The organism is Pedobacter psychrodurus (assembly GCF_004331735.1).
GTDB classification, from domain to species: Bacteria; Bacteroidota; Bacteroidia; order Sphingobacteriales; family Sphingobacteriaceae; genus Pedobacter; species Pedobacter psychrodurus.
Map to the genome: position 1 here is coordinate 346,028 of NZ_SJSO01000004.1, position 56,869 is coordinate 402,896.

Genomic DNA, 56,869 nt, shown 5'->3' on the forward strand with positions numbered 1-56,869 from the left:
GTATCTACTTCAAATACCTTCTTTATCTATAGAAAGAAAAAAAGAAATTTACGACTACGTTAAAAGTAAGATATCCACACCAGAAAAAATTGGCATTAGAACAAGAGAGAAACCATTATGGGATAGGAATCCTGATGGAGAGGATGGAGGGATCTGGTATTCTTTAGAATATCCTTTATTATTGGGCGTGGCTAGTTTTGATAAGGAGGAGGCAAAGTCTCTTTTAATGAAATTTTCTTTCCAGAATTTTGCAACAAATTATCCTAGTTACTGGGTTGGGCAGTGGACCGCTCCTGATGAAATTAATTCTACACTATATCGCGAAGGTATATACGCCTTTTGGGTGGGAGTGCCTAATCTTAAGACAGCGTTTCAAGGCTTCTGTTCGCATCCTCATACCTGGCCATTGTATTGTTATCTAAAAATGAAGGAGAATTGATTTGATCAAGTAATCAATGCTTATTAACCAAGTATTTCATTCTATATTCTGACGGATTGATTCTTTTTACTTTTTTAAACTGCCTATTAAAGTAAGAAATACTTTGGTAGCCACAAGCATAGCCTATTTCTGCAATGCTTAATTCAGTATTAATTAGTTTTTTACAAGCAATCCCAACCCTAATATCATTTAAGCTATCTGAAAAGGTTTTAGAGGTGGCCTTTTTAAAATAACGGCAAAATGCTGCGGGGTTCATATTGGCATAATTTGCAATATTGTTTAAGGAAATGTTTGTATCGTGGTTTTTAATCATGTAATTATAAATACCGGTTATCCTTTCCTCGTTATTTGATCCGTGATATGATTCAGAAAATCCCTCTGAGGCTAACAACGTATAAGGCTTCTCTGCCATCTCACACAGAATTTCTATCAAGTCAATAACTTGTCTCCACCCTTTATGAGCAATTAAACCTGTAATGATAGGCTCTAATTGAATGGCGTGTTCAGCTCTGAAATGAATTCCACGATTTGCCTTCGACAACATCTCATTTACACTTTTCATTTCTGGAACATTGAAAAAATCATTGCCCACAAAATCAATCTCAAAATGTACCAATACTACTTTTGCTGTTAAAAGAGGATTTTCTTCGTAATATTCCTTGTCACTTTGCCAATAATGTGGTAACCCGGGCCCAATTAAGACCAGGTCTTTAAAAGTAAAAGACTCAACACTGTCACCAATAAATCTTGTCCCTTTATTTTCCAGCGTGTATAGCAACTCATATTCCTTATGGTAATGAAATTGGTCGTAAGTATGGGGAACCTCGGCATATTTACAAAAGAATGAATGTTCTGCAGACCTGGTATTTTTCTGCAAAAATTTTGGTTCCATAATATTTATGCCCTAAAAATAATAATTTGGTTAGTTCTCTGCAATATAGTTCAATTTTATCATATATACATTTGCTTATGGCTTATTGGAAAAAATTTATTAATAATTTAAGTGGATGCTCGCAAATACAGTTCAATTCTTTGCAAAAAAAATGAAATCTAAAACATTTAATAAAGAATACATTTGATTGTTAATCGCTTAATTTTTTAATCAAGTATTAATAATACTGCATTCACTAACCAAATTATCTATACATCAATAGCAACCTATCTTTTCTGATCATGCTAAACACAAACCATTCGGATTTAAAAGAAATTACTTCACCACTAGCCGAAGATTTTCTATTGAATAATCATATAGCCAAAACACTTTACAACCAAGTTGCATGCAAACTGCCTATAATAGATTATCATAATCACTTAAGTCCGGAAATGATGTTGGAAAACCGAAGGTTTAAAAACATTACAGAACTATGGATAAGAGATGATCAATATAAGCATAGGCTGATGAGGATTAATGGCGTTTCAGAAAATTTTATAACTGGTAACGGAACTGATGAAGAGAAGTTTTTAGCATGGATGCGAACTTATCCAAAAACATTGGGCAATCCACTTTATCATTGGTCGCAACTAGAAATAAAGGACATTTTTGGCCCTGGAATAGATTTGTTGAATGATGATCCTTTAAAAATTTGGGATGAATGTAATGCCCTGTTGGGCGTAGAAGGCTTTAGTGTAATTGAAATATTGAATAAATGGAATAGCGAAATTTTATGTACATCTGATGATTTGTTAGATCCATTGGAGGCGCATCGCACAATTTCTAACCGTGAAAGTAAAATTACGGTGTTGCCATCATTAAGAAGCGACTCAATACTGGCTTTCGGAACAGAAGGCTATTTACAATGGCTTAAAAAGTTAGAGGAATTAACAAACATAAAAATAACAGATCTTAAAACATTCCAAGAGGCGGTTAAAAAAAGATTAGATTATTTTCAAGAAGCGGGATGTTCGTTATCAGACCATGGATTAGATTCTGGTTTCTTATTTTCTAATACAACTGATAAGGTAGCCGAAGAGATTTTTTTAAGCGTATTATCTAATGTAACCTTAACACGAGAAGAAATTCTTGCATTAAAATCTAATACGCTAAGTTTCTTGGGCGTTGAATATGGAAAACGTAAACTTACCATGCAATTACATTTGGGTGCCCAGCGGTCAACTAGTTCAAGGTTAAAAAATATCGCCTCTAAATTTGGAGGTTTCGCTACCCTCGGAGATCCATTAAATATAGAAAGTCTTTGTGGTTTTCTTGATTCATTAGAAACAGCAGGGCATTTACCAAGAACTATATTATATACATTAAATCCAACAGATAACGAAAGAATGGCAACACTTACAGGCTCATTTGCGGAAGATGGGGTAAGGGGTAAGATACAATTTGGGCCAGCATGGTGGTTTAACGATCATTATGATGGGATTAAAAAGCAGATAATTGCAATTTCTAGCTATGGTTTATTGAGTTCATTTATAGGAATGACAAGTGATTCCAGAAGCTTTCTGTCACTTTCGAGACATTATTATTTCAGAAGGATTCTCTGCCATTTAATTGGAGATTGGGTAGATAAAGGAATATTACCAGCTGATTTTGAAGTGTTAGCAACACTAGTAACGGATGTTTGCTATACAAATGCCAAAAATTTAGTTACAAAAGGACAAATATAAAAATGAAGGATACGAAAAATATAGTTGCTGTAGTTACAGGTGCCGGAGGAACACTTTGTTCTGAAATGGCAAAATCACTTGCCGCAATGGGAATCAAGGTTGCTTTGATTGGACGAGATATCAACAAGCTTAAGGTGGTAGAAGAGGAAATTATAAGCAAAGGAGGTATAGCCATTTCAATCAGCACCGATGTAACTGATCAAAATGCGGTTGAACTTGCACAAGAGAAAATATTGGCTCAACTAGGAGAGGTATCTATTTTAATCAATGGTGCCGGTGGCAACCAAAGTGAAGCAATTACTACAATTAATCAATTTGATCCAAAAGAATTAGAAGACCCAATGCCAGACTTTAGGGGGTTTTTCAATTTAGATATGAACCGCTTTTTTGAGGTTATTAAAACCAATTCGATGGGTTCTATCATTCCATCCTTTGTTTTTGGTAAAGTTATGGCCAAAAATGGTGGAGGTTCAATTATCAATATCGCATCAATGAGTAGTTTTAGGGCGTTATCTCGTGTTGGGGCCTATGCTTTTGCAAAAGCAGGAATGGTTAATTTTACGCAATGGCTGGGTGCATATTTAGCTCCAGCAAATGTTCGTGTAAATGCAATTGCACCAGGTTTTTTTTTAAATGAGCGCAGTACGAAGTTGCTAACTACGCCCGAAGGTGGTTTTACTGAAAGGGGAGCTTCGATAATTAACCTTACGCCAATGAAAAACTTTGGCAAAGCCCCTCAATTAATTGGCACAATGAAATACCTGTTAGATGACGAAGCCTCGGGCTTTGTAACTGGCGTAACCATTTCTGTTGATGGCGGATTTTTAGCATCAGCAGGGATATAGCAACCAAGAAAATGAAAATACTGATCAAAATCTTCCTGTTTACATTAATTGGCTCATTTACGCAAGCGCAAACATTACCCAAGAATATTAAAATGATTAGTACAGGTAGGGTAATTCATCGATTCTTTGATACTGCGCCTATTAGCCCATCTGGAAAATATATCGCTTTATTCCGCTTTCCTTATGAAGATCATTCGCCAATGGCTGGTGATGCGGGAGAGGTAATTTTAATCGACCTCAAGACAGGAAAAGAAAAAGTAATTGCCAAGTCTAGAGGATGGGAAATGCAGTTAGCTGCAAATGTACAATGGGGCGCCACCGATAATGAACTGTACTTTAATGATGTTGATCCTTTAACATGGCAAGCTTATGCTATTTGCCTAAATCCATTTACAAAAGTTGCAAAGCGAATGTCAAGCACAGTTTTTATGGTATCGCAAGATGGTAAAAAACTGGCAACTTATAACCTTGTTAAGTCTACCTACGCACAAGTTGGTTATGGTGTTGTCATTCCCAAAGAGAAAAATTCACGCAATTATGGGCCAGTATTTGATGATGGAATTATTGTTACTGATGTTGCCAGCAATACAAGTAAGCGAATTGTATCCATCAATCAAATTTACGAACAAACACGCCCATCTATTAAAATTGAAAACCCTCAAGATTTTGAGTTCTATTGTTTTCAAGTGAAGTGGAATTTGCAAGGAACCAAGTTGCTTACTACCATTCAGTGGTCGCCAAAGGGTGGAGGCGAAAGAAAGAGAGCCGTAATTACAATGAATGCTGATGGATCAGATTTGTACACAGCTATAACCCCTGAGCAGTGGGGAAAAGGTGGTCACCATGTTAATTGGATGCCTAATGGCACTCATTTGTCTATGAATTTAAACATAGATGGAAAACCAGGACTTGAAATTATTACTGTAAAGTTTGATGGAACGGAGCTAAAATCCGTCTATTCTCCCGGTAGTGGCCATCCTTCATTCAATCCCAAAGGATTACCATTTGTAATAACTGATGCCTATGCAGGAGAAATGCCTTTAAAAGAAGGAACTTCTCCTGTTCGTTTAATCGATATTAAAAATCAAACGGAAAAACTAGTTGCTGGAGCTGAGTTGCCACCCATTAAGGATTATGAGTTTAGGGTTGATGCTCATCCAGCATGGGATAGATCTGGAAGATATGTAATTTATAACGGTACTCACCGAGGAACGAGAAGTGTTTTTATTGCAGATTTAAAGGATATGCTTCTTACTAAGAAATAAGTAAATTAGAAGTATTGATTTGATGCTCGATTTTAACACAAAATAATTAATTAAAGGAGCTTCATGCAAATATTGTATCAATGTTGGCAAATTAAATGAAATATGTTATGGCCTTGTTAATATAAATTTGTGATAGTCAATTTTTTAGTATTGCCTAATACTTATAACCAAATATGAAAAGTCTACAAAATCTTGACTATTTAGCTGTCATCATCTATATGTTGTTGATGGCAGGAATAGGCCTGTTTCTGGGGAAGTTTGTGAAGAATGTAAGTGATTACTTTAAAGGTGGAAATGCCATTCCATGGGTTTCTGGTGCCATTAGTAACTTCATGACAAAGTTTAGCACGTTTATATTTGTTGCCTACGCTGGCATTGCATATACAGATGGTATGATTGCCGTAACACTTATATGGAGTACGGTGGTTCCTGCTTTAGTAGGTGCATTTGTTTTTGCTAAAAAATGGAGGCGTGCCGGAATTATTACGCCCATGGAGTATCTGGAAACTCGTTTTAGTCCATTGGTAAGGCAAATTTTCTCTTGGTCTGGTGTTGCATTTAAAATTTTAGATAACATGGTAAGGCTCTATGCTTTAGCCTTGTTTGTAAATGCCGCCACTGGAGTAAGTTTAGAGGTGTCCATATTAACCTGTGGAATCATTGTTGCATTATATACCATTGCTGGTGGGCTTTGGGCGGTAGTAATTACTGATGTTGTCCAATTTGTAATTCTAATTGTGGCAACACTTATCTTGTTACCACTTACCATAGAAGCTGGAGGGGGTTTAAGTCAGATCATTAGTAAAATGCCAAATCAGTTTCACTGGTTTAATGGGCCCAAGGGAATACCCATTTACATTATGGTATATTATTTAATGATCTTAATTAAATACAGTGGAAATTGGACCTTTATACAACGTTTTTACAGTGTAAAGGATGAGAAGGCCGGTAAGAAACAAGCATTATTAAGCGCCGCATTTTTCTTTATTTTCCCTTTTATTTTTCTGTTTCCATCTATAGTAGCAAAACAAATCATTCCAGATCTACAAAATCCAGAGATGGCTTATGTAAGTATTTGTCTAAAACTCCTTCCCCAGGGAATTATGGGTTTAATGGTAGCGGCTATGTTTGCGGCAACCATGAGTGTGCTCAGTGGAGAGTATAATGTGACTGCTGGTGTGCTTACCAAAGATATTTACCAAAGGGTATTTAAACCCAATGCCACCGACCAGCAACTCTTATGGGTTGGTAGAAGTATGACGCTTTTTTTAGGTGCCTTGATTACCGTGGGTGCGTTATTCGTTGGCGGCTTTGGTGGTGCCTTTGAGGCCAACAAGCTATTTACGGGTTTATTCGCCCTCCCAATGACAATACCATTAATATTGGGCGTAATATTAAAACGTCCAAGTCCAGTTGGCGCAATTGCAACAGTTATTGTTGGGGTTATTACCGGCCTGATTTTGAATTCAACAAGTACCCTTAGTTGGGAGCAAGGTACATTGATAGAAATTATTGTTTGTGTTACTGTATTCTTGGTTTCTGGAATTAAAAAGAGCAATGACGTTGGATATGTGCAACGTGTTAAAGCATTTTTTATAAAGATAAACACACCATTAACAGAAGACCAAAAACCAATTGAAGACTGGAGTTTCCAACGCTCTATGAACCGATTGTACGCCATTGCCCTTTTGGTGGTCGGACTTTTATTTATGGGAATGAGTGTGCCATCGCTAAACAATAAAAGTGGAATGTCATCTTTTATTGCAGGAATAATTTGTATAGTTCTTTCCTTGGTAATGTGGTCGTTTAATAATAAAAGGGCACTTGATAAAAAAGCATTAAAAATTTTAAATAAACCAACAACATAGTTGTACACAGATGAAATTAAGTTTCTTATTTTTTGGAAATCAGCCCGATGAAAAATGGGTTCTGGCTAAACAGATGGGTATCACAAACGCCATCGTAAAATTAGCACCAGAGCTTACCGGTAGTTTGCCGCCATGGGACTTTGCCTCATTAAAAAAATCTAAGGAAACATTTGAGCTAAATGGGTTAAAATTAATTGGTTTTGAAGGTGACCAATTTGATATGATTAGAATTAAGTTGGGTTTAGAAGGCTATGAAGAAGATATTGAGAAATATATTCTGATGCTTGAAAATATGGGAAAATTAGGAATCGGTTTGCTCTGTTACAATTTTATGGCTACAGGTTGGTTTAGAACCAATAAAAATTTAGAAGAACGAGCCGGGGCGTTGGTTTCAGGTTTTAGTTCCTTAGAAGCAGATAAATTGCCATTGACAAAATATGGTACTGTGGCTGCCGACAAAATTTGGGACAACTATACCTATTTTCTTTCCAGGGTTTTACCCGCCGCTGAAAAGGCCGGGGTTAAAATGGCACTTCATCCAGATGACCCACCAGTTCCAGTACTTCAAGGAATAGACAGGATATTTATAAATGCTGAATCGATTCGCAAAGCCTTGGCCTTATCCGATAGCCCATCACATGGACTTACTTTTTGCCAAGGAACTTATGCCACAATGGGTGAAGATGTAAAAGGTTTAATTCATGAATTTGGAAATAAAGGAAAGATTTTCTTCGTCCATATTCGCGACGTAAGAGGGACAGCATCAAATTTTAGAGAAACCTTCCATGATAATGGCCCTACAGATATGGTTGATATGTATAAAGCCTATTCGGCTATTGATTTTAACGGGCCCATTCGTTCAGACCACGTGCCAACCATGGCAGGCGAAAGCAACCAGCAACATGGTTACGAAATGAAAGGTAATCTTTTTGGCATTGGTTATATGAAGGGCATCATGGATGCATTAAATATTAAAGAAACTGAAACGTATATATAAAACAGATTATGAGTGTTGATCAGTATAAGAAAGAAGTAGGAATGATGAATCTAGAAGGTTTAATCGAATTCCGAGAAGGAAAATCAAATGTCGAATTTCCAATTTCTGATAAAGAATTGTTAAGCAGGTTTGAACAATTGTACACAGGTGCAATTAATGATGTACTACGCGAATTTTGTCTCCTAAATCAGGCGCTTCCAGGTCATATTATTCCACTGAGAGAATATAGAACCATAGCAGGGATAGCTTTTACAGTGAAGAGTGCACCAAATGCAATTGTAAGTGGTGAGATGGAATTTAGAACACAAATGCTTGATGCAATGCATGAAGACAGTTTTGTGATCTGGGATACCACCAACGATGCTAAAGCTACACTTTGGGGTGGGGTAATGACAGCTACTGCCAAAGGTAAAAAAGTAAAGGCTGCTTGTATAGATGGAGGAATTAGGGATACTCACCAAATTTTGGAAGCAGATTTTCCTGTGTTCTATAAATACAGAATTTCTAATGGCAGCCTTGGTCGTTGTTTGATTACACATTATCAGGTTACGCTACAAATAGCAGATGTTACCATTAAACCTGGCGACATTGTAATGGGTGACATTGATGGGGTACTTGTGGTGCCAAGGGATATAGCGTATGATGTTTTGCTAAGGGCTGAACAGATTATAGAAAACGAGAAGAAAATTTTTGGATGGGTACATGAGGGTAAAACTATACATGAAATAACTGAAAACGGGGGGTATTTTTAATTTCCTATCAAGTAAGATTGATGATAAGCTAAAATCATAATCTAAAGCCAGATTGGCAAATTTAGCAACCAAATAAATAACCAAAATATAAGCTGATATGAACAAACTTTACACAAACTTAATTATTTGCCTCTTCGTTATTCTTTCAATGGGTTGCGAAAGAGATACGTTAACGCTCGATCCTGGTCCAGGAGGACTAACCAAGAGTACTGCGGCAAAGACTTATTATGTATCGGATTTATCCGGCTCAGATACTAACCTAGGATTGTCTTTAACAAGTCCTTTTAAGACAATTGCAAAGGCATCAGAATTAACCAATCCCGGAGATGTGGTGTTAATCATGAATGGTAATTATATTTCTACCAATGGCCCTTTAATTAATATTTTAAGGTCTGGCGAGGAAGGCAAGTATATTACTTATAAAGCCTATTCAGGGCATGCTCCTAAATTGCTGGCTTCTGGCAATGTTTGGAATGCTATCGTAGTTGATGCATCTTTTATCAATATTGAGGACATAGAATTACAAGGTAATAATGCAAATCTCACCTTGGCTGATGCCCAAAATTCTTATTTACAATCTAGAGCAGCAACTCCAGTATTTAACGCCAATTGGAACACCAACGGTATCTCAGTAGCGAGCACTAAAAATGTACATCATATAACCATTAAAAATTGTAAAGTGCATGACTTTCCAGGAGGTGGAATAGGCGTAGGTGGAGCTGATTATGTAACCATAGAAGGTAATACAGTATACAATAATTCATGGTACACCATGTATGCTACAAGTGGAATTAGTATTCTAGCTCCCAAACCAATTGATGCTGTTACTACCTATAAAATGATTGTGCGTGGAAATACCTGTTACAATAATAAAACGATGGTAAATTGGAGAACCGCAAGTGGGAATGATCGTTTATCAGATGGCAATGGGATTATCATAGATGCGAATAATGGCACACAAGGCACTCCAATTTATACTGGTAGAACTTTAGTAGAAAATAACATCTCGTACAATAATGGTGGAGGTGGCATTCATGCGTTTCAAGCTGCTAGAGTAGATATCATCAATAATACAGCCTACAATAATGGCCTAATTGTAGGTTATCCAGAGATTGATTCACAAAGTGGTTTGGATGTGAAAATCTATAATAACATTATGTATGCCCGTACAACACTTGATCAAGTAAATGGTAAAGTTGGTAGTTGCAACTTAAATGATGCATCTGCGGTTTATGATTTTAACATATATTTTGGTGCCTCATTTAGAAATGGAACAAATGACAAAACAGCAAATCCACAGTTTGTTAATTTGTCTACCAATCCGGCAGTTGCCAATTTCTCGCTACAGCTAACCAGTCCAGCAATTAATGCTGGTACACAAACATTATTTGCTCCTAAAGATATATTAGGTGTTGCTCGTCCAAAGGGTAGCACTGTAGATTGTGGCGCTTATGAAGTGAATTAGTAAAAAAGTAACTAACCAGATATTAATCCTTAACCAAATAAAAACGATGATGAATTTTACAAAAGCATTAAATAAGTCTATTGGATTAAAATCCACATCACTTACTGATTGATCAGCAAGTAATTATAATATTTTCCATTTAAGACACAATTAACCGAAATATGAAATTAGAACGAAACAAATTTTCACAAGCCAAGTATACTTTGAAAATAATGTTCTTACAAATGTGCTTTTGCCTACTTTGGGTAAATACACTTTGGGCGAATGAGATAAAAAATGATTCCAGATCAATTGCAGTGACTAACAATTTGAATGTTAAAACCATTCTTTTATTAAACAATATTGTAAAAGATAAAATTATCACTGGAACAGTAAAGGGTACAGACGGTGTTGGTATACCTGGAGCAGGCGTTAAAGTAAAAGGTACAAATGTGAGTGTGGCCACGGATAACAATGGCAAATTTTCCATTAAAGTGCCTGATAACAATGCAATACTGGTGATAACCACAATTGGATTCAACCAACAGGAAGTAACTGTAGGTAACTCACAAACTTTAACCATTATACTACAAGAAAGCAGCAACGATTTAAAAGAGGTAACGATCAATGTAGGTTATGGTACACAGAAAAAAGTAACGAGCGTGGGTGCGCAGTCATCTATTTCTACTAAAGATCTTACGCAATCACCAGTTGCAAATATCAGTAACTCATTGGCGGGCCGTTTGCCTGGGTTATTTGCTGTTCAGCCAAGTGGTGAGCCTGGTGCAGATAATTCTCAAATCTTTATTCGAGGAGTAGCTACTTTTACAGGGAGCTCTGCTCCGCTGGTGCTGGTAGATGGTATACAGGTAGATAACTACAACAGTATCGACCCAAATGAGATTGAGGGAGTTACTATACTTAAAGATGCTTCCTCTACTGCTGTTTACGGAGTAAGAGGTGCAAATGGTGTGATTTTGGTAACTACCAAAAGAGGAAAATTGGGTACCCCTACCATCAGTTATACTTTCCAAAATGCTTTTAACAGTTTTACTGCAACTCCTGAAAAGATGGAAAGCTTTGAGTTTGCGAGTTCATTTAACCAAGCGCTTAAAAACGATGCCTATGTTAGCAATAGCATATATACTCCGCGATATTCAGACAGTGATCTGGCAAAGTATAAGTCTGGTGAGGATCCAATATTTTTTCCAAATATAAACTGGTATGATCTGATGGTAAAGGATGTTTCACAACAACGCCAACATAATTTGTCCGTTAGAGGTGGTTCAGAGAAAATAAAATATGCGATATCTGCCGGGCTGTTCAATCAGGAAGGCCTGTTTGATGATGCAGGGGTAACCGCAGACTATGATCCACAAATTCAGTACAAACGTTATAATTTCAGGTCGAATTTAGATTATACCATCAGTAAACGTTTCCGTGCCTCATTAGATTTGTCAAGCATAATCGAGAACAGGTCAGGAAATAATGCCAATACCAATTCCATCATGAACTTTTTAAATGGAGCAGCCCCAAATCTATCTCCTGGAGTTGTTGATGGAAAAATAGTTTTATTTGAGGGGTTTGGAAGTCCGCTAACAACGCTATATTCGGTAGGTTATAAAAATGATGTAAGGAATTTACTAAATGGTAGTTTACGTTTAGACCATGACTTAGATTTCATTACCAAGGGCTTAACTACTCACGCATTAATTGCGTATCAAAATTCCAATCGTAAATTAAGTGAGTACTCTAGGGCCTTTGTTACCTATAGGGCGATAAAAAATCCTGACGGGACAGTAGATTTTCGTCAATTGGCCGATAATCAACCCTTTATTTATAATCCTACAGATCCTGAAAGAAATAGAAGGATAACAGGTGAGTTTGCATTAGATTATAAACGCACATTTAATGGACATACCGTTAGCGGTTTGCTACTTTATAATCAAATAAAGTCTACAAACAAAGATTTTGCTTATTTGGTGCCTAATTCTTACCAAAGTTATGTTGGTCGATTAGTTTACGATTATAAAGGTCGCTATCTAGCCGAAATAAGTTCATCTTATTATGGGACAGAAAACTTTGCACCTGAGGAAAGATTTGGTTTTTTTCCAGCATATTCGATTGGCTGGGTACCTAGTGAGGAAAAATTCTTTCCAAAAAACAAAGTCATAAATTTCATTAAAATAAGGGGATCTTATGGTGAAGTTGGAAATGATCAGCTAAGTGCAAATTTTTTAAGAGATCCAAATAGCAGATTTCTATATAGAGATCCTGCATTTACAAGAAGGGGGCCGTATACGGTTGATGGTAGTTATCGGTTCGGGGTTTTTGGGCAAAATCTAGCAAGTTACGAAGCCTTAAGAGAAGGCAGTGCAAGCAGTCCAGGTTTAACTTGGGAAAGATCCATAAAAACAAATATTGGAATGGACCTGATAGGTTTAGATAATAAATTAACTGTTACCCTAGAATTATTTAAGGAGACTAGGGATAATATCTTAGCAGTTCCGAGAACAGTTTCTGCCCTTACAGGCATTGGAGCAGCTGCTGAAAACCTTGGTAAAATGAGTAATAAAGGCTTTGAAATTGATGCGAATTATCGGAGTAATATTAAGGACTTCAAATATTTTGTGAGGGGAAATTATTCATTTGCGAGAAATAAAATCATCTTCCAAGATGAATTGCCGCAAACATTTGCTTATGCACAAAGAACTGGGCATATTTCTGGACAGAACTTTGGTTTTATAGCAGAAGGATTTTTTAATACCTGGGAAGAGGTAAATGATCAAAATAGACCGCAGTATACTTTTAGGGATGGTAATAAAATACAGCCAGGTGACGTAAGATATCGCGACGTTAACGGTGATGGAATAATAAATAATGATGATTCTGTGCCCATTGGTTATTCTTCTACTGTTCCAGAAATTATTTATGCACTTTCTTTTGGAGGTAGTTGGAAAGGCATCGATTTTTCTGTTTTGTTTCAGGGTGCAGGTCATTTTTCAGTTCCCTATTCAAGAAGAGCAAACCAGGCATTCTTCGATGGTGATCCATCTGCGGCAGCCGACTATTTGTCTGAAAGCTGGACCCAAGAAAGGTATGAGCAGGGCTTGCCAATCAACTTTCCCCGCTTTGGAGTGGGAAACGGCGCAAGGGGATTTAATAACTATGTAGGTTCTACACTTTGGATTGCAAATGCAGAGTACCTAAGATTAAAAAACGTAGAGATCGGTTATACCTTCAAACCAACCTTCCTATCTAAAGTTGGGCTGAAATCTACGAGAATTTACGCTAATGCGAACAACTTAGTTACTTGGAGCAAAATGCTTAAGGGCGTAGATCCTGAGTCTGCAAGTTTACCCGCCAATTCCGAAGCTTACGGATTAGTACGTACAGTAAACTTGGGCATAAATGTTAATTTTTAATTGCGATGATCATGAAAAAAAATATTAAAATACTTATCACTAGTATCATTTTAATCTGCTTGGTATTTCCATCTTGTAAAAAGAACTTTTTAGATAAGGCACCAGGAGTAGATATTAACGAAGATGTGATTTTCTCAGCCAAAGTGCAGACAGAAAAGTACGTAGCTAACATGTATCAACTGGGAATGCCATCAATTTTTGCCATGCGCCCCGCAGATATGGGCCTTGGTGCTAATGCTGTAACTTCCACTTTAGGTGTGCTATCTACCTACGTTAATTTAGCAGGTATTACAGATGAAGCAATCAATTCTCAAAGTAATGATGCAGCACCAAGTGCTTGGAATAATGGAGGGGTTACGAATGCAAATATTCTTCTAGAAGATTTAAGATACTATTTAAGATGGCAAGCCATTCGTACCGCAAATATTCTATTAGAAAGAATAGATGAAGTACCAGATGCAGATGCCACTTACAAAAACCAAGTAAAAGGAGAAGCACTATTTTTTAGAGCTATCAATAACTTTGAAATATTAAAACGTTACGGCGGCTTTCCTTTAGTGTTAAAAAGAGTTACATCTCTTGAAGAATCTAAGATAGAAAGAAGCAGTTTTGAAGCTTGCGTTAACTCAATTGTTAAAGATTGTGACGATGCAGTTGGATTTTTGCCTCTCGACCAGCCTGGAGCTACAAAAGGAAGAGCACAAAAAGGAGCTGCACTAGCAGTAAAAGCAAGGACGTTGCTATATGCAGCCAGCCCATTATTTAATACAGCAACTCCAATCTCAAGTTTTGGAAATGCTACCGATGACAAATTGATATCATATGGCAATTATAGCCTTAACAGATGGAAAATAGCTGCTGATGCAGCGAAAGAAGTTTTGATATGGGCTCAGGCTGCAGGTTATACCTTAGTTGATGATCCTGCAAAAAGAATAAATACAATATCGCCAACGGTGGTTAATTTGGTGGTGGGTAATTATCGTGATTCTTGGGAAAAAAATGACAACTCAGAAATTATTATTGCCAATAAGACTTGGGGTAGTAAAAGTGCTGGACAATTTCCACTTCCAATGCTATTGCCAAGAACTGAATTTGTACCCAATTCTGGAGCGGGTTGGAATGGCCCATCAATTATCTTTAACCATGTTCGCAAATATGAAAAAAGGGCTACCGGACTTCCGCAAGATTGGAATTACGCAGGTGGTAACGATTTGTTGCAAAAATATGCTGAGCTTGATCCTAGATTTGCTCAATCAGTAATATTTACGGGTGCTCGTATGCATAAATCTGTAGTTCGTACTCCCATTGGAGAGCATACTCCTTCTAAATCGGCACTTAACTCTTGCCAAGGTGGGCATTGGAACTTAAAATTTGTAAATGATGGTATAGATGCTGGTACTGGTTTAGAAGTAAATTGCCCAATTCTTAGACTTAACGAGTTTTATTTAGCTTATGCAGAGGCAATGAATGAATTTGAAGGGCCAGGCGTGGCAACTCCAATTAATATTACTGGAACAAATATATTAACTGCACAGTTGCCAGCTATTCCAAATTCTGCCCTTGATGCAGTAAATAAAATCAGGTTACGTTCGGCTATGCCAGCTATTAATACGAGCAATGCAATTACGCTTAGAAGTCGAATTCACAACGAATGGGATATAGAAATGTATATGGAAGATCATCGTTTATGGAATAGCAGAAGATGGTTAGAAGCTGAAAACGATGGGGTTTTAAAAGGCTCAATGTGGGGGCTGGTAATTAATAAATTAAATGATGTAGCACCTTATCCAACAGCATTTAGTTATAGGCCATTTGTATTCATGACCCGGTCATTTCCAACTAAGCTTTATTTGCATCCATTTGTTCTTAGTGAGGTTCAAAAAGGAAATCTTAAACAAAATCCAGGGTGGTAATTAATTCAAATTAGTTATTACGTACTCAATTATTACCTAAAAAATTTGTCAATGAAACTTAAAAAAACAATATATTATATCTTATCTACGCTTGTTTTTGTGGCTGTAACAGATGAGCTTCAAGCGCAACAAAAAGATAGTGTTGCCACCAAAACTGAAGTGGTGAACTTTAGAACAGCAGCTAGGCCAATTGGCTATGGCAATCAACAAAAAAGCCATACTACTGGAGCAATATCTTCCATAAGCGGAGATGAAATTAGAGATGCTTTTAATAACAGAATAGGAAATGCCCTTATCGGAAGGCTTCCGGGTCTAACTATTAGACAGAATGGATTTGAGCCAGGTGCGAGCAGCACCAACTTAAATATTAGAGGTGTCAATACTTATGGATTTAGCAATGCACCATTAGTTATTGTTGATGGATTTATGGCTGACTATGACCAATTGGTTCCAGAGGAAATCGAAGAGATCTCCATCCTCAAAGATGCGAGCGCAACTGCAGTTTACGGTTTAAGAGCAGCAAATGGCGTAATTTTGGTAACTACCAAAAAAGGTAAAATTCAGCCCTTGGCTATTAATTTTAACGCCCAATATGGTGTTCAAAATCCCGTGTCCTTACCCAGGTTTTTGGATTCTTACAGTTATGCTTTTCTATTAAATGAAGCTAGGAGAAACGATGGCTTAGGCGAATTATATACCAGTGACGATCTCCAAGCATTTTCTAATAAATCAGATCCTATAAATTATGCCAACGTAAATTGGTATGATGAGGTATTTAGAAACACAGCTCCTCAATCTAATTATAACCTAAATTTTAAAGGAGGCACATCTGTTGTACGTTATTTTGCCTCACTTAATGGGATTTTAGCAGATGGTTTGTACAAGAAATTTGGTGATGAAAGTGAAGAGAGCAGCAACTCAAAATATAGCCGGTTAAACTTCAGGTCTAATATTGATATTTCTCTAAACAAGAACCTTTCAGCCATATTAAATTTAGGAGCTGCAGTTGAAGATAAAAGAAACCCAGGAGAGTTAACTACTAACAATACAATAAGTTTATTGGATAGAATTACACCAAATTCGTTTCCGGTGCGCTTGGGCAATGGTTCATTTGCAGGTAATAACCTTTTGAGTAATCCGGTTGGTGATTTATTAAGTACTGGTTTTTCAACATCTAATAGCACCACTTTACAGGCATCATTTAGGCTTAACCAATTATTGGATATGATAACGCCTGGGTTAAAAGCAAGTGCTGCAGTTTCCTTTAATAGCTTTTATTCAGGCCTATCAAACAAAAGAAAAACTTATACTCGATTCTCCACCGGGGCAAATGCAACCCAATTTGGTCAAAGCACAAGTTTAGTGGGTACAGAAGGTGTACAAAGTCAGTGGACAAATAACGCATTGCAAGCATCTTTAACCTATAGTCGTATTTTTGATAAGCATGACATTTCTGCAATGGCCATTTTCAATTCAGATTATTATCTAATTAATAAGGCTTATCCAGGAACGAATGCCGCTGGCAATGATATCCCATATAAAACAAATGGCGTTTCTTCAAGAATTACCTACGTTTATAGCGATAAGTATATTGCAGAATTTTCGGCAGCATACCAAGGAAGTAATGCTTTTGCTAAGGGAAATCGTTATGGATTTACACCAGCAGGTTCTTTAGGTTGGATTGTATCTAATGAAGATTTTTTAAAGGGTAGTAAGGTCATCGAATTTTTAAAACTAAGAGGATCTTATGGTTTTGTTGGCAATGAAAACATAGGTGGTTTACGATTTGGTTACGCACAAAGATACCCATTTGTTGATGGTTATATTTTTACAGGAACATCTAAACTAGGAGCAATAACCGAAGGTCAAAGAGCAAATCCAGAACTTACTTGGGAGAAGGAAAAGAAGGCAAACGTGGGGTTTGAAATGAATTTTGCCAAAGGCTTTGGTTTAATTGTAGACTTATTCCAAAATAACAGGTTTGACATTCTAGATAAACCGAATTCAACAATACCATTAATAGTTGGTTACAATGGGGTTCCAGAGACCAATTTAGGTAAGGTTAAAAATAAGGGTTTGGAAGCAATGATTTCTTATCAAAGTAACCAATCAAAAAAGCTACAATTCAACTTTAATGCACAAGCATCTTATAATAAAAACGAAATAGTTTTTAATGATGAACTTACACAGGTAAATGCTGCACGAGTAACAACGGGTATGCCAGTAGGATACGGATATGGTTTAGAGGCAATTGGTTTTTTTAGCGGAGCTGATGTAAGCGACAATACAATAGCTCGCCCGACGGGGTTGGTAATAAGACCAGGTGATATTAAGTACAGAGATATTGGTGGGCCATTGGGCGTACCAGATGGTATAATTGATGATAATGACAGTGCTCCAATAGGCAACTATAATCTTCCCGATTGGACATTTTCATTCCAATCTGGTGTAAGTTATAAAGGTGTAGATCTAAATCTTGTTTTTCAAGGTGTAACCGGCATAAACCTGAACCTGAGTGGAAATAGATATTATGCTTTTCAGAATAATGGGAAGGTTTCAGAAATCGCTTTAAAAAGATGGACTCCTGAGACAGCATCAACAGCAACTTATCCAAGGCTCTCTTCAATAGATAATACCAACAACTTTAATAGCTTCTCTACATTTTGGAAAAGAGATGCAAGTTATCTTAAATTGAGAAGTGCAGAAATAGGATATACCTTACCTGTAAAGACGCTTAAGCGATTGGGTTTACAGAAAACTAGAGTATTCATCAATGGTACCAATCTATTTTCTTTAGATCATTTAGATGAGGCTGATGTAGAGGCTCTGGGTGGTTATCCAGCTTTAAGAACAGTTTCTTTAGGGCTTAATCTACATTTTTAGTTGAACAGGTTATTGAATATATATTATTAAAAAATACGATAATGAAGATCAAAAATACCAACTATATATTTCTAATTGTGCTGATAGTATGCGGTTCATGTCAAAAACTAGACCGTGAGTTAGATACTGATCTAACGAAAGATCAATTAGAATCTACTTATAACAGCCTTCAGAGCTTGCTTACAGGCGTATATTCAACTCTTCCATATGGGTTAACACAACTGGATAGGGCAACTATGGCTTCTGCTACAGACGAAGCAGAATTTACAAATGAGACAAATCGTGTTCAGCTTCTCAATCAAGGTGCATGGACGGCCATCAACAATCCTGCAGACGTTTGGGGTGCATTTTATCAGGGCATCAGGAGAGCTAATTTATTTATAGAGACAGCAGATCCTGCGAAAGTGAATTTGGACATATTTAAGGGTACTGCCAATTATCAAATTAGGATAGACGAGATAAAAAGATGGGAATTTGAAGTTCGCTTTTTAAGGGCATTCTATTATTTCGAACTCATCAAACGTTATGGTGGAGTTCCTATCATCACTAAAACTTTAAATGAGAATGATGTTGCAAGCCTTAAAAGAAACACTTTAGAAGAATGTGTAAAATTTATTGCTGATGAATGTGATTTAGCGGCAGCCAATTTACCAGTTTCATCTGGCGCATATGCTACTGCAGATCAGGGCAGGGCTACAAAGGCAGCCGCGTTAACATTAAAGAGTAGGTTACTTCTTTATGCGGCCAGCGATTTGTTCAATACCCCGTCATGGGCTATCGGATTTACAAATACTCAACTTGTTTCTTTGCCAGCAGGAGATCGTATGGCTAGATGGAAAGCAGCGGCTGATGCTGCGAAAGCTGTAATTGATTTGCCAGCAGTACCTGCTCTAACTGCTAATACTAACTACCGAACCTTATTTACTACTCCCTATGCTACTGGAGTTATTTTTGCCAGAAGAACCGAAGCTAATAATGAATTTGAACTTGCTAATTTTTCAGTAGGATTTGATAGAGGGCAAGGAGGTATTACTCCAAGTCAAAACCTTGTAGACGATTATGAAATAAGAATTGGTACAACCTGGGTTGATTTTGATTGGAATAATCCTGCCCATAGCGCTGCACCATATACCAATCGTGATCCAAGAATGGCATTAACTGTGGTAACCAATGGATCGTCGTTCCAATCAAGGGCAGTTCCTATTCAAACCTTTACTGGTGGATTGGACGGTGCTCCTAAACCTAATGCCACTAAAACTGGTTATTATTTAAGGAAGTATGTAAACGAAGCAACTAACTTAACAACTGGAGCAGGGAATGCCGTACATAGCTGGATATATTTTAGAATCGAAGAAGTTTTTCTCAATTACGCAGAGGCACTTAATGAATATGCTCCAGGAAACCCTGACATTAAAATTTATTATGACAGGGTAAGGACAAGGGCGGGTGTTGCATTAACTGGTTTGAATACTACTGAAAATCAAGTAAAGGTGCGTGATAGAATACGTAGAGAAAGAAGGGTTGAGTTTGCCTTTGAAGATCATAGGGCATGGGATGCCAGACGATGGATGATTGCACCAACAGTATTTAATGCTCCCTTAAGAGGAGTAACCGTCGCCAATACAATGCCTGCGGCAACTTATACACCATTTAACCTAGAAGCTAGGAACTTTACTCCAAAAATGTATTTATTCCCTATACCGTTAAATGAATTAAATATTGCTAAAGGTTTGGTACAAAACCCACTTTGGTAAATGGTTTATTCCCAAAAATAATTATAATAATAATGAAGATATTTAAAATAATCCCGGTTTTTGCAGTTGTTTCTACGCTGCTATTCTCTTGTTCTAAAACAGAAGATGTGGTTGATGCTGCCTATCTCCCGCAACAGGTTTACCTACCTGCCGCAAACCCAAGTAACGCACCAACTGGTGTTTATTTTGTTAACTCGGTAGCCGTACCAGGACAAACTTTCCGTTATACCATTGATTTGCCTACCAGCAAATTCAACATTCCTCTATCTGTATATCGTTCAGGAGTAGATAGAAAAGGAGTTGTTACGGCAAATCTTTCTATAAATGCAGATACGGTTGCCAAATTATTACTTGTTCCTGGAAAATTTCCAGTTGGAACAGAAGCCTTGCCGACTGACAAATATACCTTGACGCCAACAGTAAATATTGCCGATGGGGCTGATATTGCATTATTTTATTTAGGTGTTGATCTTAATTATTTGAGAGCCAACCTTACTAAAAAGTTTGCAATTGCAGTTAAGGTAAGTAGCACTCAAGTTAGTACAAGTAATTTGAGCCATGCTGTTATATTAATCGATCCGGCTTTTTTGGTTCCAACAGCTAATTTTACTGCGGTTGCTAATGCAAAAGTGGCTAGTTTTTCTAACACATCATTAAATGCAGTTACTTACTCATGGGATTATGGAGATGGCACAACTGTTTCAACTGCCAAAGAAGCACCGCATACCTATGCAACTGCTGGCACTTATGTGGTTAAATTAACTGCATTTGGGCCACTTGGAGAAGTAAATAAAGCTGTTAAAACTTTATCAGTAGTAATTAATTAATATCTACTTAGCTATTCGTCATGATTAAAAGCAGAAGGGACTTCATCAAAAATATATCTATTGCAAGCAGCAGTGTTTTATTTGCCCCATCATTAGCATCAGCCAACAGTTTTTTTATGGGTTCACCGAATGATAAAGTTCTGCTAGGCATAATGGGCGTAAATAGCCGTGGAGATTTTTTGGCGAAAAATTTTGCCAAACTACCGAATGTAGAAATTGCGTATATCTGCGATCCTGATGCAAAAGTTTTAGCAAGAGCTATAGAGGCCATAGCGAAATTAACTGGTAAAAAACCACAAGGTTTCGCTGATGTGAGAAAAATGCTCGAAAAGAAAGATTTTGATGGAATGGCTATTGCAGCACCCGATCATTGGCATGCACCAGCTGCAATTATGGCATTACAAGCTGGTAAGAACGTGTACGTAGAGAAGCCATGCAGTCATAATCCAAGGGAAGGTGAATTGTTGGTTGAGGCCAGCAAGAAATATAAAGGCCTAGTACAAATGGGCAGTCAAAGGAGAAGCTTTAACAACGTTAATGAAATGATAGCCAAGCTCCATCATGGAGCCATAGGTAGAGTATATTTTGCAAGGGGATGGTACACAAATAATAGGGCATCAATAGGAAAAGGTAAGGTTATTCCCGTTCCAGAACATTTGAACTTTGATTTATGGCAAGGGCCTGCACCACGTGCTGCTTATCGCAGTAATTTGGTTCACTATAATTGGCATTGGTTTTGGAATTGGGGTACCGGCGAGGCATTAAATAATGGAACACACGAACTTGACGTTATTCGCTGGGGCTTAGGTGTTGATTACCCAATTGAGGTTACCTCATCTGGCGGCCGCTTTCATTGGCAGGATGATTGGGAAACGCCAGATACCCAAACTATTACCTATAAATTCCCAAACCAAACTGCAGCTAGCTGGGAAGGAAGGAGTTGCAATGGATATAATTCTGAAGGTTCTGGAAGGGGAGTGGTTTTTTATGGTGATAAAGGAACGATAGTTTATGGTGGGGCCAATAGCTACCAAATGTTTGACCTTGCCAATAAGTTGATTGCAGATGTAAAAGACAATACCAAGTTTGACCCAACAAATAAGGTAAGCCCTACCGAAAATTTGGATGCATTACACTTATTGAATTTTGTTGAAGCTATTCGTGGTAAAGAAAAAATTAACGCACCAATTTTAGATGGACATAAATCTACATTGCTTCCCCAATTGGGAAACATAGCCTATCGGGTAGGAAGGGTACTTAATTGCGACCCTACTAATGGACACATACTAAAAGATAAGGAAGCCATGAAACTATGGAGCAGAGCTTATGAAAAAGGCTGGGAAGTTAAAGTTTAATGTTTAAAAAATTTTAATATGCAATTTACCAAGCTGAAAGCCTTGATACTACTGTTATTGCTATGTGATAACGCCATGGGTCAGGATAAAAGTTTAACACAAAATAAGCTAACTAATAAGGAAGTAAAAAAAGGCTACCAACTTTTGTTTGATGGGGAAACCAGCAATGGATGGCGAAGTGTATCTAAAACAACTTTCCCCAATAATGGTTGGGAAATTAAAAATGGGGAGTTACGCATACTTCCCGCGGCAAAAAACAGCCATGTTGCCAATGGTGGAGATATTGTTACGCAAAGAAAATTCAAATATTTTGATTTAACCTTAGATTATAAAATCGCCCCTGGAGGCAATAGCGGCTTAAAGTATTTTGTTACAAATGAGAAAGGAGCTTCACTAGGGTTAGAATTTCAGATTCTTGATGACGTACTTAATGATGATGCCAAGGCTGGTGTAAATGGAAATCATACTTCATCATCATTATATGATATGATTACTGCAAAAAAAGCAAAAGCAAAAGAATTGGCTGCGGGCAATTGGAATAACATTCGGTTAGTAGTTTACCCTAATAAAAGAATAGTACATTATTTAAACGGAAAAATTGTGGTTGACTACATCAAGGGCTCTCCAAAATTTACAGCATTAATTGCCAAAAGCAAATACAGCAAGATACCCAATTTTGTAACCAATAATGAAGGTCATTTGCTGTTACAGGACCATGGAAGTGAAATTAGCTTTAGGAACATAAAAATTAAAGAGCTTAACTAAAATAAATAGTTTGCTTACCCGCACTGTATATCATTTAATAAAAACTTTTAGCATAAGAGCCGCTCCCGTTTTAAGAACATATTTACCTTATGAAGATTGAATTTAAAAAAAATATCAATAGCTGTATCCTAATTTTGCTATGCATATTTAGTTTCAAGGCATCTGCACAAGAACAAGTTTTTGGCAAGCCAGGAACCTTTATGGTGGGCTGTAACTATTGGGCATCTCATGCAGGAACCCACATGTGGTCTAATTGGCGTACTGAAGTTATTGAGGCAGATTTTAAGCAATTAGCTGCAAATGGAATAAAGGTACTACGCGTATTCCCATTATGGCCAGATTTTCAACCTATAAATAAGATTTATACTTCTGGTGGTGATGTGAAATATATTTCTTTCAAAGATGAATCTTTACCGCTAACCGAGGTTGGGCAAAATGGGGTAAGTGAACAACAACTACAACATTTTGAGGTTTTAACAAACTTGGCAAAAAAATATAAATTAAAATTAGTAGTTGGATTAATTACAGGCTGGATGAGTGGACAATTATATGTGCCACCTGCGCTAGAGGGAAAAAATATTTTAACCGATCCCGAATCTTTAATGTGGCAGCAAAAATTTGTAACCACTTTTGTTAAAAGGTTTAAAGATAAAACCTCTATTGTAGCTTGGGATTTTGGCAATGAATGTAATGTAATTGAGAACGTTAAAAATCCTTTTCAGGCGTACGTTTGGTCATCAGTTATTTCAGGAGCTATAAAAAGTATAGATCATTCACGCCCAATAGTTTCTGGCATGCATGGCTTAACCGCCGACGAAAAAGGACCATGGTTAATAAAAGATCAGGCAGCGCTAACAGATATATTAACTACCCACCCGTATTCTTTATGGACACCCTACGCAAGTCAGGATCCAATTAATAGCTTGAGAACAATTATCCATGCAGCGGCCGAAACTTCTATGTACAGTGATGTAGCTGGCAAGCCATGCCTGGTAGAAGAAACAGGAGTAATGGGGCCTATGGTTGGCGGTGAAACGGAAAAAGTAGCCTTTGCCAGAACCGCATTATTTTCTAACTGGGCAAATGACGGTTTGGGTACATTTTGGTGGTGTGCGTACGATCAGACCAAGTTGCCATACGCACCTTATAACTATGCTTCGGTTGAAATGGAATTAGGCCTGATTAAAGAGGATAGGACTCTAAAACCTGTATTGGGAGAGTTTAAGAAATTTAGTAAGTTTATTGATCAATTGCCATTCCAGATACTTCCCTCAAGGAAAAAGGAAGCAGTCTGCATTTTAAGCAACAACCAAGATAATTGGGCAGTAGCTTACAGCAGTTATATTTTGGCTAAACAGGCGGGATTTGATTTTTCATTTCAGAAGGCCGGGCAGGAACTTAAAGATGCACCACTCTACCTATTACCCTCTATTAAAGGAATTGATGCGGTTTACAATGACTATTGGACCAAACTGTTGTTAAAGGTAAGTAAAGGAGCTACTTTATATATTTCTTTAGATGATGCCTATTTACCTTCGTTTACAGAACCGCTGGGTATTGAAATAGCTACAAATAGCAAAAGAGCTGGCCTAATTAATTTCATCTCAAAATTACCTTCTGGTGAAAATTTAAATTTTTCTGCTTCCGCTGAACGTCGCTATCAAATTAAAAACAAAACTGCCACATTACTGGCAGCAGAGGCTGATGGGAATCCCTCTTTTTTACAAGCCAATTATGGAAAAGGTAAAATATATCTCCTCACATTTCCATTAGAATTAAACCTAGCTAAAAAACCTGGCGCTTTTGATGTTGGGCAACCTAAATATAGCGGAATTTATCAAACGATAGCCAATTCGTTAATCAACGAGCGCATACTTACTCAACAGCATCAGAGTGTTCTAACAACTGAACATTCGATAAGTGATAGTGAAAAAATAGTCATACTAATCAACTATAACCCTTTAGATGCAGATACTAAAATACAGTTAAAAACCGGATGGAAGATTGAAAGCAGTTTATATGGTGATTTGCCAAACGAAAATGACGCGAGGTTGAAAGGAAATGATGCACTGGTTCTTCACTTAAAAAAATAAAATATGTATAAGATAAAATACTTTTCAATTGGCTTTTTCTGGATAGCTATGGGATGTCATGTCAGTTTGCAGGCACAAACAAAAAAACAACCTGTTGATTATGTTGATAATTTTATTGGGGTAAGAGACGAAAATACCAGTACTATATTAGGCCCTCAATTGCCTAATGCGCCTATAAATCCAAGTCCGCAAACTGCCCCCGGTAAAATCAATTATGATATGGACGGATATATTATGGGGCATGATATACGCGGTTTTGGGCAACTGCATGTAAGCGGAACAGGCTGGGGAAAATACGGGCAAATCTTTCTTTCTCCACAAGTAGGGTTGGCAGTTGGCGAGAATCAACACGACTCTCCTAAAAAAGATGAGATAGCTAAGCCTTATGAGTATGGTGTTACCTTAACCAAATATGGGATAAGGACAGAATTTACGCCTTCTCAGCATAGTGCTATTTATAAATTTACTTTCCCAAAATCTGACAGTTCTAACATTTTAATAGATATTAGCCATAATATCTTAGATATAGCCACTGTAATGCAACAAGGACGTTCGGGCTTTGAGGTTGGAGAAATTGAATTTACCAATAAAGAAAAAACAGAAATTAAAGGTTACGGAAAATATGTTGGGGGTTTCTCTGACGGTTTATATAGTGTGTACTTTTCTGCTAAACTAAGTAAAGTTCCTACTCAAAGTGGTACTTGGTTTAATGGTGATATCAATTATGGACAAATCAAGCAGCTTTCAAAAAAAGCAAACGATAGGATAGGGGCTTTTGTAAATTATAATACTACAGCAAATGAGCGGATTTACCTTAAAATAGCTATTTCTTTTAAAAGCATTGAACAAGCAGATGACTGGCTAAACAATGAAATTCCTGATTGGAATTATGAAAAAGTTAAAAACACGGCAAAAGAAATATGGAATACGGAGTTAGGCAGAATTAAGGTGGAGGGCGGTTCCGAAACAGATAAGAAAATATTTTATACGGCTGCCTACCATGCTTCCATTATGCCAAGAAATAAAACCAATGATGCACCTGATTTTGATAAAGGAGTGCTAGTTTGGGATGACCACTTAGCTGTTTGGGACACTTGGAGAACCCTTTACCCCTTAAAAGTTTTGACAAACCAAGCTATGGTAAGTGGTACAATTAATTCATTTATTGCTAGGTATAAAAAGTACAAATCGGTTAAGGATGCTTATGTAGCATTAAGAGAAATGAATGCCGAGCAAGGCGGAAATGACGCAAGTAACATTATAGTTGATGCTTATGTTAAGGGAGTAGAAGGAGTAGATTGGAAAGCCGCTTATGAAGTGGTTAAGTTTTTAGCAGATGAGGAGCGCAAGGGTATTGCAAATACTGATAGCGGTAAAATGTATAAGCAATTAGGTTGGATTCCAACCGGAAAAATGAGTAATTCTGTGACATTAGAATATGCTTATAATGATTATGGTGCGGCTTTAATGGCAAAAGATTTAGGTACAAAAGCAGATTACGAGAAATACTTAGAAAGAAGCACTAAATGGATTGCTCTTTGGAATCCAGAAGCACAAAGTGATGGATTTAAAGGTTTTATAGAACCTAAAAAACTGAATGGGGATTTTGTCAACATAGATTTAAAAAAGAATTGGGGCTCGTGGAAAAATTATTTTTATGAAGGGAACTCATGGACCTACTCGTATTTTGTTCCTCATCAGTTTGATAAACTGGTTAATTTAAGTGGAGGTAATGAAGCTTTTGCAAAGAAACTTCAATATGGCTTTGACCATAATTTAATAGACTACGGGAATGAACCATCATTTTTAACTGTGCATAGCTTTTTGTATGCAGACCGTCCTGATTTAGCCAGTTATTATATCCGAAAGCTAATGAAAGAAAGATTCTCTTTAGATGGAAGTATTGAAAACGATGATAGTGGTGCAATGAGTTCTTGGTATATGTTTTCTGCCATGGGTTTTTTTCCCAATGCTGGTCAGGATATCTATTACCTTACTGGGCCTTCATTTAAAAAAACTAAAATACATTTAAGTAATGGCCGGGTATTAACAATCGAAGCGCCAAACGCTTCTCCCCAAAATATTTACATTAAAAGTATTTTAGTTAATGGTGTAAAATGGCAAGGAAACATCATTACGCATAACATTATCCAAAAGGGAGGAAGTATAGTTTTCGATATGACCAACAAGCTTTAATAGAAGACATTAAATAATTAAGGAGCTTGGCAGAAAATATCACTTCTACTATATGCATATCCTTTGCCATAATAGCGCTAAGCCATGAACCAATATGAAAAGATAAGCCTTAAATAAATACAAAACCATATTAAAACCACTATAATGAAAAAATTATTTCTATCTCTTTGCATGCTATTTTTAACCTATTTGGCTTCAGCACAACAAATTTGGTTTGTTTCTGGGAAAGGAAATGATCAAAATTCAGGTAAAACCGAGTTAATGGCATTTCGTAGCCTTCAAAGAGCTGCAGATTTAACCAAACCAGGCGATACGGTGATTGTAGCAGATGGAATTTACGATAATACTACAGCAAATAATGGACATTCCATTTTAACCTTGCGTACTTCTGGCACGGTGGATAAGTATATTACCTTTAAGGCAAAATTAGGTGCTACACCTGAAATAAGACCATCCTCATGGGGAGGTATAACTATTTTAGGCTCCTATATAAATATTGAAGGGCTAAAGGTAATAGGTAATAATGATAGCATTACACTGATAGATGCCATAATTGATACCAAAAATAAAACGCCAAATGCCAAGTACAATACCAACGGAATTATTGTGGAAGGTAGGGAAAATGCTTCAGATAAAAAGCCGCATCATATAAGAATTAGTAACTGTGAAGTGGGTAAATGCCCTGGCGGTGGAATAACTGTTTTAGAAGGCGATTATGTAACCATTGAGGATTGTAAAGTTTATGAGAATGCCTGGTACATGCGTTATGCTGGATCTGGTATTACCACTTTAAACAATTGGGCATTTGATGACAAACCTGGCTACCATATCATTATTGTACGCAATAAGGTTTGGAACAACAAAACACTTGTTCCGTGGGAAAAAACGGGTAAGTTAAGTGATGGAAATGGAATTTTGCTTGATGTTACCGATCAAAAGCAGGGAGCTACAAATCCCAATGCTGATGCTGCAGTTGATACGACCGTTAAAAAGGCACAGCCTTTAAAGCCACGCCGACCAGAGTGGAAGGGAAGAGCCTTAATTGCCTATAATCTAAGTGTGTATAATGGCGGTTCTGGCATACACACATTTCGTACCGCCCACGTTGATATTATCAACAACACTACTTATTGGAATGGTCAGGTTGTTGGTTATCAAGAATTGTTTCCAAATAGGTGTGACGATGTTGTAATCATGAATAACATCATTGTTCCTAAGCCCGGAGGAGCAGTAACGTCTGATAACAAAAATACCAGGGTAAGGTGGGAGTATAACATTTATCCCAAAAATCAAGATTTTTTTACCGGCTCCAATAATATCGTAGCCGATCCTCTTTTTATTAATCCTGGAATTGACCCAACAAGGTATGATTTTAAATTGGCGCCTAAAAGTTTAGCTATAGGTTCGGGAAGCTTGGAGTTTAAGTTTGAAAATGACACAGCCCTAAAACTGTTAAAACATAAGGGAAATTTAAATAGAGGCTATTACAGATAATCCAATTTAACTCATACTCAAAAGCATGAAATTTAAGAAGAATTGGCTAGTAAGCAGCACAACAAATCGCTATCTATTATTGGTAGTATTAGTGTTTATAGTGATTTGTTTTGGATTTAAGAACTTTGATACTAGATCTCACGGATATAGCAGGATTGAAGTTGAATTAAAGGATGACAACATTAATGCTGGTTCAAAACACATATTATATACTGGTAGGGTAAGTTATAATGATACAGTTGCAACTTTTGTGAATGCGGGCACAAGTATAGAGTTGAATTTTATTGGTAGTAAAATATCAGCAGAATTAAAATCATCTAGCTTGGATAGTTGTTTCTTAATCATAATAGATAACGATTTTAAAAAAGCCAGAAAAATATTAACAACTCCAACAAAAGCTACCCATGTGCTTGCCACTGGATTAAAAAAAGGTAGGCATCATTTAAGATTGATTAAAATTATGCCTAATTGGGTGAAAGGCTATTTTTATAAATTTAATATTACTTCAGGCAAAGCCCAGAAAGCACCGAAACCATTGTATCGAAAAATGGAATTTTACGGAGATTCACAGACTGAAGGATCAATGGTAGAAGCACCAATTGGACCAGATCCAACTAATAGCGGAAATACATTTTATAATTCAGAGCTTACCTATGCTGCGTTAACAGCAAAAGTTTTTAAAGCTCAATATTCAAATATTTCTTATAGCGGCGTAGGCTTGGTTGCGGGTTATACCAACTTTACGATGAACAAAGTATTTGATTTATACGACCCAAGAAATCCTGGACTAAAGTGGGATTTTGCAAACTATACCCCAAATGTTGTGGTTGTTAATCTTTTTCAAAATGACCAAGGAATTGCAGGTAATCCAACTTCTAAACAGTATGATACGCATTTTACAATTATAGGTTTAAAGCCTTCAGATTCGCTCTTTATCAATCGTTATAAGTTATTCATCAACGCCTTACATGAAAAATATCCTAATTCGCACATCATCTGTGCACTCGGTAGTATGGATGCATCAGCAAAACCAAAATGGAAAGGTTATCTGACCACGGCAGTTAATGAGTTAAAGATTGAAAAAGGAATAAAGAAAATATATCCACTTTTCTTTCCCTATAAAGCTACACCAGGCCACCCCAAGAAAATTGAGCATCAGGTTATGGCTGATACCTTGGTTTCATTTATAAGACAAAATGGAATCTGGAAATAATAATAAGATCAACTAATGAATGCAGCTGTATTCAATTTATATTAAAAAGAATGACAATCAATTTTTATAAAAGCGCAAATAAAATCATTTGCTTACAATTACTCTTGGTAATTATGCCTGCCACTTTGTTTGCCCAGGGCAAGTTAAAACAAGTTTACAAAGATCCTAAGGCGCCAATACAGGTTAGGGTCAAGGATTTATTGAGCAAAATGACCATCGAGGAAAAGGCTGGACAACTCAATCAACTCAATAGTGGCGATCTTACAGGTCCCGGACTTAATGCCACCAGCCAACAAGAAAAACTAATCATGTTAAAGGCTGGTAAAATAGGCTCTTTTTTAAATACCATTGGCGCATCAACCACAAGAAGTGTGCAAAAAATCGCGGTAGAGCAAAGTCGATTGGGCATTCCCCTTTTATTTGGGTATGATGTAATTCATGGTTACAAAACCTTGTTTCCCATTCCTTTAGCTGAAGCCTGCAGTTGGGATTTAGATCAAGTAACAGAGAATAGCAAAGTTGCCGCGAAAGAAGCTGCGGTTTCAGGATTGCACTGGACTTTTGCACCAATGTGCGATATAAGCACAGACCCTCGTTGGGGTAGGGTAATGGAAGGTGCTGGCGAGGATCCCTATTATGCTTCACTGCTTGCGGTGGCCAGGGTTAAGGGCTTTCAAGGAAATCTCGAAAGTGAATTTAATGTATTAGCCACGGTTAAACACTTTGCAGCTTATGGTGCAGTTGAAGCTGGGAGGGATTATAATAATGTAGATGTTTCTCGTTCTAAGCTGTGGAATACTTACCTGCCACCTTATGAGGCGGCAGTAAAGGCTGGTGCAGCAACCGTAATGAATTCTTTTAATGTTTTAGACGGAATACCTGCAAGTGGCAACAAATTTTTACTTACCGAAGTGTTAAAAAATAAATGGGGCTTTAAAGGTTTTGTGGTAAGCGATTGGAATTCTTTTGGTGAAATGATTCCTCATGGATTTGCAGCCGATTACAAAGATGTTGCACTGAAAGCCTTGCAGGCAGGTAGTATGATGGATATGGAAAGTAAAAGTGTGATAAACCATTTGCCGCAATTGATAAAGGAAGGGAAATTGAACATTGCACAAGTAGATGATGCCGTTGGTAGAATATTGTATTACAAGTTTAAGCTTAGCTTATTTGAAAATCCTTACAGATTTTCTGATGAACAAAGAGAAAAGGAAAATTTATTAACGCCAGCCAATAGGAAAGTGGCCAGGATAGCAGGAACTAAAAGTATTGTTCTCCTCAAAAATACGGATCAACTGCTTCCCCTGGCCAGTAAGGACAAAAAAATTGCTTTGATTGGTTTTTATGCAAACAGCAAAGCAGATATGGTGGATATGTGGAAAGGGACAAGCGATTACAATACTTACGTAACTGTTTATGATGGATTAAAAGCACAATATAAAAACTTGACTTACGCCGATGGTTACAATTCGGAAAACGAGACTAGCGAAAAATTAATTGCTGAAGCAGTAAATAATGCCAACGCTGCTGATGTGGTAATTGTGAATATAGGAATTTCGGGAAAGGTTTCTGGAGAGGATAAATCACTTGCAGATATTAATATACCAGCTGGGCAAATAGCATTGTTAAAAGCATTGCACCAAACAGGCAAGCCAATTATTGCACTGGTTACTGCAGGTAGGCCACTGGTGCTAACGCAAGTTTTGCCTTACGCCGATGCGGTTCTATATTGCTGGTTGTTGGGTACCGAAACAGGTAATTCTGTTGCAGATGTTATACAGGGGCTTTATAATCCTACGGCTAAAACTGTAATGAGTTTTCCTTATGCAGTTGGTCAGGTGCCAGTTTACTATAACCATTTTAATACAGGTAGACCTGCTCCCGATCCAGGAGGGGATAGCTTTTATTCTCGCTACTTGGATATCCCAAATCAACCCTTGTTTCCGTTTGGTTATGGATTGAGCTACACGACTTTTAATTACAGAGATTTATCTCTCGGTTCATCTGTATTAACTAATGGGCAAATTCAAAATGTTAGCGTAATCGTAAAAAATACAGGAAAATATGATGGCGAAGAAGTAGTGCAATTGTATATAAATGACATTACTGCATCTATTGTAAGGCCTGTAAAAGAGTTAAAGGCGTACAAAAAGATCGGCCTTAAGGCTGGAGAAGAAAAAACCATCACTTTTCAACTCGGCACAAAAGATTTGTCATTTTTTGATGAAAAGGGCAATGCAATATTGGAAAAGGGAAAATTCAAAATATTTGTAGGTGGTAATTCTAGAGATGTCTTGGAAAAGACATTCGAACTTAAATAGTTAGCAGCAGACAAGGTTCGATCTTAATTTAAAAAAAAGTAACATGAAAAAGACTTTATGGGTAATTGTTGGGGTGTTTTGTTTCATTATTAATGAAGCATTTGCGCAAACACGGGTTTCTATTTCAGAAATTGCCAAAAAAGTTTTAAATAAAGGGCTCGAAACTGATCTAGGTACATATCAAGGTAGCTTGCTTTTACAAGGGCAGAGTGAATTGGCATTGGCTTGCTCAGATCAAAATATACTTTCCCAGGCAGTAGCTACTTTTCAAAAATTTGGTCAAAAAAAAATCGATGGCAAGGGTAGTTTCGTCAGCTATAAAGCTGGTGGAAATGGAGCTGCATTTTTGAGTTTTAAGCGTGCAACATCATTATTAGCTACTCAAGTAAAACTTGGGGCAAGTCAAATGTTCAATCAGCAAAAACGCTCAAAAGAAGGTTTGCTTATTCCAGGATGGATTGATGAAAAGGGAGATCAGGTTTTTATAGATATGGCATTTGCAGTAACACCATACATGTTGTATGCCGGTCTTGTAGAAAAAAACAAAGAATATGTAGACCTGGCGGTGTTCGAGACTTTGGAGCTTTTTAGCATATTAAGAGATGATAAAAATAAACTTTTACATCAGGCAAGGGGCTTTAGTAAAGCTGGAAAATTATCTGAAGACAATTGGAGCCGTGGTAATGGATGGGGTGCATTAGCCTTGGCTATATTGGTCAGGGATTTGCCAATGGATCACCCAAAAAGGAAGGAAGTTGAACTACTTGCTGCTGAGTTTTTTGCTGCTGTTATCAAACATCAAAATAAGCAAGGTCTCTGGCATCAAGAAATGACAGATAAATCATCTTTTGTAGAAACCTCTGGTAGCGGTTTATTGCTTTATGGTATGGGTATAATGCTCGAAAAAAAAATGCTCAGTAATAAATATCAGTCTAATTTTTTAAAAGGGATTAATGCATTAAGCAGTTATGTAGCTAACGACGGCTCGGTTAGCCATGCTTGTTTTAGTTGCTTAGCACCTCGCAATGGCACTAAAGAAGATTATAAAAACCATGTTTGGATATACAATGACCCTCATGCATTTGGTCCAGTTGTATTGGCATTTTCTCAAGCCATAAAAATGGGAATTACAAATTTTAATAATAATATTTTAGGTAAATATGGGGTGTTAGATACCCTGTCAACCGAAGTGAAGGCCTATGTAAAATATGTGCCCGAACGTAACCAGGATATAGCGTGGGAAAATGACAGGATCGCTTTTAGATACTATGGGCCACCTGTGCGTGATAAAGTGAGCAGTGGGGTAGATATTTGGACTAAATCTGTCAATTATTCTATTATAGATAAATGGTACAGGTTAAATGGCAAAGGCTTAGATTACCATGTTGACCGCGGTGAAGGTGCAGATTTTTACCATATGGGATTTTTAAGGGGAGCTGGTGGAAGTGCGGTATGGGCTAATGATAAACCTTATCCTGCAGAAACCTATGCCAACCACAACATTATAAAAAATACAAAAGAAGAAATAGAATTTGAGCTAAAATTTGATGCTTGGGATGTTAATGGGTTAAAAGTAACCGAATTCAAGCGGATAAAGATGGTTAACGGTACAAATTTTTATAAAGTTACCAGCACCTTTACCACAGCTAGCAAAGATAACTTGATTATCGGGATTGGCCTTACGACTTTTGGCAAGCCCATGATAACTAAGAACGCAATTGGGCAATTATCAACTATAGAACTAATAGAACAAAAATGGGGCAAATTGGGCACGGCCATAGTGGTTGATCCAAGTCAGTTTAATAGCTATGCAGACAGTGGTAATGACAGGTATGTGCTGGTAAATGTTAAGCCAAATGTGCCTGTTACCTATTATGTTGGAGCAGCCTGGGAAGGTAATTCATTGTTTAGAAATGATAGCGCATGGTGGCAACACCTGCAAGGGGTAAGCTGGAAACAATTACAGAAAATTTATAGGTAACCTCATTAAAATTCCACAGCCAAATAAATTTTAACCAACAGAAAAATCTCTTAGCATACAAATGCCATCAATAGGTAAATACTCATTAATACAAAATAATCAAAATCATGAAATATCTTTTATTTGTTGTTTGTTTACTTCCAATAGCGGTAATGGCTCAAAACGATAAAAAATTAATATATAAAAATTCCTCTTTAAGCACTTCTGCTCGTGTAAATGACCTTTTATCAAGGATGACCTTGCAACAAAAAATAGGTCAGCTTAACCTAATAACATTTGTAAATGAGAACAATTCTACCAACCCGTTAGATAATAAGGTAATGCAGGCAATGTTGGCGGAATTTTAAAGAGTAATGGGGTAAAACAAAATTTAAGAATACAAAAGATTGCTGTGGAGCAGACTAGGTTAGGTATCCCTATACTTTTTCAGGAAGATGTAATACATGGTTACAAAACAATATTTCCAATCCCATTGGGAGAATCTTGCAGCTGGAATTTAACCGGCATCTCCCAAACGGCGGCGGTTGCAGCAAAGCAAGTAATATTTTATTTAACACGATTTTGAAATTGCTGCCAAATAGCATAAAAACTAATTAATATGAAGATCCGCTTAACCTTACTCTTTATTCCCTTTTTATTTTTACAGGTGTCTGCACAGGTTCATTCTCTGGTAAAAGCTGATTTGATACCTAGCGATTACTGGAAATCATTGCCCGATCACCCAAGGTTGTTTGCGAAAAACGCCCAGCTATTGGCTATTGCTGAACAAAAGGACAGCATTAGCTTAAAACTAAAGTATATCTTAAAACAAGATGCTGAGGGTAAACTTAAAGCTGCGAACATCGAGTATCCTTCTGGCATTAGTAACATGGGTACCTCAAGGGCAGTGCAAGAACGCATATTGTCACTTGCGCTAGATTATCGATTGTTGGGCAACAAGGCAAGTTTAGAAAAAGCAAGAAAAGAGCTAATACAGCTTGCGGAACTCAAAAATTGGGGAACAGGACATTTCTTAGACGTAGGGGAAGCAGCACTAGCCGCTGGCATAGGCTATGACTGGTTGTACAAAGAACTTACTTTAAACGAAAGAAAGAAAGTTGTGGAGGCCATAAAGAACAATGCAATTATACCGGCCCTAGCGGCAAAGGAAGGTGTGGATAGTTGGGTAAACGGCAATTTCAACTGGAACCCAGTTTGTAATGGAGGCGTTATGGTAGCGGCATTGGCCATTGCAGAAGAGGAGCCAGAACTTGCTCGCAAGATGACAGAACAAGCCATAAAAAACATTCCCTATGCAGGCGTAACGTATGCTTTGGATGGTGCATTTCCTGAGGGGCCAAGTTATTGGGCGTATGGAACTTCTTTTTATGTGATTGCTATTGAGGCTTTGCGTTCTGTGTTTAATACCTCATTTGCCTTAGAGCAGATGCCGGGCTTTTTAAAAACTGCAGATTATAACAACCAAATGGTTGCTCCATCTGGCGAAGATTATAATTATTCTGATTACCACACCGAGCTTCAAAACGAGCCAATTATGTTATGGTTTGCCAAGCAATTAAAGCGTCGGGATTTAATAAGCGATGAAATTAACGACATTAACCGCTATTACGAGTTTTTGTTGACGGGTAAAAACACAAAGCCAGGTAAAAAAGTAGAATTGGGCCGGCTTTCGCCACTAGAGATATTGTGGTGGGATCCATCCCTTTTGCAACGGGTTGCCAATAAAGCAGCCCCGCTACATTGGTCGCCAAAAGGCCATTTATCTATGGGAGTAATGCGATCTTCCTGGCAAGATCCGAAAGCAACGTATGTGGCACTAAAGGGTGGTACGCCAAATAACTCTCACGGCCACATGGATGCAGGTAGTTTTATTTTGGAGGCCGATGGTGTTCGCTGGGCACTTGATCTTGGCACAGAGAGTTACGATAAGATGCGTAAAGCAAAGCTTGATTTGTGGAATTATACTCAAAACAGCAGTCGCTGGACCACATTTAGGGTCGGGCCGGAGGGACATAACATTATCCGTTTTAACAACGAATACCAACTCATAGATGGGGAATCACAAGTAGTGGCAATTCCCGATGTAAAGGGAACTATGGGTAATAGGGCCGAATTGACTTCTTTATATTCAAACTTTGCCAAAAGAGTAAATCGTACCATTTTACTTCATCCCGATCGTTCCGTAAGCATCAAAGATGAATGGACAACTGATAAGAAGCCTGTCGAATATACATTTCAATGGCTTACCAAGGCTAAAGTTACAAAAACAGTTTATGGCCTTTTATTGCAACAAAATGGTAAGCAACTACAGTTAAAGATCGATCAAGCATTGCTGAAAAAAATTGCCATCACCGTTCAGGATGTTTCGGTGGCTCAACATATTCAGGACTCTGACAATCCTTCGCTTAGTCGTATCGTCATCAAATTAAAGACGTGGGCAAAAAGTAATGGTCAATTGTTGATCAAGGCTTACCCTGGTAGTGCGAAATAATTTTTAAGCTTGCGAACCTGCCAATGAAATAGTTGTTTGATGTACCTGAATTCTAATTTCAATGAAAAAAAACTTACTCCACGTTTCTAGCGGTAGCTTGCTTAGCTGTAAAAGCTCAAAAGATAGCGTCTTCGCCAGAGTATTTTAAAGCCCTTTGAACTAATCTTTTAAAGCCCGATGAGGTTCATCAGTTGATATAAGATTAAGGAAAGATTTTACAATTAGGTAGAATTTTATTTTTTAGCAATTGAACTGATTTCTTGCAAAAATTGAGTAGGTGTTTTTCCAAATTCTTTTTTAAAGATTGTACTGAAATAGGATTGAGACAAAATGCCTACTCTATACATTACCTCAGTAACCAAAACATCTTCATGGGTAAGGATGTGTAAAGCTGTTTTTAAACGTATGCTCCGTACAAATTCACTTACTGTCTGCCCAGTAATTTCTTTCACTTTTCTTAACAAAGTAGTTTGGCTCATTCCAATTTCCCTGCTTATTTCTTCTACATTAAAATCAGGGTTCTCGATTTGACTTTCAATCAGAGTGCTAATTTTTTCTATAAACTCTTTGTCCTTGATAGAATATGCCAACTCTTTGGCCGTTATGGAATAATCTTTTAAATACTTTTGTTTTAGCTTTTGTCTTTGGTCAAATAAATTTTGGATTGTTAAGGATAATAAATCAATATTGATGGGCTTACTGAAATAATGATCTGCTCCATAACCTATCCCGTTCAATTTTGTTTCCATTGCATCCTTTGCTGTTAGCAATATTATTGGTATATGACTAGTTTCTATATCTTCCTTTAAAGATTTGCAGAATTCAATACCATCCATTACAGGCATCATAACATCACTAACTATCAGGTCTGGACATTTCTCTTTTGCATTCTCCATACCTTGTAGACCGTTTATTGCTTCTAATATAAAATACTTATCTTCAAGGCATTCTCTAAGAAATGCCCTTAGCTCTTCGTTATCATCAACAAGAAGTATTGTTCTCTTTTCTTCCGCATTTGCTTGAGGTAAATTAGCTGAATTTGATAACGCAACTAAGGGAGACAATTCATTTTTGTATTGTATGGTTTCAAGGTGGATTAACGATTCATCCACAGCGCCATCAGTTTTCTCTGTTTCTTGGTAATCTTCCTCACTTATCGGTATCGCAACTACTATTTGAGTACCCTTCATCTTTTCGCTGAAAACGTAAATTTCACCTTTGTGTAGAAATACCAGGCTTTTAACAAATGCTAATCCCAATCCTGATCCAAGATGTGTTTGGTTAACCCTGAAATATCTTTCAAACAAATGAGATATGGACGATTTAGAAATGCCCACCCCGTTATCGGTTACACATATATAGGCATATTGTTTAGCATTATAACCACTTTTCAAAATGAGTTCATCCTTAAATTCTGGTTTTAATTCAACAAAAGAATCAAATATTTGTATGCTCACCGTGCCTCCAACATCTGTATATTTTAATGAGTTATGTAACAAATTGATAATTATTTTTTCGATTACCTGTTTGTCGAACCATACATTCTTGTATTTGCTTGTGCTTGTAACTAAATCTATCCCAAGTTCAGTAGCCTTATCAGCAAAATCCGTAGCAATGTCGTTTATAAGTAGTGCTAAATTTTCATTAGAAACCTTTAGTTTAAGATTACCAGAAGCGACTTTTCTAAAATCAATTATTTCACTGATCAATTTCATTAACCGTAGCGCATTTCTATGCATCGTTTGATAAGACTGCCTGATAGAATCACGGCCATCCTCTTTCATCACTCTTTCTAAGGGCCCTAATATTAACGAGAGCGGGGTTCTTAATTCGTGCGATATGTTTGTAAAAAATTGAAGCTGTGAAAGTTGTATTTCTTCCCTTTTTTGTTCCTGTAGTTGTTTGAGTTCAAATTTTCTCCTAAAATATAAAAGTGTAATAGTGGCTGTAATCAAAGTCAAGGTCATTAGTGTTCTAAACCACCAAGTCATATAAAATGGTGGAATGATTTTTAAGTCAATTGTAGTAAATGCCTCATTCCAGTTTCCATTGGCATTTGTAGACTTAACCTGGAAAGTGTACTGACCTGGGTTAAGATTAGTGTATGTAGCTCTTCTAAGGTTGCCAACAAAATTCCATTCCTTATCAAACCCCACCATTCTATAAGCATATCTGGTCTTCTCAGGGTTAAATAGATTGAGCGCAACGTACTCGAAAGAGAATACAGATTGACTATAATCAAGTACTACTTCCTTTGCTTCTCCAATGTGTTCGCTAAGTGGCGACGCTGCACCATAGTTTACAATACTTTTGTTAAATAACTGAAAATCAATTAAATGAACTGGAGAAACAAAATTAATATCCTTGATGTCTTCCGCCTTAAAATAATTGAAGCCACGGTTTCCTCCAAATAACATTTCTCCATCGGTAGTTTTGTAATAAGCATTTCTAGAAAATTCAAGACCTTGAGCACCATCTTCATTTGTATAGTTTTTAAGGTAATTGCTGTCAGGATTATATTTAAAAAGCCCTGCTGTTGAACTTATCCAAAGATACCCATCATTGTCTTCGAGGATCCCAAAAATAGTCGTGTTTGAAAATCTATTGCCAAGGCTTGGTATTATAAAATTCTTTGTCTTTTCATCAAAAAGCATAAGGCCATTTTTACCAATCCACATTCTGCCCTTTGAGTCGGTAAACATTATTTCAACATTTCCGAAGAAAGACCGGTTTCTTTGTGCTGTAGGATAAAAATAATTCTTTAGTTTACCTTTGCTTACATTGTAGTTATAAAGCGTGGATTCGTTGGTGCCAAACCAAAGCCCTTGGTCCTTATCCTCAAATATGCTTAAGAAACCCTTTTTTGAAAGATCAATTTTTTTGTCATTAATAGCTCTAAATTGCCGAAAAGATAAATTTGTTCTATCAAGAATATTCAGCCCACTTTCAAAAGTACCAATCCAAAGGGTTCCTCGGCTATCTTCAAATATTTGTGAGATATTATTGGAGGAAATAGAGGTCTTGTCCTTGGGATTATTCATAAACCGCGTAAAATCATTGGTTTCTGGGTTAAAGCGATTAAGGCCTCCTCCCCAAGTGCCCACCCAAACTATGCCTCGAGAATCCTTGTAGATGGTTAATACGGCATCCGAACTGATAGAGCGAAGGTTTTGTGAGCTAAAACGATAGGTGTGGAAACTGTTTTTATTTCGCTGCCATACATTTATACCTCCTCCGTCTGTTCCAATCCATAGAACGCCATTTCCAACTTCACAGAATGCTTTTACATCACGATGTGAAAGTTGGCCATTTGTTGGATAGTCTGCCATTAGGTTAAATTGGTAACGATTAGGATTGTACACGTATAATCCACCACTATGCGAACCAACATAAACATTGTGTTGCGTATCTTCTAGCAATCCACATGCTGAACTTTGAGAAAAGCTTGATAGATCTGAAGGATTGCCTCTGTATGGAAGTATTTGGTTGGCGTCGTAATCGTAAAAATGAATTCCTCCATTTTCTGTTCCAATCCATAGATTGCCTCTGCTGTCGGCCAAAATGCTCTTAATAACATTACTAGAAAGACCAGAACGATTTTGAATACTGTGAAATTTGCGTGCTAGTAAAGTATTAACGTTGAAATAGGACAGACCTGAGTCTGATGTGCCTATCCATAGATTTCCTTTTTTGTCCTGTGTTATGGTACTTATATTATTACTACAAATTATGTTTGATTTTTCGGTTACATAAGAACGGTAAGTGCCATTTTGGAGCGATAAAAGCCCATCTCCCTTAGTGCCAATCCATATTTTGCCTTTTGAGTCTTCATAAAGACAAGAAATATTATTGAATTTTGTAGATACCTTTCCCTTTTCTAGGAAATTAATTTTACCAAAGGTCGATTTCCCACGTTCTAAAATTCTAAGCCCTCCAGTCATAGTTCCAACAAACAATGTTCCTTTCGAATCACACAATATTGAGGTGATAATATTATTGCCAATACCGAACTTATTCGTCCCATCATTTACTATACGTATGAAAGTGTTTTTTTTTCTATCGTATTTGTTCAATCCAAGGCCGGTGCCAACCCAAACGTTATGATCCTTATCCTCTGCTATAGAGTTCACATCATTGCTGCTCAAAGACCTCTTGTCATTAGCATTGTAATAAAAGGTGGTAACCTTGTAACCATCATAAAGGTTAAGTCCTTGTGCTGTGCCAATCCAAATATATCCCTTGCTGTCCTGAAAAGTGCAATAGACCTTACTACTGGATAAACCTTGATCCTTTGATATGTTATGGAACTTGAGCTTTATTGGTAACGCAGACGCAAATGACTCATTTGTTGAAATAAATATAAAAACTATTAACAGGATGACTATATTTTTTGCCTTTTGCATTAGTACCAACAAATTATAGCGGGTTATTTCTAGCCCAAAATACGAAAAACTATTTGGTTAATTTTTTTTCCAATAAGCGAGCTTGCTCAGATATATTTACGTTTTCTCGTGAAGTTAATTAAAGGTCATGATTAATAACAAAGAACTTTACCTAAAACGCTGTAAGGAGATTTTTAATCTCATATGTTTCCAAAATGTGTTTTATTTCGGCAGTTCAATTTATTGTTTATTGCCTAATTCCAGCAAAAACTACAAGGATTTCAGCAAGCCAATATGGTTTAAAACATATTCATTTGTAATATAAAATAACACTAAACTCAATAACCAAATATTTCTCCAAGACAAGTAATTTCTTTAATAAGGAAGAGCCACTAATTCCTTTAAATAATTGTAGTCTGAGTAAATGTTTTTAGCTAATAACCTAACAAACAGCATATGGAAACAAGTTTGATGCAAAATAGACCCCAACTTAGCACTTCTCTTTTCACAAATTACGATGAAATAAAAACGTCTAATGAAAAACTCCATACTCATCCTCAGTACGAACTAGTTTTTACCATTGGAGATGAAGGTACCCGTTTCGTAGGAGATAACGTGAGCTCATTTTTTTGTCATGACTTAGTTTTAGTTGGACCAAATCTTCCTCATTGCTGGCAAAGTAACAATTTATCGAATTCAATTTCCGATACAAGGGAGGTTAAAGTACACTTTGACCAAAGTTTTTTTGGAAAAGAATTTTATGAAATGCCTGAGATGAAGAAAGTTAAAAACCTGCTTCTTTTAGCCCAACGCGGTGTTGTTTTTAGCAATGAAACAGCTGCTAAAATGGGTAATAAAATAATGCAGCTTTCTGGTAAAAGTAATTGGTTAAGAGTAATTGAGCTACTTTCTATTATATGCGAGCTGGCCGAAAGCGACTTTAAAGTTTTAGCTTCAGAAACTTACACTAAATCATATCAACCAGGCGATGATAGGCTTTCAAATATATACAATTATTTAATGGAGAACCATCAAAGAGATATCAATTTGAAGGAAATTGCAGATTTTTCAAATATGAATACTGCCTCATTCTGTAGATATTTTAAGAAAGCCACCTCCAAAACTTTTTCGGATATCCTAAATATAATTAGGGTTGGTTTTGCCTGTAAAAAATTGTTAGACACCAAGCTTAGTATTAGTGAGATTGGATATTCATGCGGTTACCAAAATATTACTTATTTTAATCGTCAGTTTAAGGATATCAAGAAATTAACGCCAACTATCTATCGATTGAAGTATAATAATTGTGCCTAGTCGTTATATTTAAATTAAGCAATTGAATTTAGGAAAATCTAGAGCCATAATCTGATATTAAAAATTAAAAAATGAATAATCGCAGAAAATTTATAAAGAACACTGCTCTTTGCTTAACTGGTACCTTCATAGCCACAAAGGTAAATGGAATGTCTGGATTTTTTAAAACTCTTGGACCAAAACCCCATATTATTGTACGTTCTGGGTGGCAAACAGAAAATATTGGTGACATAGCACATACTCCAGCATTAATGGCTCTGATTGAAAAGTATATTCCTTCAGCAACAGTTACTTTCTGGCCCTTTTATGATTATCTTCCCGATAACGAAGTAGAAATGTTAAAAAAGCGTTTCCCGAAAATGAAATTGGTTAGGGGGAAACTTAATAAAGATGGAAAATCGACCACCGTTGAGTTACAACAAGCAATTTCTACCAGCGATTTAATGATACATAACTCGGGTCCCGCAACTATTGCTTGGGCTGATCTAGAAATATTCAATAAATTTACAGGCAAGCCTTTTGGGGTATATGGAGTTACCTATGGTTTGTATGGAACACCAGAAACCAATATTTTGAATAAAGCCTCTTTTGTATATTTTAGAGATTCTGTTTCACTTGAAAAAGCAAGAGTAGCTGGGGTTAAGGCTCCAGTTATGGATTTTACACCTGATGCTGTTTTTGCTATTGATGTTACCGACGACCAGCGGGCAATAGCATTCTTAAAAGAGAATAACTTAAAAGATGGTCAATTCTTGTGTTGCATTCCAAAACAAAGACATACCCCCGTTTGGTTGCACCCTCATAAAAACAGACCAATTGATCCTATAAAAAATCAGCGTAATGAAGATATGAAACTGCACGATCACCAACCATTGATCGAAGCAATTATTGCAGTAATCCGCAAAACTGATTTAAAGGTGCTGATTACCCATGAAGATGAAACAGAAATGCAGATTGGAAAAGATTGGCTTTTAGATAAGCTTCCAACTGATGTTAAAAAAAAGGTAGTTTGGCGAAATACAGCTTGGCTTACAGATGAAGCAGTGAGTATTTATAAGCGATCTTCAGGGTTCTTCGGATCAGAAATGCACAGTCCAATCATGTGTATAGCCCAGGGTATACCTGCCATTGTGGTAAGATGGCAGGAGCAGAGCAGCAAAGGAATTATGTGGCGTGATATTGGCCTTGGAGAATGGTTATTTGATTTTGATGATGAAGATGAAGTTCGTCGTTTTGTGCCAACGGTGTTAAAGTTTGCTAAAAATCTCAAGGCTGCTAAGATGAAGGCTGTGGCAGCAAAAAAGTTTGTAGACAACAAGCAAAAAGAGTCTTTTTTGGTCGTAAAAAATACCTTGAAGAAATAAATTAAAAGAAATTAACTTTTTAAAACCTAAACATCATAAACAGCAAGTTCTTCAATAAGTAGCAAATGAAAGGGTTTGAAAATAAATTAATTTGAATGAATTAGGCAATCGTCTCTATAATCACAATACACATTTGGCTCATAATTTTTATATAAATAAGCACTATGTTCATACAATTCCAATCACATATTAATAGGTTATTATTTTTCAAAGTAATGCGGTTAGTTGTTATGCTAGCTTTGTTAGCAAATAATGCTATTTCACAGCAAATTAAAAAAGATCTATGGACAATTAATGCTATAGATACGGCTAATTATACACCCGCCTATTTAGGTAATGGTATTGTGGGCTTAAGAAGTCAAAAAAGTGGCTTAAGCGCAGAACGTGTGATTGTTAATGGGTTATATGATCGGTCTAACCTTGGAGATTATGTAAGGCTGATTAACAATTATAACCCTGTTAATATCAAGATTGTTTTCAACGATAAAAAAGAACTGGAGTTTGGCGCTAAAGTTAAAAACTGGAAACAAACCATGAAACTAAAAGAGGCCGTATTAGAAACATCTTACACCTATGGAACCCAGATAGGCGTAAAGACCCAAATGCTAGCTTTACGTAATATACCAATGGCAGCGATGATGATTTATGAGTTTGAAGCGTTAGAAGACATTGAATTTACTGTACAAAATGCAATTACCATACCCGATCGCAGTAAAAATCAAGGTATTTATAAGGCCAACCTTAATTATGGGATGTATAGTTTAAGTACAACTATAAAAGAAAAAATTCCGGTGATGTCGGCGGCTTTCCCTACAGAAACGGGTAACGATTGTGTTTCTGGTGCTAATACATTTTTTTTTAATGGACATGTGCCTCAGCTTAACTACACAAAATTAAATAACCTAAGCCAACAGTTGGCATTTACGGTGAAACTAAAAAAGGGTGAGAAATACTCGTTTTGTATGCTCAGTGCATTTACGCACTCAAAATTTACCAGCGATCCATATAATGATGTTGTACGCATTTGCAGTAGAGATTATAATTTGGGCTACAAACATTTACTAGAAAACCATAAGGCTGCTTGGGCAAAATTATGGGAGAGCGATATAGAGATTGAAGGCGACGATGAAGCACAAATTGATACCAGACTTGCCCTTTATTCTTTATACTCTTCTATCGCTAAAGGTTTTGAGTTAAGTATCCCACCCACTGGTTTAGCAGAAACTGGATGGGGTGGACATATTTTTTGGGATGCCGAACTTTGGATGTATCCGCCATTACTGGTCATGCAACCAACTTTCGCCGCATCTATGGTTGATTTTCGATTTAACACCCTAGCCCAAGCAAAAAAACGAGCTGCACAATTTGGATATCAAGGAGCTATGTATCCATGGGAATCAGACTTGGAAGGGAATGAATGTACGCCAATTTCTTATAAATTGGATATGAATGAGCATCATGTAACTGCTGATATAGCGATAGCCGCATGGAATTACTATAAAGTTACTAAAGACAAATTGTGGCTTAAACAAAAAGGTTTCCCGTTGATCAAGGATATAGCAGAGTTCTGGGTTTCTAGAGTGGGTAAAGATGAAAATGGCAATTATCATATTAAAAATGTGGTTGGCCCAGATGAATACTTCGAAGATGTAGACGATGATGCATTTACCAATGGTGTGGTAAAAGTGGTTTTAGATGCTGCAGTAAAAAGTGCAAAATTGTTAAATGAGTCAATAAACCCCCAATGGCAAGAAGTTTTTAACAAAATAGTGGTCTTAAAACATAAAGACGGGCATACTTTACAAAATGCGCAATATACCGGACAGCGGATTAAACAAGCAGATGTTAATTTATTGGCATTTCCACTTGATTTTATCACAGATAAAAGTCAAATATTAAAAGATTTACAATATTATGAACCAAAGATAGATCCAAATGGACCTTCCATGAGCTATAGTGTACTAGCCACTTCTTACGCTCGTTTAGGGCAAGTTGATAAAGCATATCAACTTTTCCGAAAGGCCTATCAGCCAAACCGAAAGGCTCCATTTGGTTTGATATCAGAGAAGCCAGGTAAAAGTGCTACGGTGTTTTGTACTGGATATGGCGGCATGTTACAAACCATCATTTTTGGTTTTGCCGGAATGAAGATAGGCGAGAATGGTCTTTACCAAAAAAAAGCTAATTTGCCACTTCACTGGGAAAAGCTAACCCTTAAAATGAGCGGACAAGAAGATATTGTTTGTGGCCCAAGTAAGTAACAACAATATTGAATCTTTCTGGTTTGGCATATTTAAGATGAATTAGCTGTCTTTTCATTAAATAGGTGAGATAGCCTCTTCTTGAATATTTTAGCTTCAATCCATGCGGCAAAGTCAAAGATATTCAGGACCTGGAGTTCATACTTATGTTCTGCTATTTCATCGAATTTTTTCTCGATCGCATCCCAGATGACAATGCGCTCTTTAATGGATTTTGGCGACATTTGCATTAATAGAAAGTTGAAGATGATTTTTTCTAGGAGATAGGCTTTCTTGTCATTGTCTTTTAAGGTTCTCTTTATGGATCTGATTTCATATTGGATGTAGTCATGGTTTCCAAGTTCGTAATGGATAAGCAGATTAATCAATCGGGAAGTTCGGTAAACCGGTAAACTATAAAAAATACTGCCTCCCAAGAGGATTTTATTCAAATTGGCATGGGCCAGGTCAATATTCTCCTTCATGAGGTGAATTAATGAGGTATAGAGGTAAACTTCGGCTTGTTTTCCAGGGTTAAGCAGATCAATTTTATTAAATAACTTCTCATCTAGCGATAGGCTGAGTCGTTCTGCCTCCTCGATATTACCCGTATTCAATAGCCTTACCGTTTTGTATATATAGACTATTCGGTTACGGTTTAGCGATTGGAAATCTGAAATATGGTGTAGGGTATTTAATTTATCCAAGAAAAACTGCATTGCGTCAAATTGCCTAATGCTATGCAAGCTATTTAAAACACCTTCTATGGTAGTTAGGTAATCCATTACCGAGGATTCCTTTATATTATCATCGGCCTCAAAAAGTAATATTAACTCTGCAAAAGTTTTAAATGCCGCTTTATAGTCGCCAATGCTCATTAAAAAATAGGCCTGAAACAAGAAATGATTTTTTTTCCCCTCGAAGGTGGTAGAAATCGGTTTCGAGATAAGTGAAAGCTCTGAAACCAACAAATCATTTAGTTCTTCCTTTTGTCTCTCGGTTCTTACATTACCCTTATATAATAATCTATGATGAGCCAAGTGGTATAATGAAGCGTGCTGAAAGATTTGTTGGGTATGTTTTAATAAGGTCTGCACCTTCATTTGCTTTTGAACAAGCTCCTTTTCATTGACAGTGTGAAAGCCTAAGTTGCTGATAAATGTAAGCTCTATAATTGAAGCCCAAATTTGAATGGAATAAAACTCATTCTTTTTCGCCTCCAACTGTACTTTTTGGATTTTTTTAAAAGCCTCAACATACAAACCTCGCTCAAACAACACCATTATGGTCAGTATTTCAGAAGTTAATTTAAAAAGCATTTGTTTATCGCGTTGTAAATGGATGATGGCATCCAAAATAACTTTGAACAAATACGAGCTTGTCGTATTGAATGAGGCATTTGGGCAATAGGAAGAAAAACGTTTCTTAACTTGATCAATATCTTTTTCAGCCAAAAACACTTCAAGTAGCTGTAGGTAATCCTTTTTCCCCTCATGTAAGGTGCCGTACAATTTAAGGTATCGTCTTTCACTTTTTGAAAGTGAGCTAATCAGGGTGGCTAGGGAAATGATGTTACTCATTATATTTTGGAATTATATTTTTTGTAATGGTATTTTCTTGTTCCTAATTGTAAAATTAATATTTTTTGGTGGTTGATTAGTTAATTATTAATTTTTGGAATTATTTTTTGATGCTTAATTGTGTGCAGATTAATTAGCTTTATTCATTATTTTTATAATTGATTTAAAACCAAATATAAATTCTACTATGAAACCATCTATCCTAGTTGTAGGAAGTTCTAATACAGACATGGTAATTAAGGCAGATCACCTACCGAGTCCAGGAGAAACCATTTTAGGCGGAACGTTTTTGATGAATCCCGGGGGGAAAGGCGCTAATCAGGCAGTCGCAGCAGCTAGGCTTGGTGGTTCGGTAACCTTTATTTGTAAAACAGGAAACGATATTTTCGGTAAACAGTCTGTTCAACTTTTTGAAGATGAGGGAATAGATGTTTCACATCTATTGTCAGATTCTAAAAATCCTTCTGGGGTTGCATTGATTACAGTTGATAAAAATGCCGAGAATTGCATCGTGGTTGCCTCTGGTGCAAATGCATCATTAAGCGTTGCCGATCTTCAACAAACTGATGCGGTTATAAAGAACGCTGAAATTGTGCTCATGCAATTAGAAATCCCGCTAGAAACCGTTGCTTACGTTGCTGAAATTGCTTACTTTAATGGAAATATAGTTGTACTGAATCCAGCTCCAGCTTGTAAATTGCCAGATTCGCTTTACAAACATATCAGTATCATAACACCCAATCAGCATGAGGCAGAACTTTTAACAGGTACAAAAGTTATTGACCTAGAGAGTGCAAAAATTGCTGCAAAAATTTTACGAGATAAAGGTGTAAAAGATATAATAATTACGCTAGGTAAGGCCGGAGCACTTGTATATAGTAATTTACTATTTACACATATTGCTGCAGAAAAGGTTATTGCCTTAGATACGACTGCTGCTGGAGATGTATTTAATGGAGCATTAACAGTAGCTATTGCAGAAGGGAAGAGCATTGAAGAAGCTACGGTTTTTGCATGTAAGGCTTCTGGAATTGCCGTTACTCGCTTAGGTGCACAATCGTCTGCTCCCTACCGTAATGAAATAAATTCGGCTACCCATCAATCAATCAATTAATTTTCACCTAGTCAACCAACCAACAGATGTTTATCATACAATCTTATGCCACTGCCATTCTATTTTGTTTTATTACAATGTTATGCTGGGGTTCCTGGGCTAACACGCAAAAGCTCGCTGCAAAGACCTGGCGTTTCGAGCTATTTTATTGGGATTATGTTATTGGGATCTTACTATTTTCAATCGTGTCTGCGTTTACCATAGGTAGCTTTGGCGACCAGGGTAGAGGGTTTCTTGTAGATATAAACCAAGCTAATTCTTCAAGTATATTTAGCGCACTTTTGGGAGGGATAATCTTCAATGCAGCAAACATATTATTTTCTGCCTCTATAGCAATTGCAGGTATGTCTGTAGCATTTCCAATAGCAATTGGGCTGGCACTTGTACTTGGTGTTATTATTAATTACTCTGCTGCACAAAACAGCAACCCAGTTTTACTGTTTGTGGGCGTGGCACTGGTCATGGTTGCCATTTTGCTAAATGCTGCTGCCTATAGAAAGAAAAGTGCAACTAATCAAAAGGTTTCAGGCAAGGGGATATTCCTGGCATTAATTGCAGGGGTATTAATGTCTTTCTTTTATAAGTTTATTGCCAGCGCTATGGATCTGGACAATTTCGTTTACCCTGCCGTAGGGAAGATGACGCCATACACCGCGGTATTCATATTTTCCATTGGTATATTTTTAAGCAACTTCGTATTCAATACCATACTCATTAAAAAACCATTCGTTGGCGAACCAACTAGTTACAAGGCTTATTTTAACGGGAATTTTAAGACCCATTTAACAGGTATTCTTGGTGGGTTGATATGGGGGCTGGGCAACTCACTTAACCTAATCGCTGCAGGGAAGGCTGGTCCTGCTATTTCTTACGGATTGGGGCAGGGTGCAACTTTGATTGCCGCTTTATGGGGCGTATTTGTATGGAAAGAATTTAAAAATGCTCCTAAGGGGACAAATATACTTGTCAGCGCCATGTTTCTGTTTTTTATTGTTGGCCTTTCTCTTTTAATATTATCGGGCGTTTAATTTTAATCACTAAATCTATCATGAACATAAAATATAAATTACTTTTTCTTTTTGCTTTCACTACAAGCATGGCATTCGCACAGTTGCCATTAACGGGACCATGGCGTTATTCTTTTACAAATGATAAATCGAGTGCAGAACCTGGCTTTAATGACTCGGATTGGAAGACCAAGGCGAGCGATAAATTAAAGTGGGATCAAGAATTACCTAAAAGCAGCAATGTTGTCTGGATACGAAAGAAAGTTGTTATTCCTTCCTCTTTAAAAAATGAACTTAAAAAAACAGGGGTCTTGGTATTATACCTTGGGCGAATCAAGCAAGAAGATAAATTTTACCTAAATGGGAAATTCATGGGAGAAACCAATTCTGGTGATATCAAAAGGGCTTATGTAATCAATGAGAAGGATATATCATGGGATCAGGAGAATACGATAGCGGTAAGTATCAGTCATTGGGGAGGTAGTTCTTCAGTAGAGGCATCACCCATTATCACTGCTGCAAAACCTCAACAGGTATTTATCATGGCTGCAAAGGCCACTGGAGCAACCAATAAGCATAAGGTAAATGGTAAAGAAGTGGTTTACATCGGTACGCTAAAAAACAAAGCCGAAAGAACTGTAAATGGAACAATGACGGCAGATTTTTACGATCTAGATCAAAGGAAATTGAAAAGCGTTGTAAAGAACATAACTATAAAAGCTGGCGATAATACCTATTCATTTCCCTACAAATCGCCTTCATCATTTCTTAAGGTTCAGTACACGCTTTCAATCCCTACATATGGCTATAAAGCGCATTGGAATGACGAATATGGTTTCATGGACATTAGCTATAAACCTGCAATCCCTGTGGTTGCCTACAAAGCAAAAGAAACATTTAATCCAGCGTTACTCGGCCAACAAACAATTCAGGGTTGGTTGGGCGAAAAGCTAAAGGCAAATAAAGACCAACGTTTATATAAAGTTGATGAAGCCGGGTTACTTGCGGGTTTTATCAATAAACCAGGTGTGCATCCATGGATTGGAGAACATGTAGGCAAGTTTTTAGAAACTGCATGCAATACCTATCAGAATACAAAAGATCCTCTATTAAAAACTCAGTTAGATCGTACTGCTCAACAACTTATTGCAGCGCAGTTAACAGATGGTTATCTGGGGACTTATGACAATGAAAGCCAGTGGACAAGCTGGGATGTTTGGTCTCATAAATATGATTTGGTTGGCCTTTTAAGCTATTATGAATTAACGGGTTATCTACCTGCCTTAACTGCATCAAAAAAAATAGGCGATTTACTCTATAAAAGATTTGGGAATAAAGCCGGGCAACTGGACATCATAAAATCCGGGGCACATGTTGGCATGGCGGCAACAAGTGTGATAGATCCAATGACTGATCTATACCGCTTCTCTGGCAAGAAGGAATACCTGGATTTTTGCTATTACATTACGCAAAGCTATGACCAAAAAAATGGGCCAAAAATACTCTCAACACTTGATTCTTTAGGTCGTGTTGATAAAACCGCTAATGCAAAGGCTTATGAAATGATGTCGAACCTGGTGGGTCTAGTCAAGTTATATCGTGTGACAGGAGATGAAAAAATACTAAAGCCTGTGCTAACCGCTTGGAATGATATAACGACAAAACGTTTGTACATTACTGGTACAACCAGTTCTTTCGAGCATTTCCAGGACGATCATTTATTGCCCGCTAGTAAAAATGATAATATGGGGGAGGGTTGTGTCACTACTACTTGGGTCCAGTTAAATTTTCAGTTACTTAGCATATTTGGTAAAATGGAATATGTTAACGAATTGGAACGTGCCGTTTATAACCATTTGATTGGGGCAGAGAATCCGCAAACTGGCTGTGTAAGTTATTATACACCTTTAATGGGTGCTAAACCCTATGGCTGTAACATCACTTGCTGCATGTCCAGCGTGCCTCGTGGCATTGCCATGATTCCGCTGTTTACCAATGGAAAAATCAACGGAAGCCCATCTATTCTTTTCTACCAGCCAGGTGTGTATAAATCTTTTGTTAACGGAAAAAATCTCGTTGAATTTACCACTCAAACCTCTTTTCCAGAAAATGGAGACGTTACCATTAACGTAAATCCGGCTGTCAATTCAAAGTTTGAAGTGTTGCTTCGCAAGCCATATTGGGCTGGCGACTTTAAAATCGCGGTTAATGGTAAGGAACAAACAGTAACGACTAATGAGACTGTTTCTTTAAATCGCTTTTGGAACAAAGGCGATAGGATAAATGTGAGTTTTACCTTGCCGGTCAAAGTGTTAGATGGTGGCATAAGTTATCCTGGTTCAATTGCTTTTCAACGTGGGCCGCAGGTGCTAGTTTTTGATAAAAAATTAAATCCAACTTTACCAGAGGTGTTTACCGTTCAGCCAAATTCTGTTCAATTAAATAATGCACCATGCGTATTGCCAGCTAAATGGATAGGTACTCAAGCTTATCAGGTTAAAGCAGAAGCGGGTGGCAAAACCGAGAATATTATTTTGGTTCCTTATGCTGATGCCAGCCAAACAGGTGGTGAAGTGAGTACATGGTTAAAAAAGCAGTAAAAAATCCCCATGTCAATCTGGAGAGCTTTTACAAGACATAACAAAATAGGTGCCATGAAAAATAAAATCAATATTATACTTTTTGCAGCTTTTTTTTTGTGTGGTGCACCTTATGGTGCTTATGCCCAGGTTAAAGGCGACAGAAAAGCTATTTCGATTGCTGCTGAAATAATGGTTGACAAAATTCGTGGTGGTTTATTGGGACAGATCATAGGTAACATAAACGGGATGCCACATGAATTTAAGTATTTTGAAGTGCCTGGTGCCATAGAAAGCTACAGACCTGCTTTGCCGGATGGGGGAATAACTGATGATGATACAGATTTTGAATGGGTTTACATCTACCAAATGCAAAAAAGCCGTAATGCTTTTATCCCTTATAAAGATATCAATGCATTATGGACTAGTCGTATCAATAGAAATATTTGGTGTGCCAATCGTTTTGCCCGACACTTGATGGATCTGGGATTCCAACCACCGTTAACTGGAAACATCACGTTAAATCCTTGGGCCGAATTCAAATAATTGTACACGTCTGCAATGATATCGGCGGGTGGGGAAAAGGTTTTGTGATGGCAATCTCAAAACGTTGGAAAGAACCAGAAAAGAGATATCGGGAGTGGTTCAAATCAAAGACTGGTTTCTCCCTTGGCGAAGTCCAGTTCGTGAAAGTTGAAGACGACCTTTGGGTTACCAACCTGATTGGCCAACATAAAATAAACAAAGACGAAATGGGAAATGCACCAATTCGGTACGAGGCGATATCCAAGGGTCTAGAAAAAGTTGCCCAGTTTGCATCTGAAAATGGTGCAACGGTGCATATGCCTAGGATTGGATGTGGTCTGGCTGGCGGTACATGGGATAAAATCGAGCCATTGATCAAATCGGCTTTGGCTGAAAAAAATATTGAAGTAACAGTTTACGACTTTTAGCATGTGGACACCGATTTCATTAACCGAATTAGAAGGATGGATCTCAAGGGGAGAATCAAAACTCGATGGTGAGCCATTGAACTTTTGGAAGTTGATTAAAATTCCACCCCAGAAATGGCAGGAAAAAGAATATGGAAACGAGGGCGGAGGATTTTGGGTTGTTGCTGTTTTCGGAAATACAGTAATTTTTTATAATGATATCGAAGATGGGTTTAATATTTCGCCATATGCAGTTTACGGACAGATTAGCGAATATGCATGTGAACAAGACGAACTTGATTGGATAGTTCTACTGCTTTACAGGCAGATTAAAGGAGAAAAAGCAGTAAACACAGTAACTAACTAATGATAAACCCCTAAACAAGTTGAACTTTTTAAACAAGTTATTTGCAAAAAAAACTCCTGTAGTTGATTGGGAGATAGTAAAATATTCGGATCAGATATATCCGAAACATTCTTTTACCCTCTTAAAGCTAACCATGCAAAATGGCAAGCTAGGCACTGGCTGGGTTGATAAATCATGTAGAAAGTACGAGTTCAAAGAATTTTGCCCTTATCATATCGGATTAAGTATTGATCTCACTGATAAAGTTGCCGAGAATAATCCCGACTTGGATATGGGCACAATTGAGGATTTCTTTTCAGATGAATTGAAGAGGATATGCATTTGCCACTTGGTTTCTAGGCTGGTATCAGATAGAGGAATGGAAATCGAATGTTATTCGGAAGAGAATGAACCTATCGAGCAATTTTTAAGAAAGGTTAGTCTGGCAGAAAACAGATTGGTATCTTTTACCTACGAAATAGATTTTGACCCGAAGTGGAAGCGAGTAAATCGGTTGTTAAGTTTATAGTGGATTATATTTATGTTTCGCCGAATTAAAATATCCTTGCTTTCACACTAATGGAAAACAAAGTAGCATGCCTTTTATTTGTGAATTAATGAAGTTAATTATTCCGACCATAACCGTAAACAGAAAAAAATGAGAATAGAAATTTTGATAATACTTTTTACGTTTAACATTTTAGGACATAAGGACGAGATTAAATTTGAGAATCCAAATTTCGAAAGAATAGTATTAAGCAAATATCCAGAAATTGACTTAAACAGTAACGAAAGGATTGAGGTAACAAGGTAAAAAGAGTTGAGCTGATGGTCTTGCATCAGCGTCTGGATTAGATCCAGTGTCCCTGGTGTAACTGTTTCTTTTTGTAACATCTGAGTTTTTCTTTGCTCAACTGAAAATATTTGCAAACGGCCTCCATGGTCATATCAGAAAGATAGGTGATATCTTGTCTGAGAGCTCGAATTACGTTTTCTCTACCATAAAACCTGATCATCTCTTCCCAATCCATTGTATTGCCTTTATCCAGCACCCGTTCGATAACGGTTTTGTAACTCCTGCTCCAATCCAGTTTATCAAAATCAAAATCCCAGAACAATACCTTTGGAAGGTCTGGTCTTCTTACCTTTTGTATCAGTGGCTGTCTTTCAATTTTGATTTCATCGTTTTCGAACGGAATCTTCCTTTTTGAAAGATAATTGTTCAATGTATGATAGTTATAGGATGGGTAGCTGTCGCAAAATCCCTTCAGACTTGAAAATACATCGATATCTGTACTGGCGAATCTTTTCCAATGCACCACGATCACTCTTTTGTTCAATTCCTTTAACATCCTACAAATCTAATCAAAACAGGAATTAATGCCTAATATTTTCAAATATTTGTCAGTTATTAGTTTTTTATCTAGTTATATTTATCCTTTAGAAGGGCCATATCTGCACTTACCTTGATATCCAAGACCTTTGCATACATCTGGGTAGTCCTGACATTGGTATGGCCGAGCATCTTCGATACGCTTTCTATCGGTACACCATTCAATAGCGTAACGGTAGTGGCAAAGGTATGGCGGGCAATATGCGAGGTGAGTTTTTTCTCAATTCCGCACAGGTCGGCAATCTCCTTCAGGTATTCGTTCATCTTTTGGTTGCTAGGAACTGGAAGAAGCAAGCCTTTATTGAGACAAACTTTGTTGGTGGAATATCTATCGACAATCTCAACAGCTGTTGAAAGTAGCGGAACTGATGACCTTGTTTTGGTTTTCTGCCTATTGGTAAAAATCCATCGGTCGCCATCAATTCCCTTTCTGATATTCTCCTGTTTCAGTTTGAAGACATCGACATAAGCCAAACCAGTAAAACAGCAGAAAATAAAAACGTCTCTTACCTGCTTCAATCTCTCCGATAAAAACTCTTTTGCTGCGATATGAGTCAATTCCTCCTTGTTCAGACAAAAGCGGTCAACATTCTTCGTTTTGCCTTTATACGCCGTAAATGGCGATTTGTCTATCCATTCATTCTCCATACAGATGCGAAGGATTTTCCCGAGGTTTTTGATGTTTTTTACCACATAATTGTTCGCACAGCTCTTGTCAGATCTCAAATAATGGTCAAATCCGTTCAGAAATGCCTGGTCGATAGTTCTAATGTTCATATCGGCTACACCATATTTCAAAGGAATAAAAACCTTAAGGTGTATTTCCAAAACTTTATAGCGGTTCAATGTGCCACGATCGAAATCTTTACCGACAAGCTGTTCCATCTTTAAATTATGGTCGGCAACCGCTTCCAATAGGGTATGTGAATTAGTAAGCGTACCCAGATAACTTGATTTGATGGCATCGGCAGTAATCGGCAACCCCATATCGAAAACACGTTGATGGGCATAATAAACTGCATTCTGCAACTGGTCAAGATGGATATTCAACACCTTGATCTCTTCTTTTGAGCCTATGGCTCTGCCGCCCTTGGCATTCCATCGTTTGGGATCGCAGTGACGATTAGTTGCAATCTCTGCACGATTTCCTTCTACGGTAATCCTCATGTAGATCGGCACATTTCCACTCACATAGTTCTTTTGCTTTTTCAGATAGAAAAGTAGGCTAAAATTGGTCTTCATAATCTCTCGATTTTAGTTAAACAAACATAGCTTTGCTTCTTAAAATACACAAGATGTTCAGTTTATAACAACCTGTTCAATAGATGTTTATATACCATTCGGTGAGTCAATTTTAACCGTTTTGCCTTACTCACCGAATCACGGATCAAGCAAAAAAGTTGGGGATTAATACTAGGCATAAATCTTAGCTAATCTGAATAAGAAGAACTTTACACTTCTTACTCCCCTAAACTGTGCCCTGAATGCTTTTATTTTAGCATTGAAAGATTCAGCAGAAGCATTGGTACTCCTATTTGTAAAGTAGTTTAATATGGTTTCATAGTTGTTCTGTATCGTTCTTGAAATGGTGTTAAACGACTTGAATCCAGCGGCTTCTACCTGATTATACCAAATTGCCAGTCTTTTAAAAGCAACTATTCTGTCTTTGGATGTACTGAGT

39 protein-coding genes (1 of these 39 only partly in view) are annotated in these 56,869 nt (G+C 37.1%); 33 read left to right on the forward strand and 6 right to left on the reverse strand.

What is annotated here, in order from left to right; all coding sequences use genetic code 11:
- Positions 1–439 carry the end of a GH36-type glycosyl hydrolase domain-containing protein gene (locus EZ456_RS06615; RefSeq protein ID WP_131528499.1) on the forward strand. The gene continues 1,832 nt to the left of window position 1, outside the view, so 439 of the gene's 2,271 nt are visible here — the last part of the coding sequence; its start codon lies off the left edge, out of view; the stop codon is at positions 437–439.
- A 13-nt stretch (positions 440–452) separates the two neighbouring features.
- Here the strand turns inward: EZ456_RS06615 and EZ456_RS06620 are convergent, their stop codons facing one another.
- Positions 453–1,331, reverse strand: a complete 879-nt coding sequence (locus tag EZ456_RS06620) for an AraC family transcriptional regulator (RefSeq protein WP_131528500.1) — start codon at positions 1,329–1,331, stop codon at positions 453–455.
- A gap of 281 nt (positions 1,332–1,612) precedes the next feature.
- Between EZ456_RS06620 and uxaC the strand changes: the two genes are divergently transcribed.
- The 22 genes from uxaC to EZ456_RS06735 all read left to right on the forward strand — a co-directional run bounded on the left by uxaC (position 1,613) and on the right by EZ456_RS06735 (position 36,937).
- Entirely contained in the window at positions 1,613–3,055 is a 1,443-nt protein-coding gene (uxaC, locus tag EZ456_RS06625) for a glucuronate isomerase (protein ID WP_131528501.1), read from the forward strand.
- Between the two features lie 2 nt (positions 3,056–3,057).
- On the forward strand, positions 3,058–3,900 hold the full coding sequence (locus EZ456_RS06630; protein WP_131528502.1) for an SDR family NAD(P)-dependent oxidoreductase: 843 nt from the start codon (positions 3,058–3,060) through the stop codon (positions 3,898–3,900).
- Positions 3,901–3,911: 11 nt separating this feature from the next.
- Positions 3,912–5,165 (forward strand): TolB-like translocation protein, encoded by a 1,254-nt coding sequence (locus tag EZ456_RS06635; protein ID WP_131528503.1) that lies wholly within the window; start codon positions 3,912–3,914, stop codon positions 5,163–5,165.
- 173 nt (positions 5,166–5,338) lie between these two features.
- Positions 5,339–7,033: a sodium:solute symporter family transporter gene (locus EZ456_RS06640; RefSeq protein ID WP_131528504.1), complete on the forward strand. Its 1,695-nt coding sequence runs from the start codon at positions 5,339–5,341 to the stop codon at positions 7,031–7,033.
- 10 nt (positions 7,034–7,043) lie between these two features.
- Positions 7,044–8,030, forward strand: a complete 987-nt coding sequence (locus tag EZ456_RS06645) for a mannonate dehydratase (protein WP_131528505.1) — start codon at positions 7,044–7,046, stop codon at positions 8,028–8,030.
- 8 nt (positions 8,031–8,038) lie between these two features.
- The gene (locus EZ456_RS06650) at positions 8,039–8,782 is read left to right on the forward strand and encodes an RraA family protein (protein WP_131528506.1); all 744 of its coding nucleotides are present in this window, start codon (positions 8,039–8,041) and stop codon (positions 8,780–8,782) included.
- A 97-nt stretch (positions 8,783–8,879) separates the two neighbouring features.
- Positions 8,880–10,247, forward strand: a complete 1,368-nt coding sequence (locus EZ456_RS06655; protein ID WP_205945039.1) for a right-handed parallel beta-helix repeat-containing protein — start codon at positions 8,880–8,882, stop codon at positions 10,245–10,247.
- Positions 10,248–10,408: 161 nt separating this feature from the next.
- Positions 10,409–13,651 carry a SusC/RagA family TonB-linked outer membrane protein gene (locus EZ456_RS06660; RefSeq protein ID WP_131528508.1) on the forward strand — a complete coding sequence of 1,081 codons (3,243 nt, stop codon included), beginning with the start codon at positions 10,409–10,411 and terminating at the stop codon, positions 13,649–13,651.
- Positions 13,652–13,662: 11 nt separating this feature from the next.
- Positions 13,663–15,564, forward strand: coding sequence for a RagB/SusD family nutrient uptake outer membrane protein (locus tag EZ456_RS06665; RefSeq protein ID WP_165501262.1), 1,902 nt, complete (start codon positions 13,663–13,665; stop codon positions 15,562–15,564).
- 51 nt (positions 15,565–15,615) lie between these two features.
- A complete protein-coding gene (locus EZ456_RS06670; RefSeq protein WP_131528512.1) occupies positions 15,616–18,447 on the forward strand; it encodes a SusC/RagA family TonB-linked outer membrane protein in 2,832 nt (943 codons plus the stop codon).
- Between the two features lie 41 nt (positions 18,448–18,488).
- The gene (locus EZ456_RS06675) at positions 18,489–20,201 is read left to right on the forward strand and encodes a RagB/SusD family nutrient uptake outer membrane protein (RefSeq protein ID WP_131528514.1); all 1,713 of its coding nucleotides are present in this window, start codon (positions 18,489–18,491) and stop codon (positions 20,199–20,201) included.
- A gap of 32 nt (positions 20,202–20,233) precedes the next feature.
- Positions 20,234–21,028 carry a PKD domain-containing protein gene (locus tag EZ456_RS06680; RefSeq protein ID WP_131528516.1) on the forward strand — a complete coding sequence of 265 codons (795 nt, stop codon included), beginning with the start codon at positions 20,234–20,236 and terminating at the stop codon, positions 21,026–21,028.
- Between the two features lie 20 nt (positions 21,029–21,048).
- On the forward strand, positions 21,049–22,383 hold the full coding sequence (locus EZ456_RS06685) for a Gfo/Idh/MocA family protein (protein ID WP_131528518.1): 1,335 nt from the start codon (positions 21,049–21,051) through the stop codon (positions 22,381–22,383).
- A gap of 18 nt (positions 22,384–22,401) precedes the next feature.
- Positions 22,402–23,148: a 3-keto-disaccharide hydrolase gene (locus tag EZ456_RS06690; protein WP_131528520.1), complete on the forward strand. Its 747-nt coding sequence runs from the start codon at positions 22,402–22,404 to the stop codon at positions 23,146–23,148.
- Between the two features lie 89 nt (positions 23,149–23,237).
- The gene (locus tag EZ456_RS06695; RefSeq protein ID WP_131528522.1) at positions 23,238–25,241 is read left to right on the forward strand and encodes a glycoside hydrolase 5 family protein; all 2,004 of its coding nucleotides are present in this window, start codon (positions 23,238–23,240) and stop codon (positions 25,239–25,241) included.
- Between the two features lie 3 nt (positions 25,242–25,244).
- Positions 25,245–27,437, forward strand: a complete 2,193-nt coding sequence (locus EZ456_RS06700; protein WP_131528524.1) for a GH92 family glycosyl hydrolase — start codon at positions 25,245–25,247, stop codon at positions 27,435–27,437.
- A 144-nt stretch (positions 27,438–27,581) separates the two neighbouring features.
- The gene (locus tag EZ456_RS25290; RefSeq protein WP_205945040.1) at positions 27,582–28,931 is read left to right on the forward strand and encodes a right-handed parallel beta-helix repeat-containing protein; all 1,350 of its coding nucleotides are present in this window, start codon (positions 27,582–27,584) and stop codon (positions 28,929–28,931) included.
- 25 nt (positions 28,932–28,956) lie between these two features.
- Positions 28,957–30,144, forward strand: coding sequence for an SGNH/GDSL hydrolase family protein (locus EZ456_RS06710; protein ID WP_131528526.1), 1,188 nt, complete (start codon positions 28,957–28,959; stop codon positions 30,142–30,144).
- 50 nt (positions 30,145–30,194) lie between these two features.
- A complete protein-coding gene (bglX, locus tag EZ456_RS06715) occupies positions 30,195–32,465 on the forward strand; it encodes a beta-glucosidase BglX (protein WP_131528528.1) in 2,271 nt (756 codons plus the stop codon).
- 43 nt (positions 32,466–32,508) lie between these two features.
- Positions 32,509–34,446 carry a DUF4861 family protein gene (locus EZ456_RS06720; RefSeq protein WP_131528530.1) on the forward strand — a complete coding sequence of 646 codons (1,938 nt, stop codon included), beginning with the start codon at positions 32,509–32,511 and terminating at the stop codon, positions 34,444–34,446.
- Positions 34,447–34,553: 107 nt separating this feature from the next.
- The gene (locus EZ456_RS06725; RefSeq protein ID WP_131528532.1) at positions 34,554–34,793 is read left to right on the forward strand and encodes a hypothetical protein; all 240 of its coding nucleotides are present in this window, start codon (positions 34,554–34,556) and stop codon (positions 34,791–34,793) included.
- A gap of 251 nt (positions 34,794–35,044) precedes the next feature.
- Positions 35,045–36,937: a heparinase II/III domain-containing protein gene (locus tag EZ456_RS06735; protein ID WP_131528534.1), complete on the forward strand. Its 1,893-nt coding sequence runs from the start codon at positions 35,045–35,047 to the stop codon at positions 36,935–36,937.
- Between the two features lie 233 nt (positions 36,938–37,170).
- On the opposite strand, the gene EZ456_RS06740 is transcribed toward EZ456_RS06735, so the two are convergent.
- The gene (locus tag EZ456_RS06740; protein ID WP_131528536.1) at positions 37,171–41,340 is read right to left on the reverse strand and encodes a two-component regulator propeller domain-containing protein; all 4,170 of its coding nucleotides are present in this window, start codon (positions 41,338–41,340) and stop codon (positions 37,171–37,173) included.
- Between the two features lie 435 nt (positions 41,341–41,775).
- Between EZ456_RS06740 and EZ456_RS06745 the strand changes: the two genes are divergently transcribed.
- From EZ456_RS06745 to EZ456_RS06755, 3 genes are all read left to right on the forward strand, one after another.
- Positions 41,776–42,633, forward strand: coding sequence for an AraC family transcriptional regulator (locus EZ456_RS06745; protein ID WP_131528538.1), 858 nt, complete (start codon positions 41,776–41,778; stop codon positions 42,631–42,633).
- Between the two features lie 71 nt (positions 42,634–42,704).
- Entirely contained in the window at positions 42,705–43,997 is a 1,293-nt protein-coding gene (locus EZ456_RS06750; RefSeq protein WP_131528540.1) for a polysaccharide pyruvyl transferase family protein, read from the forward strand.
- 164 nt (positions 43,998–44,161) lie between these two features.
- Positions 44,162–46,258 (forward strand): glycosyl hydrolase family 95 catalytic domain-containing protein, encoded by a 2,097-nt coding sequence (locus EZ456_RS06755; protein ID WP_131528542.1) that lies wholly within the window; start codon positions 44,162–44,164, stop codon positions 46,256–46,258.
- 32 nt (positions 46,259–46,290) lie between these two features.
- On the opposite strand, the gene EZ456_RS06760 is transcribed toward EZ456_RS06755, so the two are convergent.
- Complete coding sequence (locus EZ456_RS06760) at positions 46,291–47,817, reverse strand: hypothetical protein (RefSeq protein WP_131528544.1); 1,527 nt, start codon at positions 47,815–47,817, stop codon at positions 46,291–46,293.
- Positions 47,818–48,004: 187 nt separating this feature from the next.
- Here EZ456_RS06760 and rbsK point away from each other — a divergent pair, with 187 nt between their 5' ends.
- From rbsK to EZ456_RS06795, 7 genes are all read left to right on the forward strand, one after another.
- Positions 48,005–48,931 carry a ribokinase gene (gene rbsK, locus EZ456_RS06765; RefSeq protein WP_131528546.1) on the forward strand — a complete coding sequence of 309 codons (927 nt, stop codon included), beginning with the start codon at positions 48,005–48,007 and terminating at the stop codon, positions 48,929–48,931.
- A gap of 77 nt (positions 48,932–49,008) precedes the next feature.
- Positions 49,009–49,959 (forward strand): GRP family sugar transporter, encoded by a 951-nt coding sequence (locus EZ456_RS06770; protein ID WP_225876491.1) that lies wholly within the window; start codon positions 49,009–49,011, stop codon positions 49,957–49,959.
- Between the two features lie 20 nt (positions 49,960–49,979).
- Positions 49,980–52,538 carry a beta-L-arabinofuranosidase domain-containing protein gene (locus EZ456_RS06775; protein ID WP_131528549.1) on the forward strand — a complete coding sequence of 853 codons (2,559 nt, stop codon included), beginning with the start codon at positions 49,980–49,982 and terminating at the stop codon, positions 52,536–52,538.
- A gap of 54 nt (positions 52,539–52,592) precedes the next feature.
- A complete protein-coding gene (locus EZ456_RS06780) occupies positions 52,593–53,063 on the forward strand; it encodes a hypothetical protein (RefSeq protein WP_131528551.1) in 471 nt (156 codons plus the stop codon).
- Between the two features lie 47 nt (positions 53,064–53,110).
- Positions 53,111–53,470 (forward strand): macro domain-containing protein, encoded by a 360-nt coding sequence (locus EZ456_RS06785; protein ID WP_131528553.1) that lies wholly within the window; start codon positions 53,111–53,113, stop codon positions 53,468–53,470.
- A 1-nt stretch (position 53,471) separates the two neighbouring features.
- Positions 53,472–53,816, forward strand: coding sequence for a hypothetical protein (locus tag EZ456_RS06790; RefSeq protein ID WP_131528555.1), 345 nt, complete (start codon positions 53,472–53,474; stop codon positions 53,814–53,816).
- A gap of 19 nt (positions 53,817–53,835) precedes the next feature.
- Positions 53,836–54,324 carry a DUF695 domain-containing protein gene (locus EZ456_RS06795; RefSeq protein ID WP_131528557.1) on the forward strand — a complete coding sequence of 163 codons (489 nt, stop codon included), beginning with the start codon at positions 53,836–53,838 and terminating at the stop codon, positions 54,322–54,324.
- A 322-nt stretch (positions 54,325–54,646) separates the two neighbouring features.
- Here the strand turns inward: EZ456_RS06795 and EZ456_RS06800 are convergent, their stop codons facing one another.
- The 3 genes from EZ456_RS06800 to EZ456_RS06810 form a co-directional block, all read right to left on the reverse strand.
- Complete coding sequence (locus EZ456_RS06800) at positions 54,647–55,147, reverse strand: DUF6922 domain-containing protein (RefSeq protein ID WP_131528559.1); 501 nt, start codon at positions 55,145–55,147, stop codon at positions 54,647–54,649.
- A gap of 71 nt (positions 55,148–55,218) precedes the next feature.
- Complete coding sequence (locus EZ456_RS06805) at positions 55,219–56,430, reverse strand: site-specific integrase (protein WP_131528561.1); 1,212 nt, start codon at positions 56,428–56,430, stop codon at positions 55,219–55,221.
- A gap of 171 nt (positions 56,431–56,601) precedes the next feature.
- Positions 56,602–56,869 (reverse strand): transposase (locus tag EZ456_RS06810; protein ID WP_165501264.1); only part of this gene is annotated, 268 nt, incomplete at its 5' end.

Coding starts and splice junctions, on each gene's coding strand:
- EZ456_RS06680 (WP_131528516.1), top strand. CDS start 20,234: ATGAAGATATTTAAAATAATCCCGGTTTTTGCAGTTGTTTCTACGCTG.
- EZ456_RS06655 (WP_205945039.1), top strand. CDS start 8,880: ATGAACAAACTTTACACAAACTTAATTATTTGCCTCTTCGTTATTCTT.
- EZ456_RS06675 (WP_131528514.1), top strand. CDS start 18,489: ATGAAGATCAAAAATACCAACTATATATTTCTAATTGTGCTGATAGTA.
- EZ456_RS06720 (WP_131528530.1), top strand. CDS start 32,509: ATGAAAAAGACTTTATGGGTAATTGTTGGGGTGTTTTGTTTCATTATT.
- EZ456_RS06700 (WP_131528524.1), top strand. CDS start 25,245: ATGTATAAGATAAAATACTTTTCAATTGGCTTTTTCTGGATAGCTATG.
- EZ456_RS06660 (WP_131528508.1), top strand. CDS start 10,409: ATGAAATTAGAACGAAACAAATTTTCACAAGCCAAGTATACTTTGAAA.
- bglX (WP_131528528.1), top strand. CDS start 30,195: ATGACAATCAATTTTTATAAAAGCGCAAATAAAATCATTTGCTTACAA.
- EZ456_RS06790 (WP_131528555.1), top strand. CDS start 53,472: ATGTGGACACCGATTTCATTAACCGAATTAGAAGGATGGATCTCAAGG.
- EZ456_RS06785 (WP_131528553.1), top strand. CDS start 53,111: ATGGCAATCTCAAAACGTTGGAAAGAACCAGAAAAGAGATATCGGGAG.
- EZ456_RS06735 (WP_131528534.1), top strand. CDS start 35,045: ATGAAGATCCGCTTAACCTTACTCTTTATTCCCTTTTTATTTTTACAG.
- EZ456_RS06725 (WP_131528532.1), top strand. CDS start 34,554: ATGAAATATCTTTTATTTGTTGTTTGTTTACTTCCAATAGCGGTAATG.
- EZ456_RS06640 (WP_131528504.1), top strand. CDS start 5,339: ATGAAAAGTCTACAAAATCTTGACTATTTAGCTGTCATCATCTATATG.
- EZ456_RS06780 (WP_131528551.1), top strand. CDS start 52,593: ATGAAAAATAAAATCAATATTATACTTTTTGCAGCTTTTTTTTTGTGT.
- EZ456_RS06690 (WP_131528520.1), top strand. CDS start 22,402: ATGCAATTTACCAAGCTGAAAGCCTTGATACTACTGTTATTGCTATGT.
- EZ456_RS06620 (WP_131528500.1), bottom strand. CDS start 1,331: ATGGAACCAAAATTTTTGCAGAAAAATACCAGGTCTGCAGAACATTCA.
- EZ456_RS06755 (WP_131528542.1), top strand. CDS start 44,162: ATGTTCATACAATTCCAATCACATATTAATAGGTTATTATTTTTCAAA.
- EZ456_RS06685 (WP_131528518.1), top strand. CDS start 21,049: ATGATTAAAAGCAGAAGGGACTTCATCAAAAATATATCTATTGCAAGC.
- EZ456_RS06745 (WP_131528538.1), top strand. CDS start 41,776: ATGGAAACAAGTTTGATGCAAAATAGACCCCAACTTAGCACTTCTCTT.
- EZ456_RS06800 (WP_131528559.1), bottom strand. CDS start 55,147: ATGTTAAAGGAATTGAACAAAAGAGTGATCGTGGTGCATTGGAAAAGA.
- EZ456_RS06750 (WP_131528540.1), top strand. CDS start 42,705: ATGAATAATCGCAGAAAATTTATAAAGAACACTGCTCTTTGCTTAACT.
- EZ456_RS06665 (WP_165501262.1), top strand. CDS start 13,663: ATGAAAAAAAATATTAAAATACTTATCACTAGTATCATTTTAATCTGC.
- EZ456_RS25290 (WP_205945040.1), top strand. CDS start 27,582: ATGAAAAAATTATTTCTATCTCTTTGCATGCTATTTTTAACCTATTTG.
- EZ456_RS06650 (WP_131528506.1), top strand. CDS start 8,039: ATGAGTGTTGATCAGTATAAGAAAGAAGTAGGAATGATGAATCTAGAA.
- rbsK (WP_131528546.1), top strand. CDS start 48,005: ATGAAACCATCTATCCTAGTTGTAGGAAGTTCTAATACAGACATGGTA.
- EZ456_RS06775 (WP_131528549.1), top strand. CDS start 49,980: ATGAACATAAAATATAAATTACTTTTTCTTTTTGCTTTCACTACAAGC.
- EZ456_RS06710 (WP_131528526.1), top strand. CDS start 28,957: ATGAAATTTAAGAAGAATTGGCTAGTAAGCAGCACAACAAATCGCTAT.
- uxaC (WP_131528501.1), top strand. CDS start 1,613: ATGCTAAACACAAACCATTCGGATTTAAAAGAAATTACTTCACCACTA.
- EZ456_RS06635 (WP_131528503.1), top strand. CDS start 3,912: ATGAAAATACTGATCAAAATCTTCCTGTTTACATTAATTGGCTCATTT.
- EZ456_RS06805 (WP_131528561.1), bottom strand. CDS start 56,430: ATGAAGACCAATTTTAGCCTACTTTTCTATCTGAAAAAGCAAAAGAAC.
- EZ456_RS06760 (WP_131528544.1), bottom strand. CDS start 47,817: ATGAGTAACATCATTTCCCTAGCCACCCTGATTAGCTCACTTTCAAAA.
- EZ456_RS06670 (WP_131528512.1), top strand. CDS start 15,616: ATGAAACTTAAAAAAACAATATATTATATCTTATCTACGCTTGTTTTT.
- EZ456_RS06695 (WP_131528522.1), top strand. CDS start 23,238: ATGAAGATTGAATTTAAAAAAAATATCAATAGCTGTATCCTAATTTTG.
- EZ456_RS06630 (WP_131528502.1), top strand. CDS start 3,058: ATGAAGGATACGAAAAATATAGTTGCTGTAGTTACAGGTGCCGGAGGA.
- EZ456_RS06740 (WP_131528536.1), bottom strand. CDS start 41,340: ATGCAAAAGGCAAAAAATATAGTCATCCTGTTAATAGTTTTTATATTT.
- EZ456_RS06645 (WP_131528505.1), top strand. CDS start 7,044: ATGAAATTAAGTTTCTTATTTTTTGGAAATCAGCCCGATGAAAAATGG.
- EZ456_RS06770 (WP_225876491.1), top strand. CDS start 49,009: ATGTTATGCTGGGGTTCCTGGGCTAACACGCAAAAGCTCGCTGCAAAG.